Genomic DNA, 57,671 nt, shown 5'->3' with positions numbered 1-57,671 from the left:
GCTTTCTTCAGTGAGATCGTCCCTGCCTTCTCTACAGTCCCTCTGCTTCCCTCCCATTCTTCTTCATCCAGGCTAACATATTCCTTTACGAGTGAGGCAGCCTTTAGCCCTTGTCTAACTGTGTTGATACTGACGAGGAAATCGTTAATACACCGATCCAGCAGGCCAAATACAATAAAGGATGCCATGGTTTTCTCAACACTTAGCGGATAGCCCATTAGAGAGGAGAAGCCAATACATATCATGGCCGTCAACGGAACCAGAGAATAGTTGATTAGAGTTAGCAGAATTTGAATCTTACTTTTTTTATGTAAAAATTCCGATTGGCGCGATCTTGCTTTATTAATCTTGCGGATGAAGTAATTGGTGAAGTTCATTTGTTTAGCTTCTCTATATTTATTAAGGTAATCGTTGATTTCAAATAATCGCTTACTGTTTGCACGGCTGAGCTCAGTATCCACCCGATTCAGTTTATGAAGCAGCCTCGAAAACATAGGTGCTGCGAATAGCAAAATACACCCCATAAGACCCCCGGCGCCTAAATACATTACCAGGAGTGCAACGCCAAATAGAATCCCGAGCGCGCTGCTTATGCCGTCTATAAACCAAACTATTCCTCTGAACCAGCTAATTTGATTTCCGTACAAATCTATCAGCTGCCCGGCACGCTGAGCGGATTCTTTTTTCCGCAAAATATTCTTAAACAGGATATTCCGGTAATTGAATTCAATGGAGGTAATTAACTTCCAGCGGAAATGCAGAAATTGAGAATTGGAGATCACCTTAACCATTTGAATGGCGACAAACAGGAAGATTGCCCCCAGCGCTCTCCCGTGAGGCTGCGAGCTTTCGTTAATGATAGCGCGAAGGATATCAGGGAACAAGTAAGGAATAGAGAATTGTAATGCAAGCGTCAGAATGGATAGTAATGCATAGGCCAGGAAAGAGCACTTTAATTGACGCACGATATGAATAACAAGCGGAAGCACTTTTTGGGATCTGCGCATGACCTCAGACTCTTCTTGAACCTGTCCAATCCCATAGGCGGAGGGAATAGTCAGAATGGATTCTTGGATGGCATCTAGCGACTGATCCTTACGTATAGCATGTTTAGTAAACGAACGTGTCCACGTAAAAAATAACTTTTGGATAGGATTCGCTCTCTCTTCAAGAGAACGGCTCTGATTCGGGTTAGTCAAACTGTTCATCCCTTCATGTATTGCGAAATTAGATAGTCAAATTATACAAAGCCCCATCCATTAACAAAGACGGAGCCTAGGTAACAAAGTTTATCCTGATATATAATCTGCTTTTTTCTCGGTCTCCGGCAATTGCACTTTAATTTCCACGAAATAACGTTCCAGCAATCCTTTAACTATATGTTTAATTGTTTTGCAGTATGCTTCATCATAGTTATAGATATCATCAAATTCATTCTCTACAGCACCTGTACAGTTCCCCGAACAAAATCCCTCCAATTCGCAATCGACGCAACCCTTGGAGTTGGAGTATGCCCTCATCGCATAATAACGGTATGCTTCACCAGCAAAAATCTCCTGAAATAAATCTGTATTTCCTAATTTTTTTGAAGTTGTTTTACAGGCATAGGCACTGCCATCCGGCTCAATGCTTATTAGACGCCCGATGGTAGGGCAGGTCTTCCAGGCTCTTCTTTCCACCCATTTATCCGGATGAACAATTCCCCAGAATGATTGATACCAATACCCTGATAACAACACGCCTCTAGTCTGAGCATAGTCGTAAGCATCCAGAATTCGGTCACCAATCTCTTTGGAACCAAACTTTCTATAAAAATCAAAATCAAAAGACATGATAATCTCAATACTTTTTATTCCCATTGTTGCAGCATAGTCTATGAGCTCATAATTAAAATGATCCCAAGTCTCTTCTGACATTACTGACTGCAGTTCAATATTGATATTGTGATCTCTAAGCTTACCAATATTCTTGTCCAGTGTAGCCCACTTAATCAGATTATTTCCTTCTCCGCGGAACTCACCTGTAAGGTAATCAATATAATCAATGCTTACAGCCACTCGCACCTTATACTTAGCCAACAGCTCCAATATACTGGATGGCAAATATGAACCATTTGTAGTGACTCCGTATTCCAAATCCATGCCAAAGCTTGTACCATCGCCGAAGTGTAATAATACTTCTTCAATCAGCTTACTGTTCAAAAAAGGTTCTCCGCCAAAAAACTCAATTGACAGTTTGTTCTTTCCGTTCATTTGAATGACCTGAATCGATTTCTCAATAGCTTCCTTGGCAACCTCAAAAGACATTGCCTGCTGCGGAAATCTCAGCTTATCATCTTGCGGGTTAGCTTCACTATAGTCAAAGGTGCTACAAAAACAGTAGCTACAGCTCATATTACATTTGTTAGTTGTAGAAAGATGAAGCCTGTCAAAATAAATACCAGTATGTAACGCCTGCTGCCGTTGATCCAATTCTTTCTCCAACAAGGCCCGTTCATCTTCTTCAACCTTATAGATAAAATTCAAAGCAATTAAATCATTGAACATTTCATCGCCAAAATACTCCAGTACTTCATGCTCCGAAACTATAGTATGACCATCAAAAAAATCATTACATTCTTTAGAAACTATTCTTCCATTTCCGTACAGTGCATTATAGATAAAGTAATAATCATCCGTAATAGAATATCTGATTAAGTTAGCGGCTAGCTTATACAAAATCTTCATATTTATCCTCCGTTATAAGTTATAAGGGATATCTGTGTGCCCTAAAAGCTCCACAGATATCCCTGGTTAGATTAGCAAGGACGATTAGTCGTCAACGGGTTTAAATTTGTTTTAACAGACGAAGGATGGATCATTACTGGCTTTTTCATAGTTTCACCTCCATTCACGGTCTATTTCAAGAGAAATAGAATTATGTGATAAAGATTCATTTATGATATATAATCCCATATGTTATAAAATATATTATTTCATCTTCTGGTAAAAAAACTGTTAAAAATATCATGTTCATCGTTTCGGCGGTGACTATTAAACACGGTCAGCTAGACAATCATATCCCCTATCCCGGTTCTTGTTATATCAGACTTGGCACTGTATACTGGCCTGAATTTGGAATAATGATCCGCCCAGATCAACACGTGATCACTTGTAATCAACTGATCCAGTGCACCCGGGATTTCAAGATGCTGGAGTTCTCCAGGTAACGTAGCCAGTATCGCATCTTCTATATTTACATAAGAATACGATTGCAGGCCTCTTGCGTAGAACGGCGCTGGCTGAAGTTCAATAAATTCGGTTATTTTCAATCCATTATGTTGATACGCCAATTTCATTAACAAGCCTTCCAGTTGTTGCACTGCTATTGCAATAGAGGGTTCCATCAGGATCGCTTCAAGTTGCTTAACATGCTCATTGACCACAGGGCTGATCTGCGCCAGCTCCCTGGACAGCCATTTGTAGGTCCCCGGCCGATACCTTCTGTTGTAGAGAAAGACCAATTGCACCGCCTGCTCCACCATCCGGTTTAACAGCAGCCGGGCTGACAACGTTTCTCCCCGAAGTTCAGCGAGCTTTACCACATAGAGATGACAGAATGAACTCCAGGCATATTTCAATTTATAGCGCCAGATATCATCTGGCAGATAAGCAAGGGTCTTACGCACTTCTGTTATTTCCCCTATAGGGTCTGTGAAGATTCTCCCTCTTGTCCATTCGAGCAATTTCTGCTCAGGAAGCATTAGCCACTCGTGTAAGGAAGGCTGCACACTATGCAGACCCAGTTGGATTCGCATATGCCGGGAGACACATGTAATAGCAATATGATGCAGATTGCCACTACCATTAGAGAGTATAAGCACCTTGTGAGACTCATCTACAGAAAAGCGGGCGGGATACCCTTTGAATAAAGCCGGAACCTCTTCATCCAACGCTTGATCGAGGGTTACAGCATATTGATCGTAGTCCGAGTCCTGCAGCCAAATGTAGCATCTGGCTCCCCATTCATGATCTCTTGATAAGTCGTCATCATGCCCTAGAACATCCGAGCCATATCCAATCAATCCGGCAGCATGCTTCTCCATTAGTTGCGGGAAACGTCTGGCGATCAGCGGCCTCACAATCTCCCAATAGAACTCCTCGCTCAAGTCTAAACCCTTCATTTGCAGACTCCATTTCATGTAACAGTGCGCACTCACATTTTGTTTTACCGGTAACCTTATGTTAACATCTCGCCCAAAAATTACTAGACTATTCATTTGAATTCTGTTATCATTTAGATTGAAGTCTTGATAATAATACTATTCCATTAAAAACGGCTGGTCAGGTTCCCCTGATCCAGCCGTTTTCTGGTTATTTCGATACCATATTATCGGGCCCAGCTCCGCTCACTCAGATACCGGCCAACCGCCGCATCGCTCCAGATATGCGCTTCGACGTACCGCTCGGGGCCGTACTTTCCGTCATTGTTCCAATTCTGAGGTAACCCGTACTTGTCAATGATGCTCACAATCTCGGGATAGGTATACAGAGTGTGCCTGTACTCTTTGCCATCGTTAATCAGCGGGCTGAAGGTGGGCATGGAGTCCCCATAGGTAAAAGAAATCGTGTTCACATCAAATTCCTCAATCGGAATCTTGAGGGATGCGCCATTCTCGAACCATGTGCTTAGCCACGGACTGTGTTCAACTACCATATAATGCGGGGAGGACCGCTGGACCACACCGCCCTTACGTATAAATTCCGCCCGGATGATGCTCTCGCAGTTCCGCCGATATTCCACATACTTATCATGTCTTTGGGCGCTCTGGGCCTTGGGCTTGGTCTGCTTAATCGTCTCCAGTACAGCCCTCGCCTGATCGCCCGGCAAATCGGATAGGCTGACAAACGGACCCACAGATGCATCATAGTAATGATATAAGAACATCGTTCCGCTCCTTTTCTAGAGCACAGACTCCAGCACTTCATTCTCAGCTTCAATACTATTCAGGGCCGTACGGTTAATCCAAGACAGCGCCAGTGTCCCCTCGCCCATATGAGCACCTACCACCGGGACAAAGGTCATTATTTCTGTACGCACCGAAGGGGACATGGCCTTAATGGCCCACTCCAGGCTCAGTGCCTCTTCTCTGTTATTGGCGTGCATAATACATACATCCTGGAAGCGGCCGATTTCCTCCTGGATGGTCTCCAGCAGCTTTTGCTTCGTCTTCTTGAAGGTGCGGATTTTATCGACGACGACAATTTTACCCTCATCGAACCGCAGAAGCAGATGAATCCGCATCAGCTGGCCCAGCAGGAACTGAGAGCCGGAGAGCCGTCCGCTGCGGTGCAGCTGGCTCAGGCTGGCAGGGATAATATAGAAGGACATTTCCTCGATTATATTATCAATTCTGTTCTTGATCTCCTGCGCAGAGCAGCCTGCCTGCTGCCAGTGAATACCGCGCAGAAGCATCTCACGGATCGGGTACGCGCCTACTTTGGAATCGATACCAATTACGTTGACTCCAGCAATGTCTGCCGCCTGCATCGAGGTGTTGAAGGTTCCGCTAAGCTCGGAGGAACAATGGATCGCAATAATCTCGTCATACTCTTCCTTCAGACGCTCGTATAATTCCACGAACTCGCCAATCGGCGGCTGGGAGCTGCCTACCTTGTCATGCTGACGCATTTTGTCATAGAACTGATCGGCGTTAATATCTATATTTTCTCTATAACATTCATTATTGACGATTAGACGGAGGGGAACGATATACACATGGTTATTCTTGGCGAATTCAGAATCAATGGTGCTGGTGCTGTCAGTCACCCAGGCGATGGATTTCATAGTCATTACTCTCTTTCGTGAGGAATTCACTGCTCAGGAATCAGCAGCTATGGCTGTCTGTATATTCATAAATTATACAGGATGCCAAGCATGCGTAGAGCATTCCTTGAATAATCCCAGCACTTTTTTTCAACTAAATTCGACATAAATTCACATTATATATGACGAATATACCTGTTTAAGAGAGGTTTGATTATGGTATGAGAAAAGTGGAAATTAGCGTCAGCACGAGCAACATCCTAATATCCAACCAAGGTACTTAACGTGTTCACATTCTCCTGAAGGAATGCTTGATTCTTGTCCACACCCCGGTTACGGCACCACACAATGGAGGCGAACGCATCGTATAGATCATATAACGGCAGGACTCTTTCCAGATCCAGTATAGGCCGGATTGATTGATAACCTTCCATGAATGGCCTCTTAGTTCCTGAATCGACCTCCCACAGATACCGGTTGACCTTCGTAAAATCCACCTCCGACGATCCGCCGCGGGCACTCTCGAAATCAATAATGCCGGCAACCCTGTTCCCGTTCACCAATATATTGCCCGGTCTATAATCCATGTGAACCATGCAGGGTCCGTCAGGATCAGGCAGAGCAGAGAACAGCTCATCAAAGTGAAGCATACATTTCTCAACCAGCCTTGGATCGAGTATCTCCTTACATGGCTCTTCCCATTTCTCAAAATTACTCCGGATATATATTCGCCAGTCATTCGGGTCCAGATCCTTAAAGCCGCTGGCTACATGGTAGCCATATCCCGGAGTTGTAACCTCATGGAGCATTGCAAGATACATGCCTATTTGATAAGAAAGCTGCTCGTCCAGCTCCCCTGTACAAGGCGTCCCCTGAATTGCTGAAAGAAGCAATGCTCCTGTCATAGTGTCATCCCCGTACCAAATATCGAGCACCTCAGGAACAGGAATCATGCCTTTCAATGCTTCAAGGACCTTGAATTCACGGACCAGCTTGTCCCTGTTAAACGGAACTTTCACATAGACGTTCTCACCGCCGGCAAGCGTAAGCTTATATACCTCGGAACTAAACGAATCTGGCACACCCTCTATATTCGAAACGTTCAACTTAAGCCTGTCTATAACGAGATGAATAACGCTCATAGATTACCTCCTGAAACTAGTTTGTCAGGCTGGCCTAACTTAGCGACCGCGCGGCTCCATAGACTATCATCTAAGCCCGGAAGTACTGCTGCACAGTTCCCTTGCCCTCTCCAACCTCTACCTCTGCAAAAGCCCCGTTCACCAAAGTAACCTGGGGAGGCAGGTGCCCGCAGTCGATATCGTATGCGACCGGCAGGCCCAGCTCATCGGCCAGCTCCTGGTAGACATCCCCTACGGTGTACCCGTCCATAGGGCGGTTAGCCGCGCTCCGGCCGAACATAAGTCCGCTGCAATGCTCGAACCAGCCCGCCAGCTTCATCTGCACCAGGGAGCGGCGCAGGTCGGTCACGGACAGCTCACAGTTCTCTAAGTACCACAGAATAGGCTCATTATGGATATAGTGCTGCTGGAAATGCCGCACATCTCCATACGGCGTGCCGATCAGATGACGGATAACGTCAATGCAGCCGCCCAGCAGGCGGCCCTGCATGGCGAGGGCCTGATTGCCCACCGTCTTCCAGCTAGTGGCTTCTGTAAGGTTGAACACATGGGGCGACGGCTCGCCTCCTCCCCATTCCAGCTGGTATTGCTGTGAGGATTGCTGAAATACAGAGCCGCCGCTTGGCGTAGACAATACCTTGTCCCACATGGCGGTTGTCGGGTCTGTCTCTTCTCCCCGGAGATCAATGAAGTTCGTGCCATGGGCAGTGGCAATCCCCGTCTTCAGCGTGACAGCCAGCAGCAGCACACTGATATCGGAATACCCGAGAATCCATTTACACTTCATCTTGCTGAAATCCACCTGCTCCAGCATCTCGATCAGCAGCTCCCCGCCCCAGGGAGGCACGACGAGTCCGATGGACTCATCGGCCATCATCGCGTTGAATTCAGCGGCACGTACAGCAGCCGGAGCCGATTTAGCCTTTTCCTGTGTCCATGCTGTGGGTCCGCAGACTACGCCGTACCCTCTTTTTTGCAGCCGTTCTACAGCCAGCTCAAGCAGTTCACGAAGCTCCTCTCCTACTCCTGATGAGGGTGCAGTTACACCAATAACGGCTTCTGCTTCTAATACGGGATATCTGATCATCCGGTTATTCCTCCTAAGGTAACCCCACCAAGTGGGGCTTTAGCTTCGATGATGACTCAGGTACTTTGCGGGGACCCCAAAACATATAAATTCTATAAAAAAGGAGATACCCGAACCTTGAGCAGGCTGAATATCCCCCTAGTGTACTAAGCATTATATCATTGACTGCGTCATTCCAGCGAAGGCTTATTATCCCGGCTGATATCCAGAATATCCAGGAAAAAGACGAAGATTGGAATCCCGAGAATCAGTCCCCATACCCCGATATAATGCTCGGAGAACAACAGCACTACCAGAGTGTAGAACATCGGCAGGTTCATTTTGGAGGACATCAGCTTCGGGTTGAGGAAGTAGCCCTCTATGACATGTAACAGGGCAATCATCACCAGAATGTTGATCGTCAGCATCAGTCCACCCGTGTTATAACCGATAATGCACAGCGGAATCAGCGAAATGACAAAGCCGACGACCGGAATCAGGCTGAGCATGAAGATCATAATGGAGAGGGCGAACAGATACGGGAATGGCTCGAAAAAGAAACCAAGCACCCACAGCCCGACCACGGTAAACAAAGTATTGAACAGCGCAATCAGAATCTGTGCTTCAATGACCTTGCCGAAGGAGGAGATGAATTTTCTGCCGAAATACTCCAGCTCCACATAGAACCAGGAGATTTTGCTGTCTCTCAGGCGGGAGGTGAAGCTGACGATCCGATTCTTCTCCAGAATGAAGACAAGGCTTAGAATCGTGGACAGGACGAAGGTGGTGCCCCAGTTGCTGATTTTGAAGACATATTCGATCCCTTGATTCAAATAACTCTGATAATTGAGCTCCCTGACCTTTCGGAACAAGTACTGCATAATTTCATTCTGCGGAATATCATCGGAGGTCAGCGTGCCGAGAAAAGTGGTTAATTGCTTGATCTGTGAGAATACCTTGGGCATATATTTGACGAGTGCCATGACGATCATGCTGATCAGCGCCACATACAGTATAATAATGATGACCTTGCTGTTCACCTTCACAAATTTGCCGATCCGCTTGCTCAATAGCACCTGAAAGCTGTTCATCACATAAGCGATCAGGAAGGTCAGCAGCACCAGATTCAGCATGTCCCTGATACTGTACAGCAGCAGTCCAATCAATCCCAGAATCAAGAAGCGCCGGACTGTTAAATTGGCGACATAACGCTTGAATACTTCCATTGTTCCCTTGTTCCTCTCCATTCGCTGGCAGATAAGATTTTTATTATAGTGTACCGTACTGAAAACAAATATAGCAACTTTGGCATCGCCCAATTCCCGCGAAACCACGAACTTTATGTCGATTTACAGGAAGCTCTATTGCTATATGCTATAATGTGGGCAAAACTGGAACATATATACCTTTTTCAATATTCCAAATCAATGAATTCAAACTAATGGAGGCGAAAGCTGGTATGAACAAAGTAATCTGTATCACCGGAGCATCCTCCGGCATCGGCCTTGCCACTGCACTGAAGTTCGCCCATGAGGGCTGGACGGTCTATGCCGGAACCCGCCATCTGAAGCGTGAACAGGAGCTGTACCAGAATGTGGAGGGTCTGCAGTTCGTAGAGCTGGAGGTGACACAGCCGGAGAGTATTCAGCAGGTTATAGACCGGATAGAAGCGGAGCAAGGCAAGCTGGATCTATTATTCTGTAATGCCGGATTCGGATATCTGAGAGCGCTTGGACAGGCACCGTTCCCTGAGATCGAGGATGTCTTCAATACCAACGTGTACGGGGTCATGCATACGATCCGGGCTGCACTGCCGCTGCTGCAAAAGACTGGCTACGCCCATATTGTGGCGACCTCCAGTGTCGGCGGACTGGTCGGGCAACCGATGAATGAGGTCTACTGCGCCAGCAAATTCGCAGTGGAAGGGCTGCTGGAGAGTCTGGCCACCTATTACAAGCCGCAGTTCAATATCGATATCACCCTGCTGGAGCCAGGAGCGATTGCTACGGAGTTCAATTCAACCGTCATGGGGCATGTCGCCAGCACCGGCGGCGTTCTGGAAGACGAGTACAAGCCAATTCTGGATGCTTATAGAGCGGCCTTCCTGGAGCGCAATGTGGAGCCGCAGACGGCAGACTCTGTTGCGGATGTGATGTGGGAGCTGGTACAGCTTGAGACCAAGCCGCTGCGCCTGCGCACCTCAGAGCGGGCCGAAGCCTTCGTTGCCCGCAAGGTCAGCACTGACCCTACCGGACTGGAAGGCGTACTAAGCACGCGCAGAATTCAGTTGAATATGTAAATGTAAACAGCCGCTCCCATTCCTGGAGCGGCTGTCTTTGGCTTTCCCTTATCAGATTCTAGCGCTGAATCGGCTCAATCCGGTACGTTCCGGTACTGCCGTCTCCAGCAGGCCCGCCAGTGACCGCCCAGCCGTAAGACAACACATCCTCCAGCCGTTCGCGTTCAGCCTCCGTTAATTCCGCTTCCACCGCTTCCTGCCCCTCTTCCAGCTCCAGCTTCGCTTCAATACCGAGTGCAACCTCGATCCAGCTGCGGATGCCGCGGATGGTATTGTATTTAATCTGGTAGCCTTCCAGAACGGCCCGGCGGAATCCCTCCGGCTGTTCCTCTGCAAGGGCAGACAACTGCCCGTAATCGAACTCGTATTTACTCTCATCGGCCGGCAGTTCCCCTTCGCTGACTCTGCGCAGCAGCTCTTCGTCAGATCCGGACAGCGCGCGCAGCGATTCCAGCAGAAGGGCATCCCATTGTGATAGCTTGACCTTGCTAGTCGGTATTGTCATTGTATCTCCTCCTTGATTCACAGATGTGTATCTCCTAAGATTCGTTCATAATATTAGTCTGCATATTCCCCGGCCACATAATGCCCGGGACTCACTTCCCGCAGTGCAGCGGCTTCCTCTGTCCCGCGCGTAGCCGGGTAAGCCTCCAGCTGGATTCTGCGGCTGGCCTTCATCGGGTCTGTCTCCAGAATGGAGGACAGCAGCGCTCTGGTGTAGGGATGGAGCGGATTATCATACAGCTCATCGCTTGGAGCCACCTCCACCAGCCGTCCGCCGTACATCACGCCGATCCGGTCGGCAATATGGCGGACCATCGACAGATCATGGGCGATGAACAGATAGGTCAGTCCGAACTCGGCTTGCAGATCCTCCAGCATATTAACGACCTGGGCCTGGACAGAGACATCCAGCGCAGAGATGGGCTCATCGCAGACGACGAACTCGGGCCGGACCGACAGCGCCCGTGCAATGGAGATCCGCTGGCGTTGCCCGCCGCTGAATTCATGGGGGAAGCGGTACAGATGCTCCCGCTTCAGCCCCACCTTCTCCAGCAGCTCTGCCACCGCTTCCTTGCGCTCTTCGCCCGGATAGAGACCGTGAATCCGCATCGGCTCACTGATCAGCTCCAGTACGTTCAGGCTTGGATTAAGCGAGGAATACGGGTCCTGGAAAATTGATTGAATCCGCCTGCGGAAGGGCTTCAGCCCTTTCTCGCCCAGCTTGCCAAGCGGCTTCCCGTCGTAGAACACCTCTCCGTCTGTATAATCGTACAGACGGAGCAGACAGCGTCCGACCGTGGACTTGCCGCTCCCGGATTCACCAACCAGTCCGAAGGTCTCGCCCTGACGGATCTGGAAGCTGACCCCATCCACAGCCTTAAGTACGCCCTTATCCCGTCCGCGCAAATCCTTGCCCTTCGGGAAATGCTTCTTCAGATTGCTAACCTCCACAAGCACCTTGCGCTCACTCAAGTGAAATCCCTCCCCGCTGTAACTGCTGTCTTCTCTTCTGTACCTTCGGTCAGCCAGCACATCGAGCGGTGCCCCGGTGCAAACTCGACTACCGGAGGACGTTCACTGCAGCGGGCGAAGGCATGCGGACAACGGTCCATGAACGGGCAGCCGGGCGGGGGATTCAGCAGATCGGGCGGTGTGCCCTCGATCGGAATCAGCCGCTCACGTTCACCGCCGCCGCGCTTCGGTATGGAACGCAGCAAGCCCTGCGTATACGGATGCTGAGGCCGGTAGAAGATATCCTGCACCGTCCCCTCCTCCATCACCAGTCCGCCATACATGACAATGACGCGCGTGCAGACCTGGGCTACCACTCCCAGATCATGAGTAATAAGCGCAACAGCTGTATCTCCCCGTTCCTTCAGCTCTTTGAACAGATCGAGGATCTGCGCCTGGATGGTCGCATCCAGCGCGGTGGTAGGCTCATCGGCAATCAGCAGCTCCGGGCGGCAGGAGAGCGCCATCGCGATCATCACCCGCTGGCGCATCCCTCCGCTGAATTCATGGGGATATTGCTTCAGCCGCTGCTCCGGATCACGGATGCCGACCTGGCGGAGAAGCTCCGCGGCTTCGGTATACGCCGCCGCTTTATCCAGTCCGCGGTGTCTGCGGATAACCTCTGTCAATTGCTGGCCGATTCGCTTGACCGGATTCAGCGAGGTCATCGGGTCCTGGAAGACCATCGCAATCCGGTTGCCCCGCAAGGACCGCCACTGCTTCTCCGTAAGCCCCTTCAGGCTCTTGCCGCGGAATTCCAGCTTCCCGGCAGTCATATGCCCCGGCGGTGTGATCAGTGACATGACCGCCTTGGCTGTAACGCTTTTGCCGCTGCCGGATTCCCCGACAATGCCTACGGTCTCACCCGCATCAATATGGAAGCTAACGCCACGGACGGCCTGATTCTCGCCGTCCCGGGTAGCGAAGGAAACCTGTAAATTCTCAACAGTCAGCAGCCGTTCAGTCATGATGTTAAGCCCTCCTATCTTCGGATCAGCTTAGGTTCAAAGCCGACCCGCAAAATATCTCCCAGCACATTAAAGCTCAGCACCGTAAACAGGATCATCAGCCCGGGGAACAGCGCCAGATAAGGCGCCTGGGCAATATACCCCTGTGCGCTGTTCAGCATACTCCCCCACGTGGCATTCGGCGGCTGTACCCCGAAGCCGAGGAAGCTCAGCGACGATTCCATCATAATGGCCGAGGCAATATTATTCGTCGCCCCTACAATAATCACCGGGACCAGCCCCGGAAGGATATGCCGCCAGATCATGCCGAAGGCACTCTGTCCCGAGGCTTTGGCATATAACACGTACTCCCGTTCCTTGATCGTCAGGGTCTCCGCGCGGACGACACGTGCCACATTCATCCACATCAAGAGAGCAATAATAATGATCAGATTGCCGATGCTCGGCTTCAGATAGACGCTGAGCAGCAGCAGGATCAGGAAGGACGGGATCGACATGATAATATCCAGCATCCGCATCAGCAGATTATCGATCCAGCCGCCGAAATATCCGCTAATCACCCCAACCAGCACGCCCACAAAGGTTGCTACGATCATGGAGGAGAATCCGACCAGCAGCGAAACCCGGCCTCCGTATAAGGCTCTGGACAGATAGTCGCGGCCATAATCATCGGTGCCGAACAGATGCGCGGCGCCGGGCTTCGTCAGGCGGGCCATGGCATCCATGGCATTCGGATCATGACCGGACAGGAAGGCAAAGACCGCCCCCAGTGTAAACACCATCAATATAACAAGAGCAGCGACACCCAGACCGTTCGTAAACAGCTCGGACTGCAGATTTTTCCATTTACTGCGATTCATGAGGTCACCCCTTCAGTTTGATTCTTGGATCGACAACGCTGTAGAGAATATCTGCCACCAGATTACCGAAGATCAGCATTAAGGAAGAGAACAGGGTAATCCCCATAATGACAGGATAATCCATCCCCTTCACCGCCGTCATCCCCAGGGAGCCGATCCCCGGCCAAGAGAACACCGTTTCCGTAACAATCGCCCCGGCCACCAGATCTCCCATCGACATACCGATCAGCGTGATCACGGGCAGCAGTACATGCTTCAGCACATGCCGGAACAGGATGGTGGATTTCTTCGAGCCAAAAGCGTACTGGATCTGCACATACTCCTCCTTAAGCTGTCCGATCGTGCTGGAGCGGATATAGCGCACATACCCGGACAGGAAACTGAAGGCCAGCACCGTACACGGCAATATCCCGTGCTTCAGCACATCAAGCGGCGATTCCACACCAATGGTGCGCATCCCCATGCTTGGAAGCAGGTGCAGCTTGATCGCGAACAGATACATCAGCAGGATCGCCAGCCAGAATAAGGGGATGGAGATGCCGATATAAGCGATAAAATTGATTAGCTTGTCTACCCAGCGGTTGCGGTTCGCACCGGCCACGAGGCCCAGCGGAATGGCCAGAAGGACGGCCAGGGCAATGGCGCTGCCCATCAGACCCGCAGTTGCGGGGAGGCGGTCCAGAATCTGATCCAGCACAGGCTGGTGATTGACCAGCGAGTACCCGAAATTGCCCTGGACCATCTCTTTGATCCAGATGAAATATTGGATATAAGCAGGCTTATCCAGCCCCAGATTATGACGGATGCGCTCAATATCATCAGCGTGCATATTGGGCGTCACGAAAGACAGCACCGGATCTCCCGGAGCCAGCTTAATCATGGTAAAACAGACCACCGATACAAAAAACAGCATCGGCAATGTTTGCAGCAACCTTCGGACGATGAGTTGTCTCATACGCAGCTTCTCCCAGCTCTTAACAGGCAAAAATAAGCTGGGGGAACCAGCTTATTTTTTTGCCTTGCTTATTTTGTGAGGCGGATTATTTCTTGTAAATCTTGGACAGGTCTTCGAAGATGACGACCGGCTTCAGGACAGCCTCATCAATACCGCCATAGTTCTTCGATACTGCTACCACGGTCTTGGTATAGGCGATAGGATAGATCGGTGCATCCTCGGCTACCAGTTCCTGCGCTTTCTTGTAGATCTCTGCACGCTTAGCCGGATCTGCTTCGCCTGCACCGTCATTCATCAGCTTATCGACTTCACTGTTGGAATAATGCGAGTAGTTGGACGAGCTGTCCGTAGTGAACAGGATACGGTACGCATCCGGATCATACCCCATGATATAGCCGGTCAGAGCCAGTTCATAGTCGGTCGCCTTCAGATCAATGAATTTCTGCACCCAGGCCGAGGAATCCATGTTCTGCAATTCAACCTCTACGCCGATTGCCTTCAGCTTCTGCTGCACATACAGCGAGATGGCTTCCTGCGCCTTGTTACCGCTCTGTACGATATACCGGAGCTTCAGGTTGCTCTCACCGGCAGTGGCCAGCAGTTCCTTCGCCTTGGCAGCATCATTGTCAAAGGTAGGGACATCGTTCGTGAAGTACAGTGCATCCGGAGTCAGGAAGGACTTTGCCGGATCAGCATATTCGCTGGAAGTGTACGCCGTCTGAATCAGCTCGTCGCGGCTGAGGGCCAAAGACAGGGCTTGCCGGACTTCTTTTTTGGCGAGGGCACCGGTATCGCTGTTCGCATTGAACATCAGATAAGCGAGGCGGCCTTCGCTATACGGGAGAATCTCAAAATTATTCGTCGCTTGAATCGTAGGAACATCCTTCGGGTCCAGATACTGTACATTAATCTCGCCGTTCTGCAGAGCCAGATTCGCAGCATTGGTATCCTTGGCAATCCGGTAAGTGACCGAATCCAGATGCGGCTTGCCCCCGAAGTAGTTGTCGAAGCGTTCCAGCGTCAGATACTCGCCAGCCTTGTATTCCTTGAACTTGAAGGGACCGGAGCCGACAGGAGAAGCGTTCTTCGTGCTCTTCTCAATGTTGGTCTCATTCTCGTAAATGTGCTTCGGAATCGGGAATACCTGTACCAGCGTGGCTTCAAAAGCCGGGCTGACCTGCGGCAGCTTGAACTCCACAGTCAGGTCATCGACCTTGACAGCCTTAATCGCTTTGTCGCCAATCAGGAAGTTGGCACGCAGGAAGCTGTTCTGCTTCTCATCAAGAATGCTGTCGATGGTGAATACCACATCATCCGCCGTCAGCTTCTCTCCATCATGCCAGGTCAATCCATCCTTAAGCTTCAATGTATACGTCAGATTATCGCTTGACGGTGTCAGGCTGTCTGCCAGGTAGAAGGTCTTCTTGCCGTTGTTCACCTGGAACAGCGGAGCATACAGGGCCTGGTCAATGGTCAGGCTGACACGGTCACCCGCATAGTTCGGATTCAGCACTACCGGATCGGAAGCGACCCCTATAATCAGACTGCCTCCATCTTTCGGTTCGCCGGCAGCAGGCTCTTGTGATGCAGCCGGTGTCTGTGCCGCATTGGTAGATGAAGCGTTATTCCCACTCGAACATGCACTGATCATCAGTGTTAATAATAGTAGAATAGCAACCCCTGTTATCCCTTTACGCATTGTCTCTTCCTCCATGTCTATGAGCATTCCCACTCGTTGTTGAGTCATTATATATCGGAATACTAGGAATTACAATGTATGAATTTACCATGGGCTTTACCAGACGCGGACCTCCTGCATGACCGCTCCGCGTCGCAGGGCATCGACATGCTCCATTCCTTCCGTAACCCTGCCGAATACCGTATGCCAGCCGTCCAGATAATCGAACGTATCATAACAGATAAAAAACTGGCAGGACCCCGTGCCTGGTCCAAAATGCGCCATAGACAGCGCCCCGCGCACATGCTTATGGGGATTCCCCTGCGTCTCACAGGGAATGGGATCTGTGCCGCCTCTGCCGTTGCGCTCCGGGCAGCCGCCCTGGGCAACAAAGCCGCGAACCACACGCTGAAAGGCCAGACCGTTGTAAAAGCCGCTGTTCGCAAGCTTTTCAAAATTGGCTACGGTTCCCGGCGCTTCCTGATCGAACAGCTCCAGCCGAACCTCCGGTCCCTGCTCCAGACGGATCAGAGCCTGCTTCATGGCGCCTCCTCCTCTACACGGGCTGCAGTGTCTGCCGGTACACCGATATAGACGGCCGTCTTGGCAGCATGCAGCGGCGCATAAATCTCCTCGATATCCTCGTCCACGAGCGGCCTAAGCTCTCCGCCCTCCATATGCAGGAACACCTCAGCGCGCGGATTCATCGCCAGGAGGACATTGATCAATTGCTGTACTTTTAACGTTGGCTTGTCCATCCTCTCACTCCTGCCAGCCCTCTTCCGGGGATTATATATATTAGCGGTATTGTACAATAGCTCAGGGCAAACGGCAATACGGCTCTCTTCTATACATGCAGGTGATTATTTCGGGAAAATGGGGAAAGTCCGGTACTTCTCTAAAAATATCGAATACATATAATTTATATCAACTATTTGCGAATCCAAGGGGATGTTCTATCATGTTGACCTTATTCTGGAGTGGCTGCTATGAATCCGAATAGAACCCGGGTGCTGCTGGGCAGCCCGATTCATCAAAAACCGGCGATCCTGGAGCAATTCCTGAACTCTCTGCTGCGTCTGAACCTGAAGGATATCGATCTTGATTTCTATCTGATTGACGATAACCCGGATGAAGCCGCAAGCGGGCTGCTGCAGCAGTTCGCCCGGAACGGCAGATCCGTCTTCCTGCAATCCTCCGGCTACCATGATAACTATATCCGAGATGAGCATACTCATGTCTGGCATTCCAATCTGGTCTGGAAGGTGGCCGGATTCAAGAATCTGATGATCCGGCGGGCGGAGGCCTTCGGCTATGACTACCTGTTCCTGATTGATTCGGACCTCATTCTGCACCCGGATACGCTGCTGCATCTGATCGGTACAGGCAAGGATATTATCTCCGAGATTTTCTGGACACAGTGGCAGCCGAATACACTGCTGCAGCCGCAGGTATGGATGCATGACGAATACAACCAGTGGGAGATTCATCCGGGGGAACAGCTCTCTCCGGAGGAGATTCAGCGCCGTTTCTATGCTTTTTTGCTGAAGATGCAGCAGCCTGGAATCTATGAGGTTGGCGGACTTGGCGCCTGCACGCTGATCAGCAGCTCAGCCCTCAGCTCCGGGATCAGCTACGACCGGGTCCGTAATATCTCCTACTGGGGAGAGGACCGTCATTTTTGCATCCGTGCAGCGGCCCTCGGCTTTCCGCTCTTCGTGGATACCCACTTCCCTGCGCTGCACCTCTACAGAGACAGTGATCTGGATCTGGTGGCGGAGTTCATCCGGCACACCTCGGGCGCGGAAGCAGCTTCTATAGTAGAAGCGAAGGATGGGGCAGGCAGTGATTCGGGAGCAGCCGGGGCCAGGAGTGAAGCAGAATCTGACGGCTCAGATGAAGCGCCGACCGTTGAAGACAGCGACACTGCTCTGCCGGGCCATACAGAGACGGCTCCATCCCCTGCTGACAAAAGAGTACAAGAGGCAGCAGCGCAGTGGGATGTGCTGTGGACCGAAGCCGAAGCCCGGCAGCGCTTGTCCAAGGAGCCTCTGCCTGCTGACGTAGCCGAGACGGCAGAAGGAAGCGGAGCGGTGAAGGAGCCTCCGGCAGGAGGCAACAGCACAGGCAGGGAAGGAGAAGCAGGTCTGCAGAATCCTCAAGCCGCTTATGCAGCGTCCCCCGTCACCCCGGCAGTCCCTGCTTCCCGCCGGCCCAAGCTGACCCTCACGATGATCGTCAAGAACGAAGGCACCAGATTCCTGCGCCAGGTGCTCGAGGAGCACCGCAAGTATATTGATGAGGCCGTCATTATCGACGACGCAAGCACAGATGATACAGCCGATATCTGCCGGGAGGCTCTTGAGGGGATTCCGCTCCACCTGATACAGAATCCTATCTCCCGCTTCCATAATGAATCGGATCTGCGCAAGCAGCAGTGGGAGGCGGTGGTTGCGACCCGTCCTGAGTGGATTCTTAATCTGGACGGAGATGAGCTGTTCGAGTCATGTTTTCCAGAGGAGGTAGACTCCCTGCTGCGGACAGCAGATTGCGACTTATTCTGTTTCCGGCTCTACGACTTCTGGGATGAGGGAAGTTACCGCGAGGATATGTACTGGCAGGCCCACCAGAGCTACCGTCCGTTCCTGCTCCGTTACCGGGAAGGCTTCACCTATACCTGGAATGATCTGCCGCAGCACTGCGGGCGGCTGCCGGAGAATATCTTCGAGCTGCCCCATCAGTTAAGCAACCTGCGCCTGAAGCATCTTGGCTGGTCGAAGCCGGAATTCCGGCTGGAGAAGTATCTGCGTTATATGCTGCTGGACCCGGATGCTGAGTACGGCTGGAAGGAGCAGTATCAGTCTATCCTTGACCCGAAGCCCCGGCTGGTGAGTTGGAGCGAATAAGGCGGAGGGCTAAGTCATAAGAAGAGAGGAAGAAGCTCCTTATCGGAGCTTCTTCTTTTTTGGCAAATAAGCTTCAGGAAATATATCACTATAGGTCCGCAGGCAAATATGCTAAAATAACAGAACATAAGTTCGTATTTTGGTTGTAAAATACATCCTAATATTTCCCTATTATTAGAAAGATATATAGAAGAGGAGGCGTAACGGAAATGGAACAGCAAATGATACAGCGTTACCGGCAGGAAATCTATCGAATCGGCTGGCGCTTACAATACCGCAGCAAGCGAACCCGCCGGCATGAATGTACCTTCATGGATATCCGCCCGGCTCAGCGGGATGAAGCGGAGGAGATGATTAACCGGTTGTCCGTTGAGCAGCTATTAGATACCCTTCCAGCCAAAGGAAAGGTGATTCTGCAAAAGATTTATCTGCAGGAAATGACAGAGGCTGAGGTCGCGGCACAGCTGCATATGAGTCAACAGGGGGTTAACAAATGGAAGCAAAAAATGCTCCAGCAGCTATCACAGACAGCGAATTCGCAGACCTTCTGACAGGTGTCCGCCAGAAACAGCCGGAGGCCATGCTCCAGATCATCGAGCTATTTCAGGAGGACATCGAAATAGTCAGTCAATGCATCCTCCTCCCGCGGGAGGATGCCATTTCACATATTGTGACGGAGATTCTTAACTTCATACAGGCGGGGGATAGCACATGAACAAGCGGGCAAACGCCGACCTAACGTGGCGCTGCCCGCTTGTCATTCATTGGGAATAGCTAATCTATCAGGCAAGACCGGCATTCATGCCGGCTGCACCCTAGATATTGACATTCCTGCTAGGGTAAGGTTTATGATTACTATAAGAAGTTCCGGCCGGAATAACTTATGAAAGGGTGTTCATGCGTTGAAGATCGGAGAGTTCGCAGCTTGAGGCCCATGGGATGTTACATCGGAGGTCTGGTCGGACCGTTCGGAACCGGCACAGATATCCGCATCATTATCGAGGCTTCCATCGACACTCTAGACCGGGCACGGCGAAATGGGGTAAACTCATTAAATATTGAATCGTACATTGTATAACTCGGATGCCACAAGAAGGGGTTGAACCTATCCATGGAACTCTACGCCGTAAAATTTGGTGAATCTTCATTTCGCTTAAGCAACGTATACCGCGATATGCATCATTCGGAGGAGTTAGTCCAGATTGCGTGGTCATTTTATATTGCCAAGCATAATAATAAAACAATCTTTATCGATACAGGCTTTCGCGATGAGAATGTGGCACAGCAATGGGGAATTACACTAACAGACGTAGCAGACGAGTTAAGAGGCATCATTGGCAATCTAAGCTCCGTAGATACAGTCATCATTACGCATAGTCACTTTGACCATATTGAGAATCTTGACTTGTTTGATAAACCTGAAATCATTATTTCAAAAACCGACTATGAAACTGCGCTACAGCAATGCTCGCCGGCCATCAAGGAGAAGCTGCTTCAAAGCCAGGTTGTCACCGTAGACAACGAATATATTTACGACAACCAGTTCAGATTCAAGGTGATCAACGGGCATAGCCCTGGTTCATCGGTGGTTTACTTTGAATCGGTTCATACCAACTATATAATTACCGGCGATGAATGCTACTGGTGCGATAATTTGCTAAGCAATCGGCCGAATGGGGTTTTTTCCAGTACAGAAAATAACGAACGGTTTCTAAATGAGGCTCATCACAGCGGATTAATTCCGCTCCCATTCCATGATCTGCAAATATTCGAACACTATCCGGCCGTTTCTAACAATATAGTGAGAATCCTTTAGATTTTGGATAATGCCAAGATGACTTGGATTACTTCTACTAACAACAAACGCGCTCAAAGCTTCTTTGAAAACATGAACGCGGTCAAAGGGAAGGATTGGGTTCACTACTCCCTTATCTAAATCAACGCGTCGAAATGGCCTTCTGCGTCTACCGTCGCTGTCCGGGGATCGGTCAGACCGATGCCCTTAAGGCCTCCCTTTCCCTCAGTCCGCCAGGGCGGAGTATGATCCTGAAGCGGGGGAGCAGGTACAAATGAAGCCGAAGCGGTACTCCCGCTTTTCTGCACCAGATGGGCCTCCAGCTGCCGTATTTGCCGCTGCAGCTGCTCCCGGCGATAAGGAGTCTGCATCTCTCCGCCCTGCGCCGCATTCACCTTGTCCAGCTCCATCAGCAGCCGGTTGCGCTGCTTCTCCAGAGAACTGACATCACTCTGTGTGCTGCCGTAAGCTGTAGTGGCCTGTACCGGGCTGATACCGGATACCGTCTGTGCCGCCATGATCTCTCCCTCCGTTTCCTTGGCTTCTGCTGCAAATCCAGCCATATTCGAAAGTTCTAATCATTTCTATTACCCGGCAGCTCCCGCCATGACAACATTTCAACCACATATTTACAAAAAATCGTCGCATAGTCTCAATTCGGATGCTGGTTGGACCATACCAAAGACCTAGCCGGGAGGTCTGTAAAAGCGCCAAAGGCCCATGTTCGCTTTGCCCCGCACCGCTTCCAACGGCAGTTCCAGTCCATATTTATATCATCTACAAAGATATGCTTTTGTCTCTTTCTAACGAACCTTATTTGACATAAGATTTATCCTAGTACCTCATCAGATTTAAAATAGTGGAGTAGAATAAATTACCCTTCAAATTACATATTTTTTTCAATAGATGGTTGTTATTTGGGGGCGTTTGGCTTAGCGTAACGGACACAGGGGCTCTTATCCGGGAAGAAAGTCGTCACTTAGGCGATTAGCGGACCGCAAGGACCTTATCCCCTGCAATTCAGCTCCAAAACGTCTCGCAGAAAGACGATAAGGTCCACTGAGTCCGTTACGTTGCAAAAGGTGGCGTTCTCGTGGGGATAAGGTCTCTTCGGTCCGTTAGATTTTTTGGGATGATAGGGTTTCATTACACGAACCCCTGAGTTTCACAAGCTTATCCACCCTTTTAAATCTGACACTGTACTAAGAGGTGACGCCGGGGCCCATTACATTTCACATCGATCCTACTGTCTTCGCAGACTCTGATTTCGCTATTGCAACAGTCAGCTCGCCGTCCGCTTCGCCCACCGTCATCACTGAGCCTTCCTCCGCTTCTCCGGCGATCAGCGCGCGCGCTACCCGGGTCTCCAGACTGCGCTGGATGAACCGCTTCAGCGGTCTGGCCCCATAGATGGAATCGAAGCCTTCCTCGGCAATGAAGCGGACCGCCTGGTCACTCAGCTTAAGACCGATATTCCGCTCCGAGAGGCGCAGACGCAGGCCATCCACCAGCTTAACCACGATTCTCTGGGTCTCACCCAGTGTCAGCGGCTTGAACATCACGATATCATCCACCCGGTTCAGGAACTCCGGCCGGAAATGCCCGCTCAGCTCCTTCATGACCCGGTCCTTGACGGCTTCGGTCAGCTCGCCGTTATCATCCGTGCCCTGAATCAGATGCGGTGAGCCAATATTGGAGGTCATGATGACAATAGTGTTCTTGAAGTCTACCATCCGGCCCTGCGAATCGGTCAGCCGCCCGTCATCCAGCAGCTGCAGGAGGATGTTGAACACATCCGGGTGCGCCTTCTCCACCTCATCCAGCAGCACGACGGTATATGGCTGGCGGCGGACCGCTTCGGTAAGCTGGCCGCCTTCTTCATAGCCGACATATCCCGGAGGAGCGCCTACGAGACGGGAGACACTGTGCTTCTCCATGTACTCCGACATATCGATACGGATCATGCCGTCCTCGCGGTCGAACAGCGAGACCGCCAGTGCTTTGGCCAGCTCCGTCTTCCCCACCCCGGTCGGCCCGAGGAACAGGAACGAGCCGATCGGACGGTTCGGGTCCTTGATGCCGGCTCTAGCCCGAAGAACCGCATCGGCTACCAGCCGGACCGCCTCATCCTGCCCGACTACCCGCTCATGCAGCGTCTCCTCCAGCCGCAACAGCTTATCCCGTTCGCCTTCCACCAGTCTGCTTACGGGAACTCCCGTCCAGCGTGAGACAATATCGGCGATTTCCTCCTCCGTCACGGCTTCACGCAGCAGCCGGGTCTCCTGGTCCTGCTGCGCCGTTTCCTCTGCCGCCTTAAGCTGCCGCTCCAGATCAGGAATAATGCCATAGCTTAATTCAGCCGATTTGTTGAGATCATAGATCTCCTGCGCATCGACCAGATCCTTGCGGGCCTGCTCCAGCCGCTTCTTCAGGTCGCGGATGCCCTGAATGGCCGATTTCTCCTTCTCCCAGCGGGCCGTCATCCCCAGATGCTTCTCCTTGAGGTCAGCCAGCTCCCGCTGGAGGTTCTCCAGGCGGCGGGCGCTCGCGTCGTCGGTTTCTTTTTTGAGCGCGGCTTCTTCAATCTCCATCTGCATCAGGCGGCGGGTTACTTCATCCATCTCACCGGGCATGGAGTCAATCTCCGTGCGGATCATTGCGCAGGCTTCATCGACCAGGTCAATCGCCTTATCCGGCAGGAAACGGTCCGTGATATAACGGTTAGACAGCACACCGGCTGCTACCAGAGCGCTGTCATAGATTTTGACCCCGTGATGCACCTCGAAGCGTTCCTTCAAGCCGCGCAGAATCGAAATGGTATCCTCGACATCCGGCTCGCTGACCAGCACCTGCTGGAAGCGGCGTTCGAGCGCCGGGTCCTTCTCGATATATTTGCGGTACTCATCCAGCGTGGTCGCCCCGATACAGTGCAGCTCACCCCGGGCCAGCATCGGCTTCAGCATGTTGCCCGCATCCATAGCCCCCTCCGTCTTGCCCGCACCGACAATCGTATGCAGCTCGTCAATGAACAGAATAATCCGTCCGTCACTCTCGCGGATCTCCTTCAGCACCGCCTGCAGCCGCTCCTCGAATTCCCCGCGGTATTTCGCACCGGCAATTAGCGCACTCATATCCAGCGAGAAAATTGTCTTGTCCTTCAGTCCCTCCGGCACATCCCGGCGGACAATCCGGTGGGCCAGCCCCTCGACAATCGCCGTCTTGCCGACACCCGGCTCCCCGATCAGCACAGGGTTATTCTTGGTCTTGCGGGAGAGAATACGGATCACCCGGCGAATCTCAGCATCGCGCCCGATGACCGGATCGATCTTGCCGGCCCGCACCTCAGCCACGAGATCGCGGCCGTACTTCTCCAGCACCTCATAAGTGGCCTCCGGCTCCCGGCTGGTCACCCGCTGGTGTCCGCGAATCTCCGCTAACACTCCAAGCAGCTTCTCCCGGGTAACGCCCCGGCTGGTGAACAGCCCGCGCAGCTCGCGGTTCCCGCTGCTCGCATCCGAGACCATCGCCAGGACGGCATGCTCCACCGCGACGAATTCGTCCTGCATCTTGGCCGCTTCCTGCTCCGCCTGTTCCAGCATGGCAATCAGCGCGGGCGATGCATAGCGCCGCATGGTGCCAGCTCCGCTCCCGCTTACACTGGGTTTGCGCTGAAGCAGCGCCTCGGTTCCCTGCAGCAGTTCGGCTGCGGGAACATTCATCTTCTGCAGCAGCCGAGGTAGCAGGCCCTCATTCTGCTGAAGTAAGGCTTTCAGCAGATGAAGATTGTCAATCTCCTGATGCCCGCCGGAAGCCGCCAGCGACTGCGCCTCTGCTACCGCTTCCTGCAGCTTCTGGGTAAGCTTATTGAAATCCATAAAATCATCGCCTTTCTAATGTATAGGTTAATCAACCGGATGCCCGGCTGTTATATATGCTGAACTTAAATGTTCTTTACCGTGTTGCCGCTCTTCGCCGCTGCGCTCCGCCTGTGGTACGCCGTTTCGCACCGGCTTGGAAGCTGCCGGACTCCGCCAGCTGACGGTACAGCTTCTTCTCTGCCTCGGTCGTTCCGGCCGGAATGACCATCTCCATCCGGAACAGGATATCACCATTCGTTCCGTCCGGACGTCTCAGCCCCTTGCCGGAGAGGCGCAGCGTTCCGCCGCTGGCTATTCCGGCAGGGATCTTCAGCTTCACGCTGCTGCCATCCGGCAGCGCTACCTTGGCTTCCCCGCCAAGCACAGCCTGCCAAGGGGCGATCTCAACCGTGCCGAGCAGATCCCCGCTGTCCGGCTCATAGATCTCATGCGGCAGGAGATGCAGCGAGATTAGCAGATCGCCGCCCTGCGCCGCTCCGCTTCCGCCGCCGGGTACCCGGAGGACAGTCCCTTCCGCCGAGCGTGCCGGAATCTGTACGTTCAGGTCTTTGCCTGCCGCCTGAACACTTATATTGCCGCCTTTGTAGGCCTGCTCCAGCGTAATCTCAAGCTGGGCCTGCATCGTACTGAACTCATCTCCCCACGGGCTTCCGCCTGGACGGGCACCACTGCTGCCCGAGAAGAAGCCGGTACGTTCAGCCGCGCCCCGGCTGCCGAAGAACATCCCGAACAGATCCTCTTCCGGTATACCGCCGGAAGAAGCGGCTCCGCTGCTCCAGCCCGCGCCAAACGGCGATTCCCATGACGCAGAGGAGGCCGATCCGTAGCTGCGCTGACCCCGTGAGCCTGCGTCGGCTCCATAGCGGAGCTCCTCATCATAGATTTTGCGCTTGTCTTCATCGCCCAGCACCTCATATGCCTCGGCTGCTTCCTTGAATTTCGCCTCTGCCTCCGGTGCCTTGTTGACATCGGGATGCCATTTTTTGGCCAGCTTCTGATAGGCCTTCTTGATCTCCTGCTTCGAGGCCTTCTTGTCTACCCCAAGACGCTCATAATAATTTGCCGCCACCGGAACCTCCTCCTTTCGTGTAATGGGAACCTTCTGCCTTCCTCCGGGAAAAGACGCATTATAGCCGGAACCCCCACTACAATGCGTCTAATATGAAGTGCTATATGAAAAGCCCGGTAAAATCCTGTTGCCGCCCGGTGAACCGGATAGGCCAGCGGCTACAGCCGCTAAACCCGGAGCTCCTGCGGAAGCGGCAGCTTCAGCCGGACTTGGAGGTCCATCTGCCTCTTCAGGCTGCCCTTCCGCTTACTGAAGCTCTTTCCGGTCCGAAGCATCGCTGCCGCCATCCTGAATTTCGATCCGTTTGCCCTGCGGCTTCTGCCGCTTCGGCACCTCCAGGCTCAGCACACCGTCTCTCAGAGAAGCGCGGATGCCCGCATCGTCAATATCCTGGACATAGAACCGGCGTACATATTCACCATACCGCCGTTCGCGGCGCACCATCTGATGGTCCTTGTTCTCCTCATTGCTCTCTTCTGTGCGAACCGCCTTAATCGTCAAGTAAGGGCTGGAATAATCAATGTCGATTTCTTCTTTGCGGAAGCCCGGAAGCTCGGCCTCGATCAGATATGCCCCTTCACTCTCACGGATGTCGGTCCGGAAAGACAGCGCGTTACTTGTCAGCGGTGCGAAAAAATCATCATTAAACACTTCGTTCAGCGACTTCGCCAGCACACCAAAAGCATCATCTCTGCGTTTACCAAAAGGAACCAAATCAAACATCTTTCATTCTCCTCTCATTTGACTTTTGATTTTTTTGAATTCGGTCTTGCTAAGACTTTGACTTTGTCTGACCTATGGCTTTATTATAGCCTGCACCTCCGGAGAAAACAAAACCGGTATAAGCCGAAAATCCGGGAAAATCCGGCGTTTCGGCTCTTTTTTTATAATAAATTTTAACATTATTAAGGATTTGACCTTATTTGACCTTCCTGCTCTACTTCAAATAACGCTCCCGGTATTCACTCTCCAGCATGCCCATCATTATCACATCATGATACTCATGGTTATAAAACAGCGTCTGACGCCGCACCCCCTCCTGCACGAACCCGATGGACTCATATACATGCGCAGCACGGGCATTATAACTGTAGACCTCCAGCTCAATCCTGTGCAGATTCAGAATGCCGAAGCCATAATCCAGCATCAGCAGCAGCGCTTCACGCCCATATCCTTGTCCCTGATGCCGCTCGTCCCCGATGGCAATCCGCAGATTGGCATTCCGGTTATCCCCATCGATGTCCTGAATAGCGATGTCGCCGATAACCTCGTCGTTCTCCTTCAGCGCGATGAGCAGCAGCACCGTGCTGTCATCTCCGGATTTACGCGCGATATAATTCTCAATCTGCTCTTTGGTGATATGCTTCTTCGTTCCTGTAAGCCTGCGGACTTCCGTGCCGTAGAACATATGATAATACATTTCTGCATCTTCCCCGTTAAGCGGGCGCAGATATACCTTATCCCCTGTTACAAGTTCTGAATGCCTGTTCATTCCCGTCATCTCCCACCTGATGTTATAGCTCTTATGGTAATGCAGATCTGCATACTATAAAATATACAAAAACGTCTAATTTCAAAGGACAGATTGAAGGTGAAGGATGCTGCTTGTCCCTGATCTGAATGAACACAGCGAGGTCCCGTACTACATACAGCTCTATAATTATCTGGCAAAAGCAATCCTGGGCGGCACCCTCCAGAGCGGGACGCGCCTGCCCTCTATCCGCCGCCTGGCGGCGTTATGCGGAATCAGCGCCACTCCGGTGGAGCTTGCATACCAGCAGCTTCTGGCAGAGGGCTTCATCGCCAGCAAGCCGCGCAGCGGCTACTACATCCTGCCCGTCCGCCGGGAAGGCAGCCCTGTTGCGGCCGGGGAACGGCCCAGTCCGGCACCCCGCCCGATTACGCCCCGTGATCCACGGCACTACACATATGATTTCCATATGTCGCGCAATGATTTCTCCCTGTTCCCGCACAAAATATGGCGCAGCCTCTACCAGGAGCAGCTCGCGAATCCAGACCTGCTCCAGTACGGCGATCCCCAGGGGGAGCCGGCCCTCCGTGAGAGCATCGCCGCCCATCTGCGGCAATTCCGCGGGCTGCGCTGCACGGAGAAGCAGATTGTAGTCGGCGGTGACCAGTATACGCTGTGTTCTTTGCTGTGTCTGCTGCTGAAAGGACGGGTGAGCGGGCTGGGTATCGAAGATCCGGGGTACCACCTGCTGCCTGCGGCATTCCGGCGCAGCGGATACAGCATCCTGCCCATTCCGCTGGAGGAGGATGGATTGCAGATAGACAAGCTGTACAGCAGCGGGGCAGATGCTGTGTACATCTCGCCGTCCCATCAGTTTCCCCGGGGGATGACCATGCCGATCACCAAACGCCTCGCATTGCTGGAGTGGGCCCGATCCACAGGCGGATATATCATCGAAGATGATTATGACGGGGAATTCCGCTATCACGGGCGGCCGATCCCCGCGCTGCAAGGGCTTGCTGAGGGCAGTCCGGTGATCTATATGTGCAGCTTCGCACAGTCGGTGACCCCTGCCTTATGTATTCACTATATGGTTCTGCCGGAGGAGCTGCTGCCGGACTATCACAGCCTGAGAAGCGAGCTGTACCTGGAGCATTCGGCCGCACGGCTTCATCAGATTGCGCTGCATTATTTCATGGAGCGGGGTCATTTTGAGAAGCACCTGCGCCGGATGCGCCTGCTCTACCAGCGTAAGCATGACCTGCTGCTGCGTTCGGTCAGGCAGCATTTCGGCGATGCCGCAGTGCTCAGCGGAACGGATGCCGGATTTCATCTGCTGCTGACCTTTAAGCCGCCCTCAGCAGAAGCGGGCTCCAGAGTTAGCAACAGAGTTAGCAATAGCACAAGCGCCAGAGAGCTTGCTGCCGCAGCGGAAGCCGAAGGCATCCGCGTTACCCCCATGTCCTATACGTGGTGGGCCAAGCCGGACTACGATGAACCCGAATTCATCCTGGGCTTCAGCGGGATCGCCGAGGAGCTGATCGATGAGGGCATCCGCAGATTGGCGGGGATATGGCTGGGCTAGTATGCATCAGATTTAAGAGCGCCTCACTCCCGCGCAGTCATTCGGATGCTGTAGGCGCTGGAACGGCAGTAACTGTATTTTGTACAATGGAATGATGTCAAAATAGCTTCCAATATAGGTTCTATTGTATTCGGTACAATTGAATGTTGAACAAAGGACATTTTTCGCCCAAAATGCAACATTCCAATGTACGAAATACAATAGAATAACATTTCACGTTCAGATATAAGTTTTCTATTGCAGGAAATACAATCAGCTGCTTTTATTTCCAGAGTTGAGGCCGGTAGCAGGTGCAGGATCTGCCTAATATCTTCTCAATGTTCATGTCCAGGCTTTTAGATCAGCTATACTTCTCCAGTATATCCGCAAGCGTCCGCTTCACCTCAGCCACCAGCTCCGGCGGCTCCAGCACCGTTGCCTCGCTGCACAGGCTAATCACAAACCGCGCGAAGAAGCCCAGATCGCTTCCCGGAATCTCTCCCTCCAGCCAGCCTGTGCCGTCTGCACGGATATGCAGCAGCTGCGGGGACCATACCTCCCCTTCGCAGGACTGGACCCCTTCATTCCCCAGCTCCACGTACAGCCGGATAAGGCTTTGTTCGGCCTGCTCCTGCGGCGGGCTGCCGTAATGCTCCGTATTGTCCAAGTGGATATGACGCAGATCAAGCGCGGCCGGTCCCGCTTCATCATACCCGGCAGACTGAATCCGGTCGCAGCGGAAAGTACGGATGCCGCCCCGCAGGAAGCAATACGCCGGACAATACCACAGGCCGTTACTGGCATAGATGCCGACGGGCTGAATCCACCTTTGCTGCCGCCGGCCCTTCGATTGGTAATCGATCAGCAGCACTTTTTGCCCGGTAGCCGCGTCCAGCAGTTGGGGAAGATAAGGGAATTCCGCCTGCCGCGACGGGGTCAGGAAATCAATCCTGTTCTTCATCTCATCAATCCGGTCACGGACATCGCCAGACATGTAATTATAGAATTTGTACAAGGCGGATAAGGATTCTTCCTTGAAGGGAAGATATTTATAATGGCGCAGGGCATGGCTGGCAAAAAATATCGCCACCGCCTCTTCCTCCGTGAACGCAATCGGCGGCAGGATTCTCTCGCTCAGCACCTGATACCCTCCATGCGGCCCCACTTCGGAATAGAGCGGTACGCCCAGCTCCCCCAGCTCCTGCAAATCCCTGAGGATTGTGCGTGAAGAAACTTGGAATTCGTCAGCCAGCTCCCTGACGGTGAATTTACGCTTGCGGTTGACGGTCATCATGAGGTCCAGCAGCCTTTTGGATTTCGACACAGGGTTCACTCCATTTATTATTTTAACTATGACAAGAGCTGTCACTATTATAGTCTACACTATAACCATAGCCGGTTAGTACAGGCAAATATACCTTCCAAGGAGCGAACAAGACATGAAACTGCAAATGAACCCTTATATTCTGGTGGACGGATCTGCTGGGGAGGCGATAGCCTTTTATCAGGAAGCGCTTGGTGCTGTGGTGCTGTTCAAGCAAACGATGGGCGAAGGCCCGCAGAACCCGGACGCCCCGATGACGGAGCAGGAGAAGGCGCAGATTGCCCATGCGGTGCTGCTGGCGGGAGAGACGAAGTTTTTTGTGGCGGATTATGAGCCGGGTATGCCGCGCAGCCGGGGCAACAACATCAACATCTGTCTCACGGTGGAGACCGAGGCGGAAGCACAGCAGCTATTTAACTCACTGAAGGCAGGCGGAACTGTCGATATCGAGCTGGCCCCAGCCTACTACAGTCCCGCTTACGGCATGGTGACCGATAAGTTCGGCGTATGTTTCCAGATTTTTATGGATAATAGGAAGTAGGAATGGGGTGGAGAGTGGGAGCGACTTGGCGGGGAAGGAGGAGCTGGCCTTTGCGGCAAGCAGATGGAGGAATCCACCTGTTTCCCCCTCCTTTGGCTGATCATAGGACACGGCTGCAAATGTGTTCGGTTTTTCGCATACATTTGGTCCATATGCCGTCCCAACTCGAATTGTGTTCGGTTTAATACGAAAATAAAAGTCGGGATGCGACTGATGCACCCGACTTATTTTCATTCCTGGGGGTGACAAGGCCTCTGTCTTGTCATGCCTGTTTTTCGCTTACATTCGGCCTTTGACCAATGGAACCAAGCACCTACTCCTGCTCCTCCCGGCGATCCTTCAGCTACATTCGGCACCACAACACTCTACATGTCACCTAAAAAGCCCTGTCTCCCGAAACAACCGGCGAGACAGGGCTTTGTTCTAATATAACGCCCGCCACAAGTAAAAGGTGGCGTATGCTTCCCAGCCTTGCCAAGGCCGGGCCAGCTCCAGCAGCTCCGCCGATGTCGGCTTGCGGTCCATGCCAGTCAGATGCTTGACCACGTTCTGCAGGCCGACATCGCCGACCGGATAAGAGGACGCATCGCGCAGGCAGCGCATACGGACATATTGCGAGGTCCACGGGCCGATCCCGCGGATCTGCAACAGCCGCTGCTCGGCAGCAGCCGGGGACGGTAGCGCCAGCAGCTCCTCCCGGCTTAGCTCCCCGCTTGTGATCAGCGAGGCGACGGTGAGCACTGTCTGTGCTTTGCTGCGGGTTAGCTGCAAGGCGCATAACTCCTCTACCTGCACCTCTGTGAACACCTCAGGTCCAGGGAAACGGTAGTAGGTCTGCCCTTCCCATTCCAGCGCTTCGCCGTATTCTGCGGTCAGGCGCTGCTTCAGCCTGTAGGCAAAAGCCAGATTCACCTGCTGGCCCAAAATCGCCCAGCACAGCGCCTCAAACAGATCTGGGATGCCGATGATCCGTAGCCCCCGGTGCTGGCTGGCCAGCGGCCCGAGCAGCGGGTCCGCAGCCGCCAGCGAGTAGAACGGGGCAAGATCACGATCCAGATCAAACCACTCCACAATGTAGCGGGCCAACACCTCCTGCTCCAATGTACCGGGAATCGCCCCATGCAGCCGGGTTACACTCAGCTTGTGATTCTCGGACACACTGAGCCGCACCAGCAGCGGGCCACCCTCTATCCTGAACATCCGGCTGACGCCTGCTTCATCCGTGCGGAACAGGCATTCCAGCGGCGAGCGGTTCATGTACTCCAGACAGGCCCCCAGGTCGAAGTCTTCCGGCAGCGGCAGCTCAAAAAGCAAATCGTTCATGACCAGCCGCCTTTACATTGAGAATTCCCTCCAACTGGAGCAGCACCTGCTTCATCTGGAGTCCGCCCCGGAAGCCGGTTAAGGTGCCGTTCGCGCCGATGACCCGGTGGCAAGGCACAATGACCGGCACTGGGTTCTGCCCGTTGGCCGCACCGACAGCACGAACCGCCAGCGGTCTGCCAATCCGCTCAGCCAATTGCTTGTAGCTGGCCGTCTCCCCATGCGGGATGGTAAGCAGCCCCCGCCACACCTCCTGCTGAAACGGGGTGCCCCACAGATCCAGCTCCACATTGCTGAAATCCACCGGCTCTCCGGCAAAATACCGCTCCAGCAGCGTGATCACCCCAAGCTGCTCAAATCTCCCGGCATCCTCCATGAGCTCATGGGCAGGCGCGTACATTTTTAACCAGGAGGCGGGTAATTGCCCTTCGTCCTGCGGGAAGGATACCCGGATCAGGCCTTTATCGCTAGCCCACAGGGTCCACTCCCCGTTCCCGAGGTTCAGGGTATGATGATAAATCGTGATCGTATTTGTACTCCGGCTGTTATTCCGGCTTGGGCTTGGGTTCATGTTGGTTTCCTCCTTCGTTATGCTTGCTACGGTACTCTGTAGGGGACAGCCCCGTCTTCTTCACGAACCAGGCGGCAAAATGAGAGGGCGTACGGAACCCCACAGCCCGGCCGATTTCACCCATCTCCGCCGCTGTCTCCGTCAGCAGCCTGCGGGCTTCTTCCATGCGCAGCATGTCCAATCTGGCAGCAGGTGACTGGCCGGTTACCCGCTTATAGGTGCGCTGCAGGTGGAACGGGCTGACCTTCAGCTCTTCAGCCATCGACTTCAGAGTCAGCTTGCTGCCGAACCTTCCGTCCATTATGGCATCCGCCTGCGCTGCCAGGACTGCGTCCGGACGGAGGGTGCCGCCTTCCTCGGGACGGCATCTTTTGCAGGGACGGAAGCCTGCCGAAACAGCCTCCTGCAAGGAGCCATAGAATACAACATTTGCTGCCTTCGGCGTTCTCGCCCGGCAGGACGGACGGCAGACAATATGGGTCGTCTGCACCGCCGTATAGTAGATCCCGTCATAGGTCGGCTCGCGCCGCACCACCGTTTCATAGATACGCTCGAACAATTGCGGGTCCATCCCCATCACCTCTTACCGCCAGTATAAACGATTCGTTTTGACATATGCAGCCTATTGCAATAGGAGAGCAAGATTACGACAGTGAAGCAGAGGGTTTTTCTCGCCAAGCAGAAGTGGAAAACCAGTAGCTATTTTAATGCTAGTATTGACTACTTGGATTATAATTAGGGCTTCTAAGTGGTGTATCCAACTACAATCTTTATTCGGAGGACTAAGAACCCAATGAAACTATCAGACATCCGCTGCGAACGCCTGCGCGAGAAGGATTCTCTCACCGCCACAAAACTATTAAGCCTGGACGCGGACACCGGTCATGACCTCCTGCAGGTGCTGGAAGAGGAGCCGGAAGTGTTTATTGCCGCTTATGTGCAAGAGACGCTTATTGCATTAGTCCAAATGGAAGCGTCTGCACTCCAGTCTCATTTAAATGTATTCGTCGCCCCGCAGTATCGCCGGCAAGGCATTGGCAGGGCTTTGATGCAGGTGGCAGAAGCTCAACTACAGGCAGGCGGAACCCGTAAGATCAGTACTTCCGTCTGGTCCGGGGTATCCCCTTCCCTTGCGTTTGCCCGCAGCCTTGGCTATACCCCATACTATTCTCTTATTTATATGGAACGAACCGGCGGTTCTTTTCCTCAGGAAACATCCTCTGCAAGGTTGTATAGAGATGAGGACTTTGTGGCTGCCCATTCGCTGTATGCTACTGCTTTTCATGAAATGCGGGTACGCGTCGGATGCTTCCCCGATTCTGTGGTTGCAGAGCCTAATGAAGGCAGACGAACAGCCTGGGCAGCAGATGCACAGGACCGGCTGGTCTATGAGCTTGACGGGGAAATTGCGGCTTACAGCCACATCCACGGGAATGAAATCAGCAGTGTAAGTGTACGTTCTGACCTTCAGGGACGCGGAATCGGACGAACCTTCGTGAAGTACTTGTGCAATGAGATCCATCGGCGCGGCTACACAAGTGTTATCCTGTGCTGCGTCGTTGGGAACGAAGCCATACATTTGTATAACAGCCTTGGATTTCAGGAAACGCATCGAATGGAGTATATGATAAAAAGTCCGGACAACTCAGAGCATTCCCGGTCAGGCCCTTCCCTGCCCGCTTCTCTACAATGAATCATGAAAGGAAGGTGAGGGAATGGAGACGATACGGCTGCTTCAGCAGGCGATTGATTACGTAGAGCAGAATCTGCATAACGCCATTGGCGTCGAGGATATTGCCGGAGCGGCGATGACCTCGAAGTACCATTTTCAGCGGATGTTCCATGCCTTGACAGGGTTCACTATTACCGAATATGTACGTAACCGGAGGCTCACACTGGCGGCGGAAGAGCTGGCGGGAACGGACGGCAAGGTGATCGACATTGCACTGAAGTATGGGTACGAGACGCCGGAGGCCTTCGCCAGAGCGTTTCAGCGGGTGCATGGAGTAACCCCCAATATGGCGAAGAAAAAGAACGTGAAGCTCAAATCGTTCTCCCGCCTCTCCTTTCAAATTCAGATCAAAGGGGAAAGCGAAATGAATTACAGAATGGTTGAAGAGAAGGGCTATGGCGTCATGGGTAAGGAGGTTGTTATCCACCAGGATGCTTATAGTGAAATCCCTGCATTCGTAGAGAAAATCTGGAACGATGGGACGCATGACCTTATTAACGAATGTGCCGGAAGGCCTTCCGGTTCGCTGCTGTTCGGTTATTACTATGACTTCCGTGAGGATGGGACGAAACGCTATCTGATGGGAACCGAGCTGCCGGAAGGTCAGCAGGTACCAGCAGAGCTGGTTAATTTGACTATACAAGGCCAGACGTATGCTGTATTCGATTGCCGGGAAAAGCTTCCTGAGGACCAGGATCTGGGGCTGGGGATTCTGAACGTCTGGCGGCGGATCTATTCGGAATGGTTCCCGTCGTCAGGCTTTGAACAAGCAGAAGGTCCGTGCATTGAGAAATACTTCTGGACGAATGATGAGCACGATGAATGTATTTGCGAGGTATGGATTCCTGTGGCGAAGAAATAAAATACAGCATTTCTGATAAGCCCTCTACCAGCCATAAAGGCATCTGGAGGGCTTTTTTGAGGGCCAGGGTAACGGATTGTTAACCTCTCAATACTCACGTTATAATCAATATATACAAATTACTGGAAGGGAATGATTGGTCTATGTCTTCATTAAAAAGGTGGCTTCCTGCCTGTTGCATTATGCTGTTAATGCTTATGCTTCCCAACGTTATTCTGGCAGCCCCTGCTTCCAGCCCGGCCCGGTCAACCACAAGACCTATACAAGTCAACATCAATGGTGCTTTTATCTCTGCTGATAGCAGTCCTTTTATACAGTCTGGCCGAACGATGATTCCCATCCGCACGATTGCTTCCCTGGGGCTCCACTATTCTTGGGACGCTACCCGCCATACGGTCACGATCACGAATTCCTCTAACGACCTCTTTGAAATGACTCAGGGACAGTCTAATGCTTATAAGAATGGCCAGCCTGTACAGATGGACAGTGAAGCCAATAATTACAACGGGCGAATCATGGTTCCCGCAAAGTTTGTCAGTGAAGCATTTGGATACAGTGTGTACTATGAAAAGATAAGGGAAATCATCTTCATTCAATCCAAGAATTTCACTCCTGATGCCCAGGCCGTCCATTCAGCAGACCTTAAGCAGGCCCGCCTGGCGGCCATTTCGTTGCCGGTGCGCTACGCTTTTAAACCCGGTACAAGTGTACAAAGTGATCAATCCCAATACTTCACCTACTCCTTTGCCTCAAAGGACGCCACCCGTTATGCCTACAGCAATGGAGAAATAACCACAGTGGTTGAGATTGCAGGCACAACGGCCACAGCCATATGGCAGGCTTCGGAGGCAGATATCCCCGGTTATCCTGCTACTACATTCGGCGGTGTGCAGCCAGCGTATATTTCCGATCTGTTTCAGGATTCTTTTAGCTACAACAAAGGTGTATATAGTGGTTATCACACGCTTAGCGACGGTACTGTAACAACCTTTAAATTCCCCGGCCTCTCTTATACTGAGCTGATCCGGGCAATCCCGGAGTAAGGAACTTATATGCCAAAGTTAGCTCCCGGGAAAAGGGTGTACCGGTCCAGATATTTTGCAGTATCCGGTACCCTTTTCACGGACTTGATTGCCCCCTGCCCAAAAACAAAATTCCACCGCTCCACCTTCACCTTGTACTCATCTTCTGCAGTCACTCTCTGAACAATCCGCACGGTTAAGGTGCTGTCTGTGCTTGCAACAGGCTTCATATCAATAATGGTTTCCATATTATACGTTCCCGCCGGGAAACTTTCGTTATAGAGGTCCGTCTTGAAATCAGGCGTAACTACATCGAGCACTCCCTGATGATTGCGTTCGTCATACGCCATAATCCATCTGTATGCCAAATTCCGGTTCCCTACATAAGCTACGCTGCTGCCTTCCAGTCCGAAATTCGGATCAGAATCCACATACACAATCTTACTTTTATTGTCCCACTGAATACTGGCGTCAAATCCTTCTGCAACGGCCCGGATCGGGACATATACGGTACCATTAATAATCTTAGGCTGCGTCTGAGTTTTCACTTGATTACCATTTACGATTATTTTGGGAGCTACTGTTGCGGCAAAGGCTCCTGCACTAAACACTAGGGTCAAGGCTAATCCTGATAGGCCAATTTTCAATAGTTTTTTCATTTTTAATCTCCCCATGGATGATAGATTTCTATCTTAGACGCCACTCAAGCGTATTTGTTTCTATAAAATCAATATTATGTAATTATTTGCTCCGGTTTTCGCTTGCCCATTCTAAGCGTTTTCTCTCACCGATCGCATGTATGGATCACATTGTTGCACATTTTGCAGGATTCTTCTAAGAATGTTACGTGCTACGGTACATTGTTGCATCATTTGCAGGAATTCCGGTGTTTAAAGCAAGTTAGCGCTGGCTTTGTTGCATTTTATGCAGGATTTCAGCTTCTGGCGCTTCTATGGGGCAGTATTGCTGCACTTCTTGCAGGATTTCTCCATCTACTCTTCCTTCATTCAGATGATTCAAAAAAAGCCCCCGGAACAGCCCTAACGCTGTCCGGAGGTTCTAATTAACATAGAACTTAATCGCACTTAACATGAATTAATTACGTTGTTATCCGATGTTTAACCCGCTGCCTTCTGAGCCTTAGCATCTATAAGTCCCTCTGCTGCCGGAGGGTTCTTTTTCTTCATGTAGTCGGAATAGTAAGCTGTGATGACTGGGACGAGAATGGATGTAACGATCACGGATGCGGCTACCAGCGCTGTAGCGGACTGGGCGGCCGGCAGGAATTCGGGCTTCATGTTCGCTACCAGCATAGGGTTGGCGACCGCAGCACCTGCGGTACTGGAAGCGGCCAGTCCGGCAGTTCCGTTGCCGCGGCCAATGAACTTGTCAGCCAGAATCAGCGGGATACCGGTAATAATGATAACGACAATACCAAGCAGAATACCGAGCAGGCCAGTGTCAACGATAACGCCAAGATCGATCGAGCTCCCCAGAGCGAAGCCGAAGAAGGGAATGAGCGTCTGAGTAGCTCGGCCGAAGTAGGCGCGCAGATCATGATCCAGGTTCCCCAGGATGAACCCGACGAGGAACGGCAGGACAGCGCCAACGAAGAGATGCGGTTCAAATACAGCCACACCGGTGCTGCCCAGAATGAGCATGGTTACGAGCGGCCCGGATTCTAGTGACATCAGCACGAAGGCACCGGATTCTTCCTTGGTCCCATACTGCTGCATAATGGAAGCGTACAGCCCGCCGTTGGTCATATCCATAGCAGAGATGATGGCGAGGACCGACAGTCCGGCGAAGAAGCCGGTTTGCACCCCGCCCTCAGGCAGGAACTGGATCGCGATCATAGCTACGACCCAAGCTACGGCGATCTTGGTCAATACCAGCGTACCGGATTTGCGCAGTACGGTTCCGGTAGCTCTGACATCGATCGCGGCTCCCATACAGAAGAACCACACGGCCAGAATCGGCACGGTGCCGGTCATCAGGCCTTTGGTGAACCCTCCGAAATATTCGCCCGCATCAGGAAAAGCAGTGTGAATGATCGCTCCCAGAAATAGTGGAATGAGCATCATTCCGCCGGGAATCCGATCCAGTGTCTTTTTGATTTTCATATGATTACCCTACCCTTTCTTACTCGTGATGAGTGTGTATGTTCTACTTGCGGCTTAGTCCAAGCTCGGGAATCATGGCGGCGAACAGATCATCGCTCTCCTTGAGCTGCTTCGCAAAGGCTTTGCCGTCCTTCACCAGCAGCCCCAGCCCGTTCGAATTCATATATTCGCGGAATTCCCTGTCTTCGGTCCCTTTGATAAATGCCCCGGCCAATACCTCCGCAATCGCATCCGGCGTATCCTTCGGTACAGCCAGTCCTCTCCATGTTCCTGTGAAGTTCACATGAATTCCGGTCTGCTCTTCCAGGGTCGGCACATCCGGCAGCGCCTCTGAGCGCTTATCGGCATTGACTGCCAATATCCGCAGCTTCCCTTCATCCACATACTTCTTCACCTCGGCGGGACTGACCGGTACCGCATCCACGAATCCGTCCATTAAGGCGGAGACGGCCGGCCCTGCACCTTCAAAGGGAATATGCGCGAACTTCACACCGGTCTCCCGTTCCAACGTTACGGCGGCCAAGTGCCAAATACTCCCCGTTCCTGCGTTTCCCATTTTCAATTCCTCTGGATGCGCTTTCGCAAAGTCGAGAAATTCATTGACGTCCTGCCATGGCGCGTCCTGTCTTACGGTGATGGCGGAAGGATCAAAATTCGTCTGAGCGATCGGTTTGAATCTCTCATAGGTAATCGGCAATAATCCCAGATGTGGAAGAATGGTCAGCTCGGCCGGCAAAAAAGTCACGGTATAGCCGTCTCCCTTGGCATTCGCGCCTTCCATCAGTCCTACGGAGCCACCGCCGCCGGTGCGGTTAACCACAATTACCGGCTGGCCCAGCACCTTCTCTGTCGCGGTGGCGAGCGCTCGCGCGGTGGCGTCCGTTCCTCCTCCTGCGGCGTAGGGCACAAGCAGTGTGATTGGCCGTCCGGGATAACCGGTGCCCACCGTCTCCTGGCCCGGGCCGCCGCCCGCCGGATTGCCGATTCTAAGCACCAGCAGGACCACTGCCGCTACAGCTGCTGTCCAGAGTCCTATTCGAGTTGTACGTTTCAAGTCCATCCCTCTTCTCTAATTAGAAGTAATCGGGCAGCCTCCAGATGCTTGATGCCTAGCCTTGCGCCCGTGCCCTCACCCCCGTTTTATTTGAGTATCAGCAGCCTGCCATGGAGGATGTGAAAGTTTTCTCAAATAGAACTTTATCGCAACCGGGGGTATGCCTTCAATCGCATAATCTTATTCCGAATCCTCAGAAACGCCGGAATGGCGCGGTTTTGGCCGATCTGCATACTCCTTGGAAGATTTGCTGCTCTCCCTGAACTTGCCGGGTGTGGTCGATTTAATCTTGCGGAAGACCCGGATGAAGCTGTTCTCATTCTGATAACCCACCTGCTGGGCAATCTCGGCAATTCTCAGACTGCTGTCCTGCAGCAGCTCGCAGGCTCTATTGATTCTCAAGTTGGTCAGATAGTCATAGACGGTAGTTCCGGTCTCTTCCTTGAAGATGGTGCTCACCGAGGATACCCCCATGTTCACATGGGAGGCGATATCAGACAGCCCGATATTGAATTGCAGATTCTCCTTCATATACTCTATAAGATTCTGAACCAGCAGGAACTCCTTCGATTGCCGGTGCGCCCCGAAGGCGTCCGATAGCTGAACCGCTATGCTGCACAGCATCTGCTCAATCTCATTAAGCTCCATCGTTGTCACCTGATGCCAGGTGTAGTCAGCCAGCTCCGCAGGCACCGGGTATCCCCCGGCAGCCGCCATATGCAGAATCTCCTCCAGCAGGTCACTTAGCGAGCGGAATACTTTTTGCGGCTGAATTCCCCGCTTGCGGGTCTCGGCAATCCCTCTGCGGATCCAATCCTGTGCAGCGGCGGCATCGGATGCTCTCAGGGCGTTCAGCATTTCCTGCTTCCATAGCTCATCTGCCGCCCCGCTGCTCTCTTCATATTTGTTCTCTGCGCGGGAATAGACCCGTACATGGGAATACCCTTCATATAACCGGTAGGAGAGCGCAGTCTGCGCCTCTAAGTAGGACTGGGCGATATGGGTAATTGAGCCTGCCTTTTCACCGATGCCAACGGACACCGGAATCTTCAGCACATCGAGCATGGCAGCCGCCAGCCGCCGGGCATCTGCATACAGCTCCCGCTCCTCTCCGCCTGCCGCCTGTAACAGGATGACGAGACTGTCCTGCTGCGGTGCAGCGACCACGGTCCGCCAGGAAGCTTCGCAGATTTCATAGGCCATGTTAATCATCGCGTATTTGAGCAGCATTTGATCCTCTTCCTTAAAGCCCGCGGACCACTCGGTATGCCGGTCTATGGATAAGACCAGCAGCTCGAACGGACCTTCCTTCCAGCCGGTAAAGTAGTGCTCAAACCGGGTCTGTGTCTCCTGTGTGCCGATACTCCGCGTGATCAGGTCCTGCAGGAATTTGGAGCGCAGCTCCGGGAGACTCCAGTCCGCCACCAGCGATTTACTGCGGAAATCACCGACCAGCTTGCCGATGACCGGCTCCAGATCGTACAGTCCGCCCTGCCCGGCTGCCTTCTGCTCAGGAAGCAGCAGCTTGTTGATCCGTTTGAGCGGCCGGAAGGCGGCAAAATTGTAATAATACATGGCAGCGAGACCTACGGCGATGGAGATCAGTGACAGCATCAGCATCATATTCCGCGCAATCTTCACATTTTTGAGCAGCTGCTCCATGGGTACGAGCGAGAGCAGGCGCCAGCCGGTCACATTGGAGAAGGTCTGATTCGCCATGTAGGCCTGGCCTCCGATGGTGACATGGGCAAAGGGACTGACATCGATGTCCTCCAGCACCTTTCCCAGCTCCGCCTGCGGGAACGGAAGATTCAGCTTGGGGTAGATCAGCTCCCCTTCCAGGTTATAGACGAGCTGGTAGCTGGAGAGATGGGTGTACATTTTGGAGAACAGCGTATCGTAATCCAGATCAATCAGCACGGCACCGGCCACTTCGCCGTTCACCACCACCGGCCGGGCAAGCGATAACAGCTCAGTATCACCGGGGCGGGAACCGGGGCCGGTAAACAGCCTTCTTTTGATCAAAAGCGGCTTCTCCTTCATTCCCCCGATCCAGGACTCCCACTCATGCTCAGGCGCCTCCCCCCAGGACGGAACATAGCCGTAGCGGCTGGAGAGCACAGACCGGTCCTTGAATTTGACCACGCTGATCGCATGTACATCCGGCTCTGTCGCCAGCGCCTTAAGGTATTCCTGCGCCGTTGCGGCTCTGCCCCGGTTATCCGCCTCAGACGCATTGATATAGCTCAGTACAGCGGGATGGAAGGACAGATCCACTGCCTTGTTGTCGGATTCCCGGAAGGCCCGGTTCGTAACATCTACATTAATCTGCAGCAGTTCAATATTCGGTGTATTCAGCTCGGTGTCCAGTGCATTACGGTACTCTCTATAGGAGAATAGACCAATCATAGTAATCAGAAGGGATACCCCGGCTGTCAGCATCAGGATTAGACGGTTCTGTTTGTTGTGCAGCAGGTATTTCATTTTAAATCGCAGCATTGCTTAAGCTTCATCCTTCCAGCGGTTGATCATAGGTTTAGATTTCAGATTAGCATGTTCCCCTAATTTTTCAATATGGGGCATATCATACCTGCCAGGATTTCAGACTTTTCCGGGATACGCTATACAATAATGATATAATGGAACGATGGATTCACCCAATCTGCTACAGGAGAACGATAGCGATGCAGTCAAACTATATCATGGATGCTGCCGGGTGGGATAAGCTCATCTCGGAGGTTGCCCATTCTTTCGATGATCTGACCCTGAAACGGGGATTTCAATATTATAAGCAGCAGCGCGTGCAGGCCTTCAGAATGGTCACGCCGTACAGAATCATGGCGCTGGTCGAAGGGCGGGAGGATTATGCGGTCTCCATTGACCTGGACGATCTGCAGGAGAGCCATTGCGATTGCCCTGTATCCGGGATGTGCAAGCATATGGCGGCTGTGCTGATGCAATACGCCGAGGAACAGGAGCGGCCTGTGCATTCCATCGCGAACGCCAAGGCGCTGATTGACCAGCCCAAGCTTCATTCTGCTCCGGCATCCGCTGTTCCGGGACGGCGCGGGGAACAACTGAAGAAGCTGGCCGCCCTGATTCCTGAGGCTACGGTGCAGCAGTGGCGAGAATACATGGCGCTGCTGGTAGAGCCGATTGCTCATACGGTGCGCAACCCGCAGTATGCCGACCGGGCGCTCGCCGCCATCACCGGGGGCCAGCCCAAGCTGCCTCCCGCTGCCGCCATGCTGTTCAAGCTCCATGCTCATCTCTGTGTGCTGGAGAGCCTGATCCGGCCTGGCGGCCAGCCGCTCTCGGCCAACCTCTCCTCCCTTGGTTATTCTGTGGGCTACTATACTTCTATTGCGATTTCCGAGCTGCAAAAGCATATTACAGACCTGATGCAGCGGGGGCTGCCGCTGGCAGAGGCCCCTGAGGAGTGGCCGAGAGTCTACGATACGATTGCCTATCTGCGGAGCGAGATGCTGACGGAGGCCCGCGACCGCGCCAGAGAACAGCCTTATTTCTCTGCTTGTTACAGCCTGCTGTGGATCAACTGGATTACCCCGAATTTAAGCGGACCGGAGCTGTACACCAAAGAGCTGAAGGAGCTGCAACAAGCCGGAGAAGGGCTAAGCGCCGCTGCTCCCCGCCACGCCCTGCTGCTGGCCGAGAGCCGGATGTACGCTCTGCTTCATGAGGATGCTGCGGCTATAGAGAAGCTGCACACAGCGTCCGAACGGCCCGGGCTGCACCCGGAGGAGCTGATGAGCTTCCTGCCTCCGCTGGCCGAAGCCGGCCAGTGGAGACGCCTGGCCCTGTGGCTGGCCGCGCTCGGCCCGCTGCTGAACAGCCGAATGTACAATCTGCTGGATTATGCGGGCTACTGGGATGAGGCGGTGCGCCGCCTGCCCGAAGCGGAGCCGCAGATGTGGGATACGCTGTCCGGTATGCTGCCGCTGTCCCGCGAGATCTATGAAGCCCAGCTGCTTGCCTACGGCAAATGGCAGGAATGGATGGATATGCAGATCTCCTCCGGCCATCAGCCTTCCGACTTCCGGGTGAGCGACCTGCAGCCAATTGAGAAGAATGCGCCGGAGCTGCTCCTGCCGTTCTATCATCAGGCGGTGGAGCGCTTCGTGCTGGAGAAGAACCGGCACAGCTACAAAGCGGCCGTGAAGCTGCTGAAGCGGCTCGCCAAGCTGTATAAAAAACTGAAACGCGAAGCACGCTGGGAAGTGTTCCTGGACGGCTTCACAGATAGACACAGCCGCCTGCGCGCCCTACAGGAGGAGCTGCGGAAAGGAAAACTGATCCCATGAATATGAAGATGCGCAATATTACTGTCCAGCTCGCCCTTACCCAGTATGGCGATGCGCTGATCTACGGTGTGGATGACCGGGATGATTATATGCCCGGTGTCCAGCTCAAGCAGAAGCTGTTCGCCTGGCATGAGGAATCCTTCTACGGTACGGAGCTCAGCACCTCAAAGGCCGATGAGGTCGAGCTGGTGGTGCTGCCTGCCGAGCAGGTCCTGCCGTTCTTTGCGGACCTGCGGCTTCTCCGGCATGTCGGCTGGAGCTGGCAGGGCGATGCCCAGCTGCTGACCCGGCTAGCCCCGCTGCTGGCCGGAATGCTGGAGGCCCGTCAGTATGCCCCGAGCTTCGCAGCCTACCGTGAAGGCCAGCTCCGCTGGGCCTGGACGGAGCAAGTGCTGGCGGAAGCCGCCGAGGCAGACTGGGACGATGCGGCCGCGCTGCATCGTCTTCAGGAGCGCAGCGGGTTCGCCGAAGGGCTGCAGGCCGCCTTCTCGGCGGCGGTCTTCCAGCGGCACTACAGCACCGAGGCGCAGGCCGGTGATCTGCGCAGTGAATTCCCGCTGCTGTTCAGCGCAGGCGGGAGAAGCGCAGCCGGTATGGACGAGGACAGCTGGCTGATGTCCATCGGCTGGAAGGCAGACACCGCGCCGTTCCGGCCGGTGCTGCAGCTGCTTGAGCCTGACGATGAGCTGCCGCACTGGCGGCTCCAGCTGCTCCTCCAGGACAAGCGCGACGAGTCCGCGCTTGTGCCGCTGCGGCTCACCGGGGACGGCGAGCCGCATGGCACTTGGCCCGCAGCGTGGACAGCGCATGTCCACGAGCGCGCGGGCGGGTGGCTGTCACGGCTGCGTGACAGCCTTCCGGAGCACATCGGGCGCGGCGCCGATGTGCTGGCAAAGCCGCTCGGCGACGAGGTCGCGTGGCGGTTCCTTACGGCCGACAGCCGCGCTCTGCTGGAGGCGGGCTGGCAGGTGCTGCTGCCGGCGTGGTGGGAAGCCGCCAGCCGCAGGAAGCCGCGCCTGCGCGCGAAGATCAGCTCCGGCACGGCTGAGGGCAGCCGCGGGCAGTCGCTGTTCGGCCTGGATGCGCTCGTCGATTTCGACTGGCGCATCTCCATCGGCGACGCCGACCTGACCGAGGCGGAGTTCGCCGACCTCGTAGCGCGCGGGGAACGCCTCGTCCAGTTCCGCGGCAAGTGGATTCCGCTGGACCCTGCGCTGCTGGCGCAGATTCAGCGGGCCATGGCCGGGATGGACAAGTCGCGCGGCTTGTCCTTCCAGGATGTGCTGCAGCTGCACCTGCTGAACGAAGGTGCAGACGGCGATTCGGAGGAAGCGGAAGCGCAGCGTGCCGAGGAAGAAGCGGTACGGGTCCGGCTGGAGGTCGAACTGAACGAGCACCTCTTGAAGCTGATCGGACAGCTCGGGCAGCGTAGCCAGTGGCCGAAGCCGGAGGTGCCGGCCGGTCTGCATGCCGAGCTTCGAAGCTACCAGCATGAGGGCTTCGCCTGGCTGGTCTTCCTCCGCCGCTTCGGGCTGGGCGCTTGCCTGGCCGATGACATGGGGCTTGGCAAGACGGTGCAGCTGATCTCCTACCTGCTCCATCTGAAGGAGCAGGAGGAGGAAGCCGCAGCTTCCGGCGCACCCGTGGCCCGGCGGCAGACCGAGCCGGCCGGCTGGCCTTCGCTGATTATCTGTCCGACCTCCGTGCTGGGCAACTGGCAGAAGGAGCTGCAGCGCTTTGCGCCTTCCCTGAATGTGATGCTTCATTACGGAAGCCGGCGGCTGGATGCCGGATATTTCTACGGCGCGGCTTCGCAGGCGGATGTTGTGCTTACCTCTTACGCTACCGCTGCACTGGACCAGGAGCTGCTGAAGCAGTTCACCTGGGCAACCGTATGTCTGGATGAAGCACAGAATATCAAAAACGCCGGAACGAAGCAGTCCGCCGCCGTGCGCAGCTTCCCGGCCTTGCACCGGATCGCCCTGACTGGTACGCCGATTGAGAACAGGCTGTCCGAGCTGTGGTCGATCTACGATTTCATCACACCGGGTTATCTCGGCAGCCCGAAGGGCTTCCAGGACCGGTTCGCAAATGCCATTGAGAAGGAGCGAAATGCCGAGCGGACCGCTGATTTGCAGCGGCTGGTCAAGCCGTTCATGCTGCGCCGCAAGAAGAAGGACCCGGCGATCCAGCTTGATCTCCCGGATAAAAATGAGATGAAGACCTACATTAACCTGACGGCCGAGCAGGCCGCACTCTACGATCAGAACGTGAACAGCCTGCTTGAACGGATGCAGAAGCTGGAGGGCATCGAACGCAAGGGGGCCATTCTCGCCGCCTTGACCAGCCTGAAGCAGCTCTGTGACCATCCGATGCTGCTAACCAAGGAGGCACTGCCTGAGCCGGAAGACGGCACCGCTCTGGACACCACCTCCTTGATCGAACGCTCCGCCAAGCTGGAACGGCTGCTCGCGATGGTGCGCGAGCTGCGCGAGGAGAACGAGCGCTGCCTGATCTTCACCCAGTATGTAGGCATGGGTAAAATGCTCCAGGCCGTACTTCAGCAGGAGCTTCAGGAACCGGTGCTGTACCTGAACGGCAGCACGCCGAAGAGCACGCGCGACCGCATGATTGAGCGGTTCCAGGCTCCCCCGCTGCTTGCGGGCGAAGCCGCTGCAGATGGAGCCGCCGGAGCGCAGACGTCCGATCAGCCGAATGTATTCATCCTCTCGCTCAAAGCGGGCGGGGTCGGCCTCAACCTGACGGCCGCCAACCATGTGTTCCATTTCGACCGCTGGTGGAATCCCGCGGTGGAGAACCAGGCCACTGACCGTGCCTACCGCATGGGCCAGACCCGGGATGTACAGGTGCATAAGTTCATCTCGCTCGGAACGCTGGAGGAGAAGATTGACGAGATGCTGGAGAGCAAGCAGCAGCTCAGCGACGACGTCATCTCCGGCTCCGAGGGCTGGATCACCGAGCTCTCCACAGACGCGCTGAAGGATCTGTTCACGCTGCGCCGGGAATGGGTGGGATAACCCGCCACTGTGGATACCGCCTGTTCCGGCTATCTTTTATCTGCTACAGGTCTGGCATCAGTCTGGCATGAGTCTGTCATCGGTCTATTACCTGTCAGCCAGCGTGGCATTACTGGACCTTCACCCTTCGGCCTTCACCATTGCTCGGACATTCTGAAGGTAGCCGCCACATTGTCCTCACCGGCAAGCGAGCTGACCACCAGCGTGACCGGCACTTGCTGAAGATCGTAGGCGAGCCGCTGATTCAGCAGATTCACCGCCACATTCTGGTAGGCTCCGGATATGCCGGAGCCGATGCCTTGAGTCAGCACCCGTCCGCCGGTGACTGTTGTACAGGTATAGTTCACCAGCAGCGCTGTTTCAGTGACTGGAATAGCCGTAGTCGGCGTAGGGTAATTCACAAAAGCTCCATTCACGGTCCCCCCGGCTATCACCTTATAGCGGATAGGGGTAGAGGCCAGAATCTCCAGCCCGTCTGGAACGATCTCGGCGGCCACTGCTTCAGGAACCGCGATCGTAGTGCTTCTGCGGAAGCTGATGGCTGCGGTGTCGCTGCTCGTTACGGGGATATTGTTACGAAACTCTGAGGTAATCCGGCTAAGCGCCACGGGCTGCAGGGTAACGGGACTCCAGAGCCCGCTGCTGTCCACAAGGAAGATCCGCACCCGTACCTGCTCCTGGGAGTAGGAGATATTGAATTGGAAAAAATTCTGCGTAATATTATACGTTTTGGTCACAACCTCCCGATAGTTCGACTCGAACAACTCCTGCGCGAACAGCGTGGAGGGACTTACATCGTTGTTGTAACCAGTCAAATAGACCGATCCCTGGGCCATCCCATTGTTTACTACCTTCACTACTGCCTGACTGATGAGTCCTGCTCCCGGGGTAGGGTTCTTTGTTAACATATTGGTTGTCAGTATAGGCATAGTTATCACCCTCCGTTAGAGCTGTATTCAATAGGATATGCAGATATAATTGGAAGTTTCTGGTCGATTGACAGACCATGGCAGTTGTCAATTCACAGACACTGTGCTAAAATCAATGTAACTTTTTTAGAACGGAGGGTTGCGTGTGATAGACTATATCCGGATTCGCACTTTGCGCGGCTAATTATTTTCCCATAGCGCGAAAGCTCTGCCTTGTGCAGAGGACTCAGGATAAGTCTGTCCATAACACGTAACCCATAGCATACACCTGTTAATCCGCAACCCGTACACTGATTCCCGGAACCGGTACCCTGTGCCCAATAAGGCCTGTATCCGCTCCGCCAGATTCTGTGTTTACCGGGAGGATTAGCTCTATATCTTTTTAAGTTGCCGGGGCCCTCGCCCTTGCCGCTTGAACCTTCATGGTGTCTATGGCAAGCATGGCCGTATAGCTGCTCCCGCGCAGCGGGCTATACCAGACTTTATTCTGTTGTTCCTCCAACTACTGTTAGCACAGGCAGACTGCCTGTGCTTTTTTGATGCTCAAATTACACTATGGAGGTTGATCTATATATGGAACCCATACTACAGAAAGCCGTTATCGTCGGCATGCAGCTGCAGAACGACACGAACTTCGCTTATTCGATGGAGGAGCTGCGCAATCTGGCAGCCGCCTGCGAGATTGAGGTCGTGGCTGAGCTTAGCCAGAAATCCAGCCGGGTGAACCCCTCGCATTACATCGGGACCGGCAAAATCCAGGAGCTTGCGCTGCTGATGGAGCAGCATGAAGCACCGATCGTTATTTTCAACGATGAGCTGTCCCCCTCCCAGATCCGCAATCTGGAGTCCTCCCTGGACCGCCAGGTTATTGACCGGACCATTCTGATTCTGAATATCTTCGCCTCGCGGGCGAAGACCAAGGAGGCTCAGCTGCAGGTAGAGGTCGCACAGCTGCAATATATGCTTCCCCGCCTGAGCGGCCTGCGCGAATCTCTCGGCAGACAGGGCGGCGGGGCCGGCTTGAAGAACCGGGGAGCTGGGGAAACGAAGCTGGAGCTGGACCGCAGACGGATTGAAGAGCGGATCTCGGCGCTTCAGTTAGAGCTGCAGACGCAGGTCGCAAGGCGTCAGATCCAGCGTAAGCAGCGGCATAAGAATGAGGTGCCTGTGGTCTGTCTGGTCGGCTACACCAACACCGGCAAGTCCAGTTTAATGAACACACTGGTGGAGACCTATCATCCCGGTTCGGGCAAAGGCGTGCTCGCCAAGGATATGCTGTTTGCGACGCTTGAGACCTCAGTGCGCAGCATTGTGCTGCCCGATCACAAGACCTTCCTGTTAACCGACACCGTAGGCTTCGTCAGCCAGTTGCCTCATCATCTGGTGAAGGCGTTCCGCTCGACCTTGGAGGAGGTTACGGAAGCCGATCTGCTGATTCATGTCGTCGATATTGCCGATCCGCAGCATGAGCAGCATATGGCGGTAACGAATGAGACCTTGAAGGCGCTGGGCGCTGACGGAATCCCTACCCTGTACGCCTACAACAAGGCTGATCTGAGGGAGGACCCTTACCCGCAGGTGGAGGAGAACTCTGTAACCCTGTCTGCTAAGAAAAACCGCGGGATCGCCGAGCTGGTCACTCTGATCCGCAGCCGCATCTTCACCGACTATGTACAGTGTGAGATCCTGGTCCCCTTCGACCGGGGCAGCATTGTCTCCTATTTCAACGAACATGCCGATGTGCAGTCCGTCAGCTACGAAGAGCAGGGCACACGCCTGAAGCTGGAATGCCGGACCGCCGATTACGAGCGGTTCAGAGATGATTTTGTAGAGCTGCCACAATAAAATCGCTGAAAGTCACAGGAGCTGGTCCCCGCATTACGGGGCCAGCTCCTTGTGCTATGTTCCTGAGCGGGGACCTGAATACGATACAACCAAACCGCTGGGCATACCAGTGGTTTTTTGTCGTTTATAGCAACATACAGGGGATTGATATATTTTAGCGGGCAACACCGTCTTTATATTGAGCAGATAAGAAACCAAAATGAACATTAGTCAAAAGGAGATTGAACATGAGATTATTCGAAATGTTGCTTTTTTTCTCGGATATTATTGTGCTTGTATTAACACTCTTGCTGCATAAGGACCGCCGGATCATACCCTTACTCATCGCAAGCGGGACCGCTACACTTATTATGTTCATTTATTGGGCGGCAGAAGGCTACCGGATTCAGCTATTGCTGCTGTACGGCGTAACGATGATGTTGTTGGCTGTTTCAATGTATCATTATGTTAAAAAGAACGCTCTGCCCCGAATCCCGCGCTTCCTCCGGGGCTTAGCGTATACGGCGATAGTGATGATGCTTGTTGCAACGGCGGGACTTATGTATGTTTTCCCTGTATTCAAGCTGCCTGCACCGGCAGGTGCGTTCAAGGTCGGCACACAAGCTTTTCATTTTGTAGATACAGCCCGGAAAGAGAGCTTCGACAGCACTGGAGGGCGGAGCAGGGAATTGATGGTACAGGTGTGGTATCCGGCTGAAACCAGTACCGGCGGTGCGTATGCTCCTTGGATTTCAAGTCCGGGCATCTTAAGCTATATGGCTGAGCAATACGGTCTTCCGGGGTTTACTTTTCAATATCTGAAGTTTGTGGCCAGTCACGCTTATCCGGGGGCAGAGATCGCTTCGGCAAGTAACCAGTATCCGTTAATTATTGTGAATCCGGGCAATGGCTCTTCCCGGTTCCTTCATACGACTCAGGCTGAAGAGCTTGCGAGTCATGGATATATTGTAGCTGCGATAGACCACACGTATAATACATTTGCTACTGAATTCCCGGATGGACGGGTCGTGGCCAATACTACCGATCAGCTATTTTCATCCCAGAATGATTACATGACCGAAAGCCAAACCCGCGATATGCTGGGCAAAGTTCTCACTGAGGATGTGTCATTTGTATTAGATCAGTTCGAGCTTCTCCAATCCGGGCAGACCGCAAGCCGTTTCAAAGGGAAAATGGATCTGGCCCATGTAGGCATATTCGGCCATTCGATCGGCGGGGCTACCGCCTATGATGCTTCGTATGATCCGCGCATTACGGCTGGAATAGATCTGGATGGAGGACTGTATCGGCTGCAAGACCGGGGCCGCCTGCACAAACCATTTATGTTCATGAATTCGGAAAGCAATTCCAAGTCGTTCCAGAGGGTGATGCAGAATAAGGTCTATACCGATGCAGAGCTTAAAGAGATGGGTTCGACTAGGGAATGGGAGAATCAAACGGCCCAAGCCAAGAAGTTAGAGCTTCAACGGATGCGGGAAGCCATAGAAGCAGGAGGGCAAGTGCTCTACATTGACAATACAGAGCATTTGAACTTTACGAATGCACAGTTTATTTCTCCGATCTTTCAGATACTTGGTGCTATCGGACAACTTGCGCCCGAAAGAGCCGATGCCATCACGAATGCATATATACTGGACTTTTTTAATAAATATTTGAAAAAGGAAGGCGGTAAGTTGTTAAACGAGCCGGACCCCCGTTTTCCTGAGGTGAAGTTCGCAGACCTATGACAGAGCGGTGACCGTACAGGCTGTAGAGATGCCGGAGCGGAAATCAGCAGTACCATCGCTTTGTCCGTTATCCGCTCCGCATCTGCAAGGAATTATTGTTTATTGCTCTCATTTTCATAATGGACTGCCCACCCTGCGCATTGTGGTCGGTTTTTCGATTACATTGGGCCTACGTGGCGCGCCCAGTCCAAATTGTGGTCGGTTTTTCGATTACATTGGGCCTACGTGGCGCGCCCGGTCCAATTATGGTCGGTTTTTCGATTACATTCGGCCTACGTGGCGCGCCCGGTCCAATTGTGGTCGGTTTTTCGATTACATTGGGCCTACGTGGCGCGCCCGGTCCAATTGTGGTCGGTTTTTCGATTACATTGGGTCTGCGTGGCGCTCCCAGTCCAATTGTGGTCGGTTTTTCGATTACATTTGGCTTACGTGGCGCTCCCAGTCCAATTGTGGTCGGTTTTTCGATTACATTGGGTCTACATGGCGCTCCCAGTCCAATTGTGGTTGGTTTTTCGATTACATTGGGCCTACGTGGCGCGCCCGGTCCAATTATGGTCGGTTTTTCGATTACATTGGGCCTACGTGGCGCGCCCGGTCCAATTGTGGTCGGTTTTTCGATTACATTTGGCTTACGTGGCGCACCCACCAGTCCAATTGTGGTCGGTTTTTCGATTACATTCAGCCTTTGACCGTTGTTATCAGCTACTCTCCCGGAGCCGGCCGCAGATTAAGTACGAACCCGCCTTTCATGCTTTTTACGATTTTTACGATTTTCGCCCCCCCATCTCCCTCCTCAGCATTCACTTCATTCGCTTCATTCCATTCGTTGACTTTATTCGCTCCCGCCGCCTTCCCTCCTGCAACTCCCTGCGCTCTGCCCCCTTCGTGCTCGCTTCCACTGCTTACCCGCAGCCCGCCCTCATCCGTCAGCTCCAGAAGCGGGGCAGAGTTCAATCTCCCCTCCTCCCCAGCCGCCAGAGAGAACACCAGCGCAGCCTGCTGCATGGAGGTGAAGTCCAGCATCCTGCGCGGACCGGCGTAGAGAATCATATCGATATTCATCCGGCCGTCTGCCTTATGAAGTTCCCACACCAATCGGTTGCCTGCATCCGCTTGCCCGCTGAATGCCGCGAACCAGGTTGTCAGGCCAAACTCCGTCCCTGCAATGGTGATAACCGTACCTTCTTCTGTTAATGCGGCTGTAACTCCCTCCAGAGCGCCGCCAACCTCCAGCCGCAGCCGCAGGTCCAAAGCCTCAATCACACCGCCGGTCCGGTCCAGATTCGGATGGGTATCCCCGCCATCTGTCATGAAATCGATCCCGAACAGCACACGGCCTGCTTCCTGCAGCGATTGGAAGCGTGCGGAGCAGTAATCATAGCCGTCATGCAGGCAGCGGAGCCGGAGATATGAGGGCTGTCCGTTATTATTGGCATAGATCAGCAGCGGCCGTCTTTGGTTCCACAGATCACTATGGGTGAAGGAGCCCATGCTCCACTGCGGAGTCATATAAGTGACCGCCCACTTGCCGTCATACCCCTGATTGTGATTTTGCACCTGACCCTGACCTTGCTCCTGATCCCGATCTTGCACCTGACCCTGATCCCGACCTTGCACCTGACCCTGACCTTGCACCTGATCCCGACCTTGCTCCCGATTCCGCTCCTGATCCCATTCCTGATCCCATTCTTGATCCCGCCCTTGTTCCTGGCCCAACTCCCGCTTCCGCCCTTTCCCTGTCCCCTGCTCCTGCCCTTTCTCCTCCCCTTCCAAGCGTTGCCTTATCTCCTTCGTCTCAGGAACCTTGAAGCCCTTCAGATAGGCAGGGGGACAATGGATGCCGCTCATATACCATTCCTCTTCGTAGGGCAGCTCCTCCCATGGGAAGAACATCACGGCTCCTCCTGTCGCCAGTTGCAGAAACGCCTTGCTCTGGTCCTCCAGCAACACTCCGTAACAGCGGGAATGCGGGCCGGACCACTGGGCCGTGGCGGGGTGATAATACCCGGCCACGGTCCTCCAGGTCAGCTCTAGCAGCTCTCTGGTCCATGCCTTAACCCTGCTGTCCGAGGTCTCGGACTGAAGCTTCGACAGCTCCAGAATGGCAATGTAGGTGTAGACCGGGCTGTTATATTCCTGAAAAGCCCCATGCTTCAGGGTATGAGCATGCAGCCTCCTGAGCCGCTCCAGCCCATAGTCCGCATAATCCTTACGCCCCAGCTTCTCCCCGGCAATTCTGGTCACGAACGCGCCAATAATCGCAATATTGGTATAATCCGGTCCGACATTGCGCCGGATAATGGCTTCGCAGGCACACTCTATGGACAAGACGGCTGCTTCCCGCAGATCGTGCGGGAAACGGTGGCCGTGGCGCGAAAGGGCCTGCACCAGTCGGCTGCCGCAGAAGTCCGCCCAATTCCAGTCCGGCGGAGCCATCTGGTCCAGCGGCTCCTCATAGAACCAGGACCAGATGCCGAAGGTATCATGCGCCGGGTCCGTATCCTGCAAGGAGATGACCTGCCGGATAATATCGAATGCCCGCTCTTCATAACAGGCCAGCTCCGTGTCGAGCAGTCCAAGCGCATAGCTGAGCGAGTCTCTGGTGGAGTGGATGAACTCCGCCTGCTTCAGCGTCGTATGATACCCCGGGCTGCTGAACGGGGAGCGCAGCATGCAAATGTCCGAGTCATAGCGGGATTCCAGTCCGGTCACCTTATGAATCAGCCGTTGCCGCTGATCCAGGCCTCCACCCGCAGCTTCTGCGTTATCCTTCACCGTCATCCCCCTGCCTCCCCTTCAACATTTAATGAACCTATCCCCTCGGATTGCTCCTGACGTCGCTGACCCCCTTGACGCTCTGGATGTTCTTCACGCCCTTGGTCCTCTTGTCCTCCCTGACGCTCCTCATGCTCTTCACGCCCTTGGTCCTCTTGTCCTCCCTGACGCTCCTCATGTTCTTCATGCCCTTGGTCCTCTTGTCGTCCCTGGCGCTCCTCATGTTCTTCACGCCCCTGGTCCTCTTGTCGTCCCTGGTGCTCCTGGCGCTCCTCATGCTCTTGCCTCTCAAGCCGATGCTTCATTTCCCCCAGATCCAATGCCTCTGTCAGCAGTTGCATCACCAGCCCTTGCCCATACAGTGCCGGATATCTCTCAATGGTGTTATAGGCCGCTATCGACGGCATGACCGGAGTGCCTCCCGAGACCCCCTGCACCTCACCGTCTTCGCGGATGAGCGGAAGAATCCCCGCAAGTGCCGCCTCCGCCCTCTCCAGATAGGCATCCTCCAGCAGTCCGCTCTTCACCGCCTTCAGGAAGCCGCAGGCAATACCGGCGCTGGCCGAGGTCTCCTCGTAATAATCCGGCCGGTCGAGCACCGTATGCCACAAGCCGCCGGCCCCCTGCGCCTGCCGCAGGGCAGAAGCAAGCCTGCGGTAGCGGCTGTACAGCTCCTGTGGAATAGCAGTCAGGCTTGCGGTCCCGGCCACAATCTCCGGGACCGCAAGTGCCACCCATGCATTGGCCCGGGCCCAGCGGGCTGCTGACATATGGCTGCCTGCCCGGCTGTTCCAGCCATGGAATAGCAGCCCCGTCGCCGGGTCCTGGAGCAGACGAAGGTGCAGTAGGGTCTGGTGCATGGCGGCGGCAGCAAGCTCCTGGTCGCCGGTCAGACCGGCAAGCCGGGCCAGGAACAGCACGGCCATATACACCGTATCGGCCCATACCTGTTCCGGGAATTCCACCGCCTCTGTCACGGTATGCTCCAGCGCGCCTTCCCGGGTCCGGGGGGCAGTATCCAGCATCCATGCGGCAACCTCCTGCGCCCGGCTGAGAAACCACGGGTCCCCGGTCAGCCGGTACAGCTCAGGAAAGACCGCGTAGGGAGCCAGGGAATTGATAACCCTAACCCCCTCGGCCTTCTGCTTATTCCGGTTCACCCAATGCAGCAGGTAATCCGTCACCTCATCCTGATCAGTCCCTGTGCCATATTCAAGCATAGAGATGACCCCGACACCGGGCACCCAGTCCCAGTGGTTAATATCCATTCCCCAATTCTCTTGATGCCGTTCAAGACGCATATATTCAAAGATCTGGCGCAGCTTCGCCTCCAGTTCCCGCTGCCTGCCCGCTGCCCGTTTTGCCTCTGATTCCCGCTTCGCACTCAAGATGTCTGAAGCCTCCCCGAACCGTAATCGCCCTCTCAAATCTCCGCTTTCACCGGGGAGCTTCCCTGAAACGGAATCTCTCCGAACAGCGCCTTAACCGTCAGCTCTACTGTATCTTCATGCAAAGAATACGCATTCACCAGGGTATCTAAGAAGGGAATGTCCTGCAGCAGATATGGCGTAGCGAACGAAATACCGATCGGCTGGACTGTCTCCGCATGCTGCATGGCCCAGATGGCCTTGGCCGCTTCACCCACCGGACGGGCGGTATTCATCATTCCGTGCAGCGGAAGGAAATAAGGGGCGAAGGCGGCATCCCAGCGGACCCCGGACAGCTCCCATTGCCGCAGTGTCGTCAGCGGCTCGAATTCATCCAGAATATCGACCGCAAGTCCTCTAGCCTTAAGCTGCTCCACAAAAAGATTCATCCGCTCATATCTGCGCCCCTCCGTCACCTTGTTCAGCATGATGACCAGCACCCGCCGGACCTCCTGCGGATTCAGCGGCAGCTGGCCGGTGCGGTTGCGGACGAGGGTAATGCAGCGCCCGGCCAGCTCGCGGCTGAATTGTCTGACCTGCCGGTCCAGCCCGGGCAGCAGCTTATCGTCCAGCAGCGGCAGCGCCCTACCATCCGCTCCCCCGGCACGGGCAGCATGCACGCCAAGCCGCGCCTTCAGCTCCAGAATCCGCCGGACGCTGGCCTTCAGCCGTTCCCGGCTGACGCGTCCGTCCTCCACCGCCTGCTCCATCACCGCGAAGTACCGCACCCCCGGCCAGAGCAGCACATCCGTACCGCAATTGAAGCAGTCTATGATGCGCTGCGTGTAGTCTCCCCAGGATAAAAATCCGCCCATATCGAGCGCATCTGACAGCACCACTCCATCGAAGCCCAGCCGCTCCCGCAGCAATCCTGTGGTAATCCGCTCCGAGACGGTTGCCGGAATCGGCTTCGATCCAGCGCCGCCTGCCCCGTCTTCGATCCAGGGAAGGGCAATATGTCCGGTCATATAGGACATGACCCCCTGGCTGATCATCTCCCCGGCCACCTGTCCGTAAGTGGCGAACCACTCCTCCTCGGACAGACTATTAATAGTGGTAATGATATGCTGATCCCTGTAATCGACCCCGTCACCGGGAAAATGCTTGGCGCAGGCCGCAAGGCCGTGCTCCTGCATTCCCCGCATGACAGCGGCGGCCAGACGCGCCGCCCGCCCGGCCTCATCGCCGAGACAACGGGTCGTAATAACGGGATTCATCCAGTTCAGCAGCAGGTCGGTGCCCGGGGCCAGCGCCCAGGTGAACCCGGCTGCCCGCCCTTCCAGCGCGGTATATTTGCCGTATTCGTAAGCCAGGTCTTCATCGTCGGCGGCGGCAAGCGCAAGGAGCGGCGGGAAGGCCGTGAGACTTCTCACGGCCGAGCCTGCCCCGAATTCCAGATCACCGGAGAACAGCAGCGGGAACCTGCTGATGCCCTGCAGCATCCCCGCCCAGTCCCGGTAATCCTCCGCTTTGCCTGCGGCCTTCTGAATAACCTCCCCGCCGATGAAGAAGCTGCCCACCGGATACTGCTCCAGATACCTGCGGAGACCCGCTTCATCATCTCCCTTGAACGGCAGTCTGCCTGCATGGTCTTGCATCGTCTGCCCAATCAGCTCGCGGAGGCTCATCGCTTCAAGCGTAGCCTCCACCCACTCCTGTTCTTCCTTGCTTAACGGCTTCTGCATCATTCCTACTCCTCCCGGCAGGTTCTCTTCCAGTCCAGTGTACCGGATCGCGAAGCTGCTCTACATACAGCCAGCTATAATATAAGTTCAATATTCTACAAATTGCCTGCGTGGAATGCCCGGCGGCTGATTAGTCCGTCAGGGCAGGCTGATCTGCAGCGTCTGCCCCCGCTTGTTATTCTCCTTGTTCATCTCCGCATAACGCCAGATATCATTCACAAAAAAGCTGACCGTAAACTCGCCGATCGTCGGCACCGTCCACCGGGGGGTTCCCTGCGCACTGGCATTAGCCGTCAAGGTAATCTCCTCACCCGGCTGAATCACACTGGTATTCGTGTCCGTCCACGAGACCACCCCGCCGTTGACCGAGAAGGCGCCGCCGGTAATCTGTCCGAGTCCG

At 53.8% G+C, this 57,671-nt stretch carries 49 protein-coding genes (2 of these 49 only partly in view); 14 read left to right on the top strand and 35 right to left on the bottom strand.

Translation table 11 applies throughout. The annotated features are described in order from the left end of the window. From MKY12_RS33655 to MKY12_RS33620, 8 genes are all read right to left on the bottom strand, one after another. A protein-coding gene (locus MKY12_RS33655; RefSeq protein WP_339312384.1) for an ATP-binding cassette domain-containing protein crosses the window boundary here: on the bottom strand, nucleotides 1-1,199 show its beginning. The gene continues 2,380 nt to the left of window position 1, outside the view; 1,199 of the gene's 3,579 nt are visible here — the first part of the coding sequence; it begins with the start codon at nucleotides 1,197-1,199; its stop codon lies beyond the left edge, outside the window. A gap of 90 nt (nucleotides 1,200-1,289) precedes the next feature. Continuing rightward, nucleotides 1,290-2,726, bottom strand: a complete 1,437-nt coding sequence (locus MKY12_RS33650) for a radical SAM protein (protein WP_339312383.1) — start codon at nucleotides 2,724-2,726, stop codon at nucleotides 1,290-1,292. Between the two features lie 320 nt (nucleotides 2,727-3,046). Continuing rightward, the gene (locus MKY12_RS33645) at nucleotides 3,047-4,162 is read right to left on the bottom strand and encodes a DUF4037 domain-containing protein (protein WP_339312381.1); all 1,116 of its coding nucleotides are present in this window, start codon (nucleotides 4,160-4,162) and stop codon (nucleotides 3,047-3,049) included. 206 nt (nucleotides 4,163-4,368) lie between these two features. Continuing rightward, entirely contained in the window at nucleotides 4,369-4,926 is a 558-nt protein-coding gene (locus tag MKY12_RS33640; protein ID WP_339312380.1) for a hypothetical protein, read from the bottom strand. A 15-nt stretch (nucleotides 4,927-4,941) separates the two neighbouring features. Next, a complete protein-coding gene (locus MKY12_RS33635; protein WP_339312378.1) occupies nucleotides 4,942-5,832 on the bottom strand; it encodes a DegV family protein in 891 nt (296 codons plus the stop codon). Between the two features lie 233 nt (nucleotides 5,833-6,065). Then, nucleotides 6,066-6,947 (bottom strand): phosphotransferase, encoded by an 882-nt coding sequence (locus MKY12_RS33630; protein ID WP_339312377.1) that lies wholly within the window; start codon nucleotides 6,945-6,947, stop codon nucleotides 6,066-6,068. A 70-nt stretch (nucleotides 6,948-7,017) separates the two neighbouring features. Continuing rightward, the gene (locus tag MKY12_RS33625) at nucleotides 7,018-8,034 is read right to left on the bottom strand and encodes a S66 peptidase family protein (RefSeq protein WP_339312376.1); all 1,017 of its coding nucleotides are present in this window, start codon (nucleotides 8,032-8,034) and stop codon (nucleotides 7,018-7,020) included. Between the two features lie 170 nt (nucleotides 8,035-8,204). Then, a complete protein-coding gene (locus MKY12_RS33620) occupies nucleotides 8,205-9,239 on the bottom strand; it encodes an AI-2E family transporter (RefSeq protein ID WP_036723609.1) in 1,035 nt (344 codons plus the stop codon). A gap of 233 nt (nucleotides 9,240-9,472) precedes the next feature. Here MKY12_RS33620 and MKY12_RS33615 point away from each other — a divergent pair, with 233 nt between their 5' ends. Further along, nucleotides 9,473-10,312, top strand: a complete 840-nt coding sequence (locus tag MKY12_RS33615) for an SDR family oxidoreductase (RefSeq protein WP_076077442.1) — start codon at nucleotides 9,473-9,475, stop codon at nucleotides 10,310-10,312. A 58-nt stretch (nucleotides 10,313-10,370) separates the two neighbouring features. Here the strand turns inward: MKY12_RS33615 and MKY12_RS33610 are convergent, their stop codons facing one another. The 8 genes from MKY12_RS33610 to MKY12_RS33575 all read right to left on the bottom strand — a co-directional run bounded on the left by MKY12_RS33610 (nucleotide 10,371) and on the right by MKY12_RS33575 (nucleotide 17,046). Then, nucleotides 10,371-10,817, bottom strand: a complete 447-nt coding sequence (locus tag MKY12_RS33610) for a hypothetical protein (RefSeq protein WP_339312374.1) — start codon at nucleotides 10,815-10,817, stop codon at nucleotides 10,371-10,373. 53 nt (nucleotides 10,818-10,870) lie between these two features. Next, nucleotides 10,871-11,788 (bottom strand): ATP-binding cassette domain-containing protein, encoded by a 918-nt coding sequence (locus tag MKY12_RS33605; protein ID WP_339253020.1) that lies wholly within the window; start codon nucleotides 11,786-11,788, stop codon nucleotides 10,871-10,873. Further along, nucleotides 11,785-12,795: an ABC transporter ATP-binding protein gene (locus tag MKY12_RS33600; RefSeq protein ID WP_036723621.1), complete on the bottom strand. Its 1,011-nt coding sequence runs from the start codon at nucleotides 12,793-12,795 to the stop codon at nucleotides 11,785-11,787. Before MKY12_RS33600 ends, MKY12_RS33605 begins: the two co-directional genes overlap by 4 nt. A 14-nt stretch (nucleotides 12,796-12,809) precedes the next feature. Then, nucleotides 12,810-13,655, bottom strand: coding sequence for an ABC transporter permease (locus tag MKY12_RS33595; protein WP_339312373.1), 846 nt, complete (start codon nucleotides 13,653-13,655; stop codon nucleotides 12,810-12,812). Nucleotides 13,656-13,659: 4 nt separating this feature from the next. Beyond that, complete coding sequence (locus MKY12_RS33590; protein ID WP_036723626.1) at nucleotides 13,660-14,610, bottom strand: ABC transporter permease; 951 nt, start codon at nucleotides 14,608-14,610, stop codon at nucleotides 13,660-13,662. Between the two features lie 85 nt (nucleotides 14,611-14,695). Beyond that, nucleotides 14,696-16,309: an ABC transporter substrate-binding protein gene (locus MKY12_RS33585; RefSeq protein ID WP_209876210.1), complete on the bottom strand. Its 1,614-nt coding sequence runs from the start codon at nucleotides 16,307-16,309 to the stop codon at nucleotides 14,696-14,698. Between the two features lie 96 nt (nucleotides 16,310-16,405). Continuing rightward, a complete protein-coding gene (locus MKY12_RS33580) occupies nucleotides 16,406-16,831 on the bottom strand; it encodes a peptidylprolyl isomerase (protein WP_076077412.1) in 426 nt (141 codons plus the stop codon). After that, nucleotides 16,828-17,046 (bottom strand): hypothetical protein, encoded by a 219-nt coding sequence (locus MKY12_RS33575; protein ID WP_036723633.1) that lies wholly within the window; start codon nucleotides 17,044-17,046, stop codon nucleotides 16,828-16,830. The genes MKY12_RS33580 and MKY12_RS33575 overlap by 4 nt, the downstream gene beginning before the upstream one ends. A gap of 231 nt (nucleotides 17,047-17,277) precedes the next feature. Between MKY12_RS33575 and MKY12_RS33570 the strand changes: the two genes are divergently transcribed. The 4 genes from MKY12_RS33570 (at nucleotide 17,278) to MKY12_RS33555 (ending at nucleotide 21,010) form a co-directional block, all read left to right on the top strand. Beyond that, nucleotides 17,278-19,194 carry a glycosyltransferase gene (locus tag MKY12_RS33570; protein WP_339312371.1) on the top strand — a complete coding sequence of 639 codons (1,917 nt, stop codon included), beginning with the start codon at nucleotides 17,278-17,280 and terminating at the stop codon, nucleotides 19,192-19,194. Between the two features lie 209 nt (nucleotides 19,195-19,403). Continuing rightward, complete coding sequence (locus MKY12_RS33565) at nucleotides 19,404-19,745, top strand: sigma factor-like helix-turn-helix DNA-binding protein (RefSeq protein ID WP_036723635.1); 342 nt, start codon at nucleotides 19,404-19,406, stop codon at nucleotides 19,743-19,745. Further along, a complete protein-coding gene (locus tag MKY12_RS33560) occupies nucleotides 19,688-19,909 on the top strand; it encodes a hypothetical protein (RefSeq protein WP_076077403.1) in 222 nt (73 codons plus the stop codon). Before MKY12_RS33565 ends, MKY12_RS33560 begins: the two co-directional genes overlap by 58 nt. A gap of 396 nt (nucleotides 19,910-20,305) precedes the next feature. After that, nucleotides 20,306-21,010 carry an MBL fold metallo-hydrolase gene (locus tag MKY12_RS33555; protein WP_339312370.1) on the top strand — a complete coding sequence of 235 codons (705 nt, stop codon included), beginning with the start codon at nucleotides 20,306-20,308 and terminating at the stop codon, nucleotides 21,008-21,010. Nucleotides 21,011-21,126: 116 nt separating this feature from the next. Here the strand turns inward: MKY12_RS33555 and MKY12_RS33550 are convergent, their stop codons facing one another. The 5 genes from MKY12_RS33550 to MKY12_RS33530 form a co-directional block, all read right to left on the bottom strand. Beyond that, nucleotides 21,127-21,552, bottom strand: a complete 426-nt coding sequence (locus tag MKY12_RS33550; RefSeq protein WP_036723643.1) for a hypothetical protein — start codon at nucleotides 21,550-21,552, stop codon at nucleotides 21,127-21,129. Nucleotides 21,553-22,221: 669 nt separating this feature from the next. Next, nucleotides 22,222-24,864 carry an ATP-dependent chaperone ClpB gene (clpB, locus tag MKY12_RS33545; RefSeq protein ID WP_339312369.1) on the bottom strand — a complete coding sequence of 881 codons (2,643 nt, stop codon included), beginning with the start codon at nucleotides 24,862-24,864 and terminating at the stop codon, nucleotides 22,222-22,224. 76 nt (nucleotides 24,865-24,940) lie between these two features. Next, entirely contained in the window at nucleotides 24,941-25,936 is a 996-nt protein-coding gene (locus tag MKY12_RS33540) for a DnaJ C-terminal domain-containing protein (protein WP_339312368.1), read from the bottom strand. Between the two features lie 246 nt (nucleotides 25,937-26,182). After that, a complete protein-coding gene (locus MKY12_RS33535) occupies nucleotides 26,183-26,659 on the bottom strand; it encodes an Hsp20/alpha crystallin family protein (RefSeq protein ID WP_339312366.1) in 477 nt (158 codons plus the stop codon). 214 nt (nucleotides 26,660-26,873) lie between these two features. After that, the gene (locus MKY12_RS33530; protein ID WP_209876193.1) at nucleotides 26,874-27,428 is read right to left on the bottom strand and encodes a GNAT family protein; all 555 of its coding nucleotides are present in this window, start codon (nucleotides 27,426-27,428) and stop codon (nucleotides 26,874-26,876) included. A gap of 106 nt (nucleotides 27,429-27,534) precedes the next feature. On the opposite strand from MKY12_RS33530, the gene MKY12_RS33525 reads away from it, so the two are divergent. Next, nucleotides 27,535-28,992 (top strand): PLP-dependent aminotransferase family protein, encoded by a 1,458-nt coding sequence (locus MKY12_RS33525; protein ID WP_339312365.1) that lies wholly within the window; start codon nucleotides 27,535-27,537, stop codon nucleotides 28,990-28,992. Nucleotides 28,993-29,332: 340 nt separating this feature from the next. Here MKY12_RS33525 and MKY12_RS33520 read toward each other — a convergent pair whose 3' ends face one another. After that, nucleotides 29,333-30,295, bottom strand: coding sequence for a YafY family protein (locus MKY12_RS33520; protein WP_339312364.1), 963 nt, complete (start codon nucleotides 30,293-30,295; stop codon nucleotides 29,333-29,335). A 115-nt stretch (nucleotides 30,296-30,410) separates the two neighbouring features. Between MKY12_RS33520 and MKY12_RS33515 the strand changes: the two genes are divergently transcribed. Next, nucleotides 30,411-30,836, top strand: coding sequence for a VOC family protein (locus tag MKY12_RS33515; protein WP_036723662.1), 426 nt, complete (start codon nucleotides 30,411-30,413; stop codon nucleotides 30,834-30,836). A gap of 423 nt (nucleotides 30,837-31,259) precedes the next feature. Here the strand turns inward: MKY12_RS33515 and MKY12_RS33510 are convergent, their stop codons facing one another. The 3 genes from MKY12_RS33510 to MKY12_RS33500 are packed head-to-tail and all read right to left on the bottom strand — an operon-like array spanning nucleotide 31,260 to nucleotide 33,301. After that, nucleotides 31,260-32,159 (bottom strand): DNA-3-methyladenine glycosylase 2, encoded by a 900-nt coding sequence (locus MKY12_RS33510; protein WP_339252989.1) that lies wholly within the window; start codon nucleotides 32,157-32,159, stop codon nucleotides 31,260-31,262. Then, on the bottom strand, nucleotides 32,140-32,730 hold the full coding sequence (locus MKY12_RS33505) for a methylated-DNA--[protein]-cysteine S-methyltransferase (protein WP_081751064.1): 591 nt from the start codon (nucleotides 32,728-32,730) through the stop codon (nucleotides 32,140-32,142). The genes MKY12_RS33510 and MKY12_RS33505 overlap by 20 nt, the downstream gene beginning before the upstream one ends. Then, a complete protein-coding gene (locus MKY12_RS33500) occupies nucleotides 32,705-33,301 on the bottom strand; it encodes an Ada metal-binding domain-containing protein (RefSeq protein WP_339252985.1) in 597 nt (198 codons plus the stop codon). The genes MKY12_RS33505 and MKY12_RS33500 overlap by 26 nt, the downstream gene beginning before the upstream one ends. Nucleotides 33,302-33,523: 222 nt before the next feature. Between MKY12_RS33500 and MKY12_RS33495 the strand changes: the two genes are divergently transcribed. The 3 genes from MKY12_RS33495 (at nucleotide 33,524) to MKY12_RS33485 (ending at nucleotide 36,367) form a co-directional block, all read left to right on the top strand. Then, nucleotides 33,524-34,423, top strand: a complete 900-nt coding sequence (locus MKY12_RS33495; RefSeq protein WP_339252983.1) for a GNAT family N-acetyltransferase — start codon at nucleotides 33,524-33,526, stop codon at nucleotides 34,421-34,423. 22 nt (nucleotides 34,424-34,445) lie between these two features. Beyond that, nucleotides 34,446-35,324, top strand: a complete 879-nt coding sequence (locus tag MKY12_RS33490; protein WP_339252981.1) for an AraC family transcriptional regulator — start codon at nucleotides 34,446-34,448, stop codon at nucleotides 35,322-35,324. Nucleotides 35,325-35,521: 197 nt separating this feature from the next. Next, nucleotides 35,522-36,367 carry a copper amine oxidase N-terminal domain-containing protein gene (locus tag MKY12_RS33485; RefSeq protein ID WP_339252979.1) on the top strand — a complete coding sequence of 282 codons (846 nt, stop codon included), beginning with the start codon at nucleotides 35,522-35,524 and terminating at the stop codon, nucleotides 36,365-36,367. 5 nt (nucleotides 36,368-36,372) lie between these two features. Here MKY12_RS33485 and MKY12_RS33480 read toward each other — a convergent pair whose 3' ends face one another. The 4 genes from MKY12_RS33480 to MKY12_RS33465 form a co-directional block, all read right to left on the bottom strand. Further along, nucleotides 36,373-37,005 (bottom strand): copper amine oxidase N-terminal domain-containing protein, encoded by a 633-nt coding sequence (locus MKY12_RS33480; protein ID WP_339252977.1) that lies wholly within the window; start codon nucleotides 37,003-37,005, stop codon nucleotides 36,373-36,375. A 459-nt stretch (nucleotides 37,006-37,464) separates the two neighbouring features. Continuing rightward, a complete protein-coding gene (kdgT, locus tag MKY12_RS33475) occupies nucleotides 37,465-38,469 on the bottom strand; it encodes a 2-keto-3-deoxygluconate transporter (RefSeq protein WP_339312362.1) in 1,005 nt (334 codons plus the stop codon). 43 nt (nucleotides 38,470-38,512) lie between these two features. Then, nucleotides 38,513-39,529, bottom strand: a complete 1,017-nt coding sequence (locus MKY12_RS33470; protein ID WP_339312361.1) for a tripartite tricarboxylate transporter substrate binding protein — start codon at nucleotides 39,527-39,529, stop codon at nucleotides 38,513-38,515. A 174-nt stretch (nucleotides 39,530-39,703) separates the two neighbouring features. After that, a complete protein-coding gene (locus tag MKY12_RS33465; RefSeq protein WP_339312360.1) occupies nucleotides 39,704-42,022 on the bottom strand; it encodes a helix-turn-helix domain-containing protein in 2,319 nt (772 codons plus the stop codon). 185 nt (nucleotides 42,023-42,207) lie between these two features. On the opposite strand from MKY12_RS33465, the gene MKY12_RS33460 reads away from it, so the two are divergent. Together MKY12_RS33460 and MKY12_RS33455 are read left to right on the top strand one after the other, a co-directional pair. Beyond that, complete coding sequence (locus tag MKY12_RS33460; RefSeq protein WP_339312359.1) at nucleotides 42,208-43,845, top strand: SWIM zinc finger family protein; 1,638 nt, start codon at nucleotides 42,208-42,210, stop codon at nucleotides 43,843-43,845. Beyond that, nucleotides 43,842-46,883, top strand: coding sequence for a DEAD/DEAH box helicase (locus MKY12_RS33455; protein ID WP_339312358.1), 3,042 nt, complete (start codon nucleotides 43,842-43,844; stop codon nucleotides 46,881-46,883). Before MKY12_RS33460 ends, MKY12_RS33455 begins: the two co-directional genes overlap by 4 nt. A 134-nt stretch (nucleotides 46,884-47,017) precedes the next feature. On the opposite strand, the gene MKY12_RS33450 is transcribed toward MKY12_RS33455, so the two are convergent. Further along, nucleotides 47,018-47,812, bottom strand: coding sequence for a hypothetical protein (locus MKY12_RS33450; RefSeq protein ID WP_339312357.1), 795 nt, complete (start codon nucleotides 47,810-47,812; stop codon nucleotides 47,018-47,020). A 573-nt stretch (nucleotides 47,813-48,385) separates the two neighbouring features. Between MKY12_RS33450 and hflX the strand changes: the two genes are divergently transcribed. Continuing rightward, nucleotides 48,386-49,657, top strand: coding sequence for a GTPase HflX (gene hflX / locus MKY12_RS33445; RefSeq protein WP_339312356.1), 1,272 nt, complete (start codon nucleotides 48,386-48,388; stop codon nucleotides 49,655-49,657). A 227-nt stretch (nucleotides 49,658-49,884) separates the two neighbouring features. Then, the gene (locus tag MKY12_RS33440; RefSeq protein ID WP_339312355.1) at nucleotides 49,885-51,384 is read left to right on the top strand and encodes a dienelactone hydrolase; all 1,500 of its coding nucleotides are present in this window, start codon (nucleotides 49,885-49,887) and stop codon (nucleotides 51,382-51,384) included. A 169-nt stretch (nucleotides 51,385-51,553) separates the two neighbouring features. On the opposite strand, the gene MKY12_RS33435 is transcribed toward MKY12_RS33440, so the two are convergent. The 5 genes from MKY12_RS33435 to MKY12_RS33415 form a co-directional block, all read right to left on the bottom strand. After that, nucleotides 51,554-52,030 carry a hypothetical protein gene (locus MKY12_RS33435; RefSeq protein WP_339312354.1) on the bottom strand — a complete coding sequence of 159 codons (477 nt, stop codon included), beginning with the start codon at nucleotides 52,028-52,030 and terminating at the stop codon, nucleotides 51,554-51,556. Nucleotides 52,031-52,086: 56 nt separating this feature from the next. Then, nucleotides 52,087-54,165: a hypothetical protein gene (locus tag MKY12_RS33430; RefSeq protein ID WP_339312352.1), complete on the bottom strand. Its 2,079-nt coding sequence runs from the start codon at nucleotides 54,163-54,165 to the stop codon at nucleotides 52,087-52,089. Beyond that, the gene (locus tag MKY12_RS33425; RefSeq protein ID WP_339312351.1) at nucleotides 54,162-55,547 is read right to left on the bottom strand and encodes a glycoside hydrolase family 88 protein; all 1,386 of its coding nucleotides are present in this window, start codon (nucleotides 55,545-55,547) and stop codon (nucleotides 54,162-54,164) included. Before MKY12_RS33425 ends, MKY12_RS33430 begins: the two co-directional genes overlap by 4 nt. Nucleotides 55,548-55,582: 35 nt before the next feature. After that, nucleotides 55,583-57,274: a glycoside hydrolase family 3 N-terminal domain-containing protein gene (locus tag MKY12_RS33420; RefSeq protein WP_339312350.1), complete on the bottom strand. Its 1,692-nt coding sequence runs from the start codon at nucleotides 57,272-57,274 to the stop codon at nucleotides 55,583-55,585. Nucleotides 57,275-57,409: 135 nt separating this feature from the next. Continuing rightward, a protein-coding gene (locus tag MKY12_RS33415; protein ID WP_339312349.1) for a carbohydrate-binding domain-containing protein crosses the window boundary here: on the bottom strand, nucleotides 57,410-57,671 show its 3' end. Its footprint extends 3,269 nt past the window's final position; only the last 262 of its 3,531 coding nucleotides appear in the window; its start codon lies beyond the right edge, outside the window; the stop codon is at nucleotides 57,410-57,412.

The sequence above is a fragment of the Paenibacillus sp. FSL M7-0896 genome (assembly GCF_037975415.1).
Classification (GTDB): domain Bacteria; phylum Bacillota; class Bacilli; order Paenibacillales; family Paenibacillaceae; genus Paenibacillus_AQ; species Paenibacillus_AQ silagei.
Note: the sequence above shows the minus strand (reverse complement) of the source record. Positions and strands in the feature narration are given on the sequence as shown.

Excerpts from the sequence above, each read along its gene's own strand:
- MKY12_RS33650 (WP_339312383.1), bottom strand. The coding sequence starts at position 2,726 with ATGAAGATTTTGTATAAGCTAGCCGCTAACTTAATCAGATATTCTATT.
- MKY12_RS33645 (WP_339312381.1), bottom strand. The coding sequence starts at position 4,162 with ATGAAGGGTTTAGACTTGAGCGAGGAGTTCTATTGGGAGATTGTGAGG.
- MKY12_RS33640 (WP_339312380.1), bottom strand. The coding sequence starts at position 4,926 with ATGTTCTTATATCATTACTATGATGCATCTGTGGGTCCGTTTGTCAGC.
- MKY12_RS33635 (WP_339312378.1), bottom strand. The coding sequence starts at position 5,832 with ATGACTATGAAATCCATCGCCTGGGTGACTGACAGCACCAGCACCATT.
- MKY12_RS33630 (WP_339312377.1), bottom strand. The coding sequence starts at position 6,947 with ATGAGCGTTATTCATCTCGTTATAGACAGGCTTAAGTTGAACGTTTCG.
- MKY12_RS33625 (WP_339312376.1), bottom strand. The coding sequence starts at position 8,034 with ATGATCAGATATCCCGTATTAGAAGCAGAAGCCGTTATTGGTGTAACT.
- MKY12_RS33620 (WP_036723609.1), bottom strand. The coding sequence starts at position 9,239 with ATGGAAGTATTCAAGCGTTATGTCGCCAATTTAACAGTCCGGCGCTTC.
- MKY12_RS33615 (WP_076077442.1), top strand. The coding sequence starts at position 9,473 with ATGAACAAAGTAATCTGTATCACCGGAGCATCCTCCGGCATCGGCCTT.
- MKY12_RS33610 (WP_339312374.1), bottom strand. The coding sequence starts at position 10,817 with ATGACAATACCGACTAGCAAGGTCAAGCTATCACAATGGGATGCCCTT.
- MKY12_RS33600 (WP_036723621.1), bottom strand. The coding sequence starts at position 12,795 with ATGACTGAACGGCTGCTGACTGTTGAGAATTTACAGGTTTCCTTCGCT.
- MKY12_RS33595 (WP_339312373.1), bottom strand. The coding sequence starts at position 13,655 with ATGAATCGCAGTAAATGGAAAAATCTGCAGTCCGAGCTGTTTACGAAC.
- MKY12_RS33590 (WP_036723626.1), bottom strand. The coding sequence starts at position 14,610 with ATGAGACAACTCATCGTCCGAAGGTTGCTGCAAACATTGCCGATGCTG.
- MKY12_RS33585 (WP_209876210.1), bottom strand. The coding sequence starts at position 16,309 with ATGCGTAAAGGGATAACAGGGGTTGCTATTCTACTATTATTAACACTG.
- MKY12_RS33580 (WP_076077412.1), bottom strand. The coding sequence starts at position 16,831 with ATGAAGCAGGCTCTGATCCGTCTGGAGCAGGGACCGGAGGTTCGGCTG.
- MKY12_RS33575 (WP_036723633.1), bottom strand. The coding sequence starts at position 17,046 with ATGGACAAGCCAACGTTAAAAGTACAGCAATTGATCAATGTCCTCCTG.
- MKY12_RS33570 (WP_339312371.1), top strand. The coding sequence starts at position 17,278 with ATGAATCCGAATAGAACCCGGGTGCTGCTGGGCAGCCCGATTCATCAA.
- MKY12_RS33565 (WP_036723635.1), top strand. The coding sequence starts at position 19,404 with ATGGAACAGCAAATGATACAGCGTTACCGGCAGGAAATCTATCGAATC.
- MKY12_RS33560 (WP_076077403.1), top strand. The coding sequence starts at position 19,688 with ATGGAAGCAAAAAATGCTCCAGCAGCTATCACAGACAGCGAATTCGCA.
- MKY12_RS33555 (WP_339312370.1), top strand. The coding sequence starts at position 20,306 with ATGGAACTCTACGCCGTAAAATTTGGTGAATCTTCATTTCGCTTAAGC.
- MKY12_RS33550 (WP_036723643.1), bottom strand. The coding sequence starts at position 21,552 with ATGGCTGGATTTGCAGCAGAAGCCAAGGAAACGGAGGGAGAGATCATG.
- clpB (WP_339312369.1), bottom strand. The coding sequence starts at position 24,864 with ATGGATTTCAATAAGCTTACCCAGAAGCTGCAGGAAGCGGTAGCAGAG.
- MKY12_RS33535 (WP_339312366.1), bottom strand. The coding sequence starts at position 26,659 with ATGTTTGATTTGGTTCCTTTTGGTAAACGCAGAGATGATGCTTTTGGT.
- MKY12_RS33530 (WP_209876193.1), bottom strand. The coding sequence starts at position 27,428 with ATGAACAGGCATTCAGAACTTGTAACAGGGGATAAGGTATATCTGCGC.
- MKY12_RS33525 (WP_339312365.1), top strand. The coding sequence starts at position 27,535 with ATGCTGCTTGTCCCTGATCTGAATGAACACAGCGAGGTCCCGTACTAC.
- MKY12_RS33515 (WP_036723662.1), top strand. The coding sequence starts at position 30,411 with ATGAAACTGCAAATGAACCCTTATATTCTGGTGGACGGATCTGCTGGG.
- MKY12_RS33510 (WP_339252989.1), bottom strand. The coding sequence starts at position 32,159 with ATGAACGATTTGCTTTTTGAGCTGCCGCTGCCGGAAGACTTCGACCTG.
- MKY12_RS33505 (WP_081751064.1), bottom strand. The coding sequence starts at position 32,730 with ATGAACCCAAGCCCAAGCCGGAATAACAGCCGGAGTACAAATACGATC.
- MKY12_RS33500 (WP_339252985.1), bottom strand. The coding sequence starts at position 33,301 with ATGGACCCGCAATTGTTCGAGCGTATCTATGAAACGGTGGTGCGGCGC.
- MKY12_RS33495 (WP_339252983.1), top strand. The coding sequence starts at position 33,524 with ATGAAACTATCAGACATCCGCTGCGAACGCCTGCGCGAGAAGGATTCT.
- MKY12_RS33490 (WP_339252981.1), top strand. The coding sequence starts at position 34,446 with ATGGAGACGATACGGCTGCTTCAGCAGGCGATTGATTACGTAGAGCAG.
- MKY12_RS33485 (WP_339252979.1), top strand. The coding sequence starts at position 35,522 with ATGCTTCCCAACGTTATTCTGGCAGCCCCTGCTTCCAGCCCGGCCCGG.
- MKY12_RS33480 (WP_339252977.1), bottom strand. The coding sequence starts at position 37,005 with ATGAAAAAACTATTGAAAATTGGCCTATCAGGATTAGCCTTGACCCTA.
- kdgT (WP_339312362.1), bottom strand. The coding sequence starts at position 38,469 with ATGAAAATCAAAAAGACACTGGATCGGATTCCCGGCGGAATGATGCTC.
- MKY12_RS33470 (WP_339312361.1), bottom strand. The coding sequence starts at position 39,529 with ATGGACTTGAAACGTACAACTCGAATAGGACTCTGGACAGCAGCTGTA.
- MKY12_RS33465 (WP_339312360.1), bottom strand. The coding sequence starts at position 42,022 with ATGCTGCGATTTAAAATGAAATACCTGCTGCACAACAAACAGAACCGT.
- MKY12_RS33460 (WP_339312359.1), top strand. The coding sequence starts at position 42,208 with ATGCAGTCAAACTATATCATGGATGCTGCCGGGTGGGATAAGCTCATC.
- MKY12_RS33455 (WP_339312358.1), top strand. The coding sequence starts at position 43,842 with ATGAATATGAAGATGCGCAATATTACTGTCCAGCTCGCCCTTACCCAG.
- MKY12_RS33450 (WP_339312357.1), bottom strand. The coding sequence starts at position 47,812 with ATGCCTATACTGACAACCAATATGTTAACAAAGAACCCTACCCCGGGA.
- hflX (WP_339312356.1), top strand. The coding sequence starts at position 48,386 with ATGGAACCCATACTACAGAAAGCCGTTATCGTCGGCATGCAGCTGCAG.
- MKY12_RS33440 (WP_339312355.1), top strand. The coding sequence starts at position 49,885 with ATGAGATTATTCGAAATGTTGCTTTTTTTCTCGGATATTATTGTGCTT.
- MKY12_RS33430 (WP_339312352.1), bottom strand. The coding sequence starts at position 54,165 with ATGACGGTGAAGGATAACGCAGAAGCTGCGGGTGGAGGCCTGGATCAG.
- MKY12_RS33420 (WP_339312350.1), bottom strand. The coding sequence starts at position 57,274 with ATGATGCAGAAGCCGTTAAGCAAGGAAGAACAGGAGTGGGTGGAGGCT.